At 70.6% G+C, this 56,144-nt stretch carries 55 protein-coding genes (2 of these 55 running past the window's edge); 18 read left to right on the top strand and 37 right to left on the bottom strand.

The window, feature by feature from the left end:
- Nucleotides 1-5 carry the 3' end of a hypothetical protein gene (locus AC4BGC_RS02470; RefSeq protein WP_490554155.1) on the top strand. 838 nt of this gene lie to the left of the window's left edge, so 5 of the gene's 843 nt are visible here — the last part of the coding sequence; its start codon lies off the left edge, out of view; the stop codon is at nt 3-5.
- Nucleotides 6-57: 52 nt separating this feature from the next.
- Here the strand turns inward: AC4BGC_RS02470 and dapC are convergent, their stop codons facing one another.
- Both dapC and fdxA read right to left on the bottom strand, forming a co-directional pair.
- Nucleotides 58-1,185 (bottom strand): succinyldiaminopimelate transaminase, encoded by a 1,128-nt coding sequence (dapC, locus tag AC4BGC_RS02465; protein ID WP_490554154.1) that lies wholly within the window; start codon nt 1,183-1,185, stop codon nt 58-60.
- A complete protein-coding gene (gene fdxA / locus AC4BGC_RS02460; protein ID WP_490546318.1) occupies nt 1,182-1,508 on the bottom strand; it encodes a ferredoxin in 327 nt (108 codons plus the stop codon). The genes dapC and fdxA overlap by 4 nt, the downstream gene beginning before the upstream one ends.
- Before the next feature lie 57 nt (nt 1,509-1,565).
- Here fdxA and AC4BGC_RS02455 point away from each other — a divergent pair, with 57 nt between their 5' ends.
- On the top strand, nt 1,566-2,588 hold the full coding sequence (locus tag AC4BGC_RS02455) for a GNAT family N-acetyltransferase (protein ID WP_490554153.1): 1,023 nt from the start codon (nt 1,566-1,568) through the stop codon (nt 2,586-2,588).
- Nucleotides 2,589-2,603: 15 nt separating this feature from the next.
- Here AC4BGC_RS02455 and AC4BGC_RS02450 read toward each other — a convergent pair whose 3' ends face one another.
- The 7 genes from AC4BGC_RS02450 to AC4BGC_RS02420 form a co-directional block, all read right to left on the bottom strand.
- Nucleotides 2,604-3,119, bottom strand: coding sequence for a flavin reductase family protein (locus AC4BGC_RS02450; protein ID WP_490554151.1), 516 nt, complete (start codon nt 3,117-3,119; stop codon nt 2,604-2,606).
- On the bottom strand, nt 3,116-3,610 hold the full coding sequence (locus AC4BGC_RS02445; RefSeq protein WP_490554150.1) for an NADPH-dependent FMN reductase: 495 nt from the start codon (nt 3,608-3,610) through the stop codon (nt 3,116-3,118). The genes AC4BGC_RS02450 and AC4BGC_RS02445 overlap by 4 nt, the downstream gene beginning before the upstream one ends.
- 129 nt (nt 3,611-3,739) lie before the next feature.
- On the bottom strand, nt 3,740-4,564 hold the full coding sequence (locus AC4BGC_RS02440; RefSeq protein ID WP_490554149.1) for an esterase/lipase family protein: 825 nt from the start codon (nt 4,562-4,564) through the stop codon (nt 3,740-3,742).
- Nucleotides 4,565-4,602: 38 nt separating this feature from the next.
- Nucleotides 4,603-6,318 (bottom strand): VanW family protein, encoded by a 1,716-nt coding sequence (locus AC4BGC_RS02435; protein WP_490554148.1) that lies wholly within the window; start codon nt 6,316-6,318, stop codon nt 4,603-4,605.
- 9 nt (nt 6,319-6,327) lie between these two features.
- Complete coding sequence (mshB, locus tag AC4BGC_RS02430) at nt 6,328-7,233, bottom strand: N-acetyl-1-D-myo-inositol-2-amino-2-deoxy-alpha-D-glucopyranoside deacetylase (RefSeq protein ID WP_490554147.1); 906 nt, start codon at nt 7,231-7,233, stop codon at nt 6,328-6,330.
- Nucleotides 7,234-7,242: 9 nt separating this feature from the next.
- Nucleotides 7,243-7,530, bottom strand: a complete 288-nt coding sequence (locus AC4BGC_RS02425; protein WP_490546325.1) for a hypothetical protein — start codon at nt 7,528-7,530, stop codon at nt 7,243-7,245.
- Nucleotides 7,530-7,916, bottom strand: coding sequence for a (deoxy)nucleoside triphosphate pyrophosphohydrolase (locus tag AC4BGC_RS02420; protein WP_490554146.1), 387 nt, complete (start codon nt 7,914-7,916; stop codon nt 7,530-7,532). The genes AC4BGC_RS02425 and AC4BGC_RS02420 overlap by 1 nt, the downstream gene beginning before the upstream one ends.
- Before the next feature lie 211 nt (nt 7,917-8,127).
- Between AC4BGC_RS02420 and AC4BGC_RS02415 the strand changes: the two genes are divergently transcribed.
- Nucleotides 8,128-8,952: a hypothetical protein gene (locus tag AC4BGC_RS02415; protein WP_490554145.1), complete on the top strand. Its 825-nt coding sequence runs from the start codon at nt 8,128-8,130 to the stop codon at nt 8,950-8,952.
- Nucleotides 8,953-9,017: 65 nt separating this feature from the next.
- On the top strand, nt 9,018-10,061 hold the full coding sequence (locus AC4BGC_RS02410; protein WP_490554144.1) for a hypothetical protein: 1,044 nt from the start codon (nt 9,018-9,020) through the stop codon (nt 10,059-10,061).
- 48 nt (nt 10,062-10,109) lie between these two features.
- On the opposite strand, the gene AC4BGC_RS02405 is transcribed toward AC4BGC_RS02410, so the two are convergent.
- Nucleotides 10,110-10,940 (bottom strand): thioesterase family protein, encoded by an 831-nt coding sequence (locus AC4BGC_RS02405; protein ID WP_490554143.1) that lies wholly within the window; start codon nt 10,938-10,940, stop codon nt 10,110-10,112.
- Between the two features lie 53 nt (nt 10,941-10,993).
- The gene (locus AC4BGC_RS02400) at nt 10,994-12,220 is read right to left on the bottom strand and encodes an NADH:flavin oxidoreductase (protein WP_490546330.1); all 1,227 of its coding nucleotides are present in this window, start codon (nt 12,218-12,220) and stop codon (nt 10,994-10,996) included.
- 145 nt (nt 12,221-12,365) lie between these two features.
- On the opposite strand from AC4BGC_RS02400, the gene AC4BGC_RS02395 reads away from it, so the two are divergent.
- Nucleotides 12,366-13,577, top strand: coding sequence for a GAF domain-containing sensor histidine kinase (locus tag AC4BGC_RS02395; protein ID WP_490554142.1), 1,212 nt, complete (start codon nt 12,366-12,368; stop codon nt 13,575-13,577).
- Nucleotides 13,578-13,702: 125 nt separating this feature from the next.
- Here AC4BGC_RS02395 and AC4BGC_RS02390 read toward each other — a convergent pair whose 3' ends face one another.
- From AC4BGC_RS02390 to AC4BGC_RS02360, 7 genes are all read right to left on the bottom strand, one after another.
- Nucleotides 13,703-14,389 (bottom strand): hypothetical protein, encoded by a 687-nt coding sequence (locus AC4BGC_RS02390; RefSeq protein WP_490554141.1) that lies wholly within the window; start codon nt 14,387-14,389, stop codon nt 13,703-13,705.
- A 104-nt stretch (nt 14,390-14,493) separates the two neighbouring features.
- Complete coding sequence (locus AC4BGC_RS02385; RefSeq protein WP_490554140.1) at nt 14,494-15,129, bottom strand: class F sortase; 636 nt, start codon at nt 15,127-15,129, stop codon at nt 14,494-14,496.
- Nucleotides 15,126-16,193 carry an ice-binding family protein gene (locus tag AC4BGC_RS02380; RefSeq protein WP_490554139.1) on the bottom strand — a complete coding sequence of 356 codons (1,068 nt, stop codon included), beginning with the start codon at nt 16,191-16,193 and terminating at the stop codon, nt 15,126-15,128. Before AC4BGC_RS02380 ends, AC4BGC_RS02385 begins: the two co-directional genes overlap by 4 nt.
- A 179-nt stretch (nt 16,194-16,372) precedes the next feature.
- A complete protein-coding gene (locus AC4BGC_RS02375; protein WP_490554138.1) occupies nt 16,373-18,013 on the bottom strand; it encodes a peptide chain release factor 3 in 1,641 nt (546 codons plus the stop codon).
- Nucleotides 18,014-18,067: 54 nt separating this feature from the next.
- On the bottom strand, nt 18,068-18,448 hold the full coding sequence (locus tag AC4BGC_RS02370) for an SdpI family protein (RefSeq protein ID WP_490546336.1): 381 nt from the start codon (nt 18,446-18,448) through the stop codon (nt 18,068-18,070).
- Between the two features lie 40 nt (nt 18,449-18,488).
- Nucleotides 18,489-19,253: an endonuclease/exonuclease/phosphatase family protein gene (locus AC4BGC_RS02365; RefSeq protein ID WP_490554137.1), complete on the bottom strand. Its 765-nt coding sequence runs from the start codon at nt 19,251-19,253 to the stop codon at nt 18,489-18,491.
- A 144-nt stretch (nt 19,254-19,397) separates the two neighbouring features.
- A complete protein-coding gene (locus AC4BGC_RS02360; RefSeq protein WP_490554136.1) occupies nt 19,398-20,021 on the bottom strand; it encodes a CGNR zinc finger domain-containing protein in 624 nt (207 codons plus the stop codon).
- A 54-nt stretch (nt 20,022-20,075) separates the two neighbouring features.
- Between AC4BGC_RS02360 and AC4BGC_RS02355 the strand changes: the two genes are divergently transcribed.
- Both AC4BGC_RS02355 and AC4BGC_RS02350 read left to right on the top strand, forming a co-directional pair.
- Complete coding sequence (locus AC4BGC_RS02355; protein ID WP_490554135.1) at nt 20,076-21,467, top strand: MFS transporter; 1,392 nt, start codon at nt 20,076-20,078, stop codon at nt 21,465-21,467.
- Nucleotides 21,468-21,826: 359 nt separating this feature from the next.
- Nucleotides 21,827-22,651, top strand: coding sequence for a maleylpyruvate isomerase N-terminal domain-containing protein (locus tag AC4BGC_RS02350; RefSeq protein ID WP_490554134.1), 825 nt, complete (start codon nt 21,827-21,829; stop codon nt 22,649-22,651).
- 12 nt (nt 22,652-22,663) lie between these two features.
- On the opposite strand, the gene AC4BGC_RS02345 is transcribed toward AC4BGC_RS02350, so the two are convergent.
- Nucleotides 22,664-23,200: a putative immunity protein gene (locus AC4BGC_RS02345; protein ID WP_490554133.1), complete on the bottom strand. Its 537-nt coding sequence runs from the start codon at nt 23,198-23,200 to the stop codon at nt 22,664-22,666.
- Between the two features lie 139 nt (nt 23,201-23,339).
- Between AC4BGC_RS02345 and AC4BGC_RS02340 the strand changes: the two genes are divergently transcribed.
- Complete coding sequence (locus tag AC4BGC_RS02340; RefSeq protein ID WP_490554132.1) at nt 23,340-23,531, top strand: hypothetical protein; 192 nt, start codon at nt 23,340-23,342, stop codon at nt 23,529-23,531.
- A 159-nt stretch (nt 23,532-23,690) separates the two neighbouring features.
- On the opposite strand, the gene AC4BGC_RS02335 is transcribed toward AC4BGC_RS02340, so the two are convergent.
- Nucleotides 23,691-24,704: a hypothetical protein gene (locus tag AC4BGC_RS02335; RefSeq protein WP_490554131.1), complete on the bottom strand. Its 1,014-nt coding sequence runs from the start codon at nt 24,702-24,704 to the stop codon at nt 23,691-23,693.
- A 95-nt stretch (nt 24,705-24,799) separates the two neighbouring features.
- Here AC4BGC_RS02335 and AC4BGC_RS02330 point away from each other — a divergent pair, with 95 nt between their 5' ends.
- Nucleotides 24,800-25,369: a TetR/AcrR family transcriptional regulator gene (locus AC4BGC_RS02330; protein WP_490554130.1), complete on the top strand. Its 570-nt coding sequence runs from the start codon at nt 24,800-24,802 to the stop codon at nt 25,367-25,369.
- A 72-nt stretch (nt 25,370-25,441) separates the two neighbouring features.
- Here AC4BGC_RS02330 and AC4BGC_RS02325 read toward each other — a convergent pair whose 3' ends face one another.
- The 4 genes from AC4BGC_RS02325 to AC4BGC_RS02310 form a co-directional block, all read right to left on the bottom strand.
- The gene (locus AC4BGC_RS02325; RefSeq protein ID WP_490546345.1) at nt 25,442-25,795 is read right to left on the bottom strand and encodes a DUF1801 domain-containing protein; all 354 of its coding nucleotides are present in this window, start codon (nt 25,793-25,795) and stop codon (nt 25,442-25,444) included.
- Nucleotides 25,796-26,072: 277 nt separating this feature from the next.
- The gene (locus tag AC4BGC_RS02320) at nt 26,073-26,822 is read right to left on the bottom strand and encodes an SDR family NAD(P)-dependent oxidoreductase (RefSeq protein WP_490546346.1); all 750 of its coding nucleotides are present in this window, start codon (nt 26,820-26,822) and stop codon (nt 26,073-26,075) included.
- A 481-nt stretch (nt 26,823-27,303) separates the two neighbouring features.
- Nucleotides 27,304-27,621: a type II toxin-antitoxin system RelE/ParE family toxin gene (locus AC4BGC_RS02315; protein ID WP_490554129.1), complete on the bottom strand. Its 318-nt coding sequence runs from the start codon at nt 27,619-27,621 to the stop codon at nt 27,304-27,306.
- On the bottom strand, nt 27,618-27,839 hold the full coding sequence (locus AC4BGC_RS02310; RefSeq protein ID WP_490554128.1) for an addiction module protein: 222 nt from the start codon (nt 27,837-27,839) through the stop codon (nt 27,618-27,620). Before AC4BGC_RS02310 ends, AC4BGC_RS02315 begins: the two co-directional genes overlap by 4 nt.
- Nucleotides 27,840-28,215: 376 nt before the next feature.
- On the opposite strand from AC4BGC_RS02310, the gene AC4BGC_RS02305 reads away from it, so the two are divergent.
- Nucleotides 28,216-28,770: a hypothetical protein gene (locus AC4BGC_RS02305; protein WP_490546349.1), complete on the top strand. Its 555-nt coding sequence runs from the start codon at nt 28,216-28,218 to the stop codon at nt 28,768-28,770.
- Between the two features lie 605 nt (nt 28,771-29,375).
- Nucleotides 29,376-30,953, top strand: a complete 1,578-nt coding sequence (locus AC4BGC_RS02300; RefSeq protein ID WP_490554127.1) for a tyrosine-type recombinase/integrase — start codon at nt 29,376-29,378, stop codon at nt 30,951-30,953.
- A 171-nt stretch (nt 30,954-31,124) separates the two neighbouring features.
- On the opposite strand, the gene AC4BGC_RS02295 is transcribed toward AC4BGC_RS02300, so the two are convergent.
- The 3 genes from AC4BGC_RS02295 to ychF form a co-directional block, all read right to left on the bottom strand.
- Nucleotides 31,125-32,477 carry a carotenoid oxygenase family protein gene (locus AC4BGC_RS02295; RefSeq protein WP_490546351.1) on the bottom strand — a complete coding sequence of 451 codons (1,353 nt, stop codon included), beginning with the start codon at nt 32,475-32,477 and terminating at the stop codon, nt 31,125-31,127.
- A 151-nt stretch (nt 32,478-32,628) separates the two neighbouring features.
- On the bottom strand, nt 32,629-33,825 hold the full coding sequence (locus tag AC4BGC_RS02290) for an amidohydrolase family protein (RefSeq protein ID WP_490546352.1): 1,197 nt from the start codon (nt 33,823-33,825) through the stop codon (nt 32,629-32,631).
- Nucleotides 33,826-34,156: 331 nt separating this feature from the next.
- Complete coding sequence (gene ychF / locus AC4BGC_RS02285) at nt 34,157-35,233, bottom strand: redox-regulated ATPase YchF (RefSeq protein WP_490546353.1); 1,077 nt, start codon at nt 35,231-35,233, stop codon at nt 34,157-34,159.
- A 203-nt stretch (nt 35,234-35,436) separates the two neighbouring features.
- Here ychF and AC4BGC_RS02280 point away from each other — a divergent pair, with 203 nt between their 5' ends.
- From AC4BGC_RS02280 to AC4BGC_RS02265, 4 genes are read left to right on the top strand one after another with little or no spacing between them, the layout of a single operon-like run.
- A complete protein-coding gene (locus AC4BGC_RS02280; RefSeq protein ID WP_490554126.1) occupies nt 35,437-36,936 on the top strand; it encodes a long-chain-fatty-acid--CoA ligase in 1,500 nt (499 codons plus the stop codon).
- A complete protein-coding gene (locus tag AC4BGC_RS02275; RefSeq protein ID WP_490554125.1) occupies nt 36,933-38,654 on the top strand; it encodes a PHA/PHB synthase family protein in 1,722 nt (573 codons plus the stop codon). The genes AC4BGC_RS02280 and AC4BGC_RS02275 overlap by 4 nt, the downstream gene beginning before the upstream one ends.
- Nucleotides 38,655-38,666: 12 nt before the next feature.
- On the top strand, nt 38,667-39,521 hold the full coding sequence (gene phaZ / locus AC4BGC_RS02270) for a poly(3-hydroxyalkanoate) depolymerase (RefSeq protein WP_490554124.1): 855 nt from the start codon (nt 38,667-38,669) through the stop codon (nt 39,519-39,521).
- Nucleotides 39,514-40,713, top strand: a complete 1,200-nt coding sequence (locus tag AC4BGC_RS02265; protein ID WP_490554123.1) for an acyl-CoA dehydrogenase family protein — start codon at nt 39,514-39,516, stop codon at nt 40,711-40,713. The genes phaZ and AC4BGC_RS02265 overlap by 8 nt, the downstream gene beginning before the upstream one ends.
- Before the next feature lie 12 nt (nt 40,714-40,725).
- Here the strand turns inward: AC4BGC_RS02265 and AC4BGC_RS02260 are convergent, their stop codons facing one another.
- From AC4BGC_RS02260 to AC4BGC_RS02225, 8 genes are all read right to left on the bottom strand, one after another.
- Nucleotides 40,726-43,770 (bottom strand): hypothetical protein, encoded by a 3,045-nt coding sequence (locus tag AC4BGC_RS02260; RefSeq protein ID WP_490554122.1) that lies wholly within the window; start codon nt 43,768-43,770, stop codon nt 40,726-40,728.
- Nucleotides 43,771-43,910: 140 nt separating this feature from the next.
- Nucleotides 43,911-45,152: a threonine ammonia-lyase IlvA gene (gene ilvA / locus AC4BGC_RS02255; RefSeq protein WP_490554121.1), complete on the bottom strand. Its 1,242-nt coding sequence runs from the start codon at nt 45,150-45,152 to the stop codon at nt 43,911-43,913.
- Nucleotides 45,153-45,195: 43 nt separating this feature from the next.
- Nucleotides 45,196-45,630 carry a VOC family protein gene (locus AC4BGC_RS02250; protein ID WP_490546360.1) on the bottom strand — a complete coding sequence of 145 codons (435 nt, stop codon included), beginning with the start codon at nt 45,628-45,630 and terminating at the stop codon, nt 45,196-45,198.
- 24 nt (nt 45,631-45,654) lie between these two features.
- Complete coding sequence (locus AC4BGC_RS02245) at nt 45,655-48,186, bottom strand: DEAD/DEAH box helicase (RefSeq protein WP_490554120.1); 2,532 nt, start codon at nt 48,184-48,186, stop codon at nt 45,655-45,657.
- A 62-nt stretch (nt 48,187-48,248) separates the two neighbouring features.
- Nucleotides 48,249-49,538, bottom strand: a complete 1,290-nt coding sequence (locus tag AC4BGC_RS02240) for an acetamidase/formamidase family protein (RefSeq protein ID WP_490554119.1) — start codon at nt 49,536-49,538, stop codon at nt 48,249-48,251.
- A gap of 92 nt (nt 49,539-49,630) precedes the next feature.
- On the bottom strand, nt 49,631-49,813 hold the full coding sequence (locus tag AC4BGC_RS02235) for a hypothetical protein (RefSeq protein WP_490546363.1): 183 nt from the start codon (nt 49,811-49,813) through the stop codon (nt 49,631-49,633).
- A gap of 111 nt (nt 49,814-49,924) precedes the next feature.
- Complete coding sequence (locus AC4BGC_RS02230; protein WP_490546364.1) at nt 49,925-50,251, bottom strand: TraR/DksA family transcriptional regulator; 327 nt, start codon at nt 50,249-50,251, stop codon at nt 49,925-49,927.
- A gap of 54 nt (nt 50,252-50,305) precedes the next feature.
- Nucleotides 50,306-51,187 (bottom strand): metallophosphoesterase, encoded by an 882-nt coding sequence (locus tag AC4BGC_RS02225; protein ID WP_490554118.1) that lies wholly within the window; start codon nt 51,185-51,187, stop codon nt 50,306-50,308.
- A 100-nt stretch (nt 51,188-51,287) separates the two neighbouring features.
- Here AC4BGC_RS02225 and AC4BGC_RS02220 point away from each other — a divergent pair, with 100 nt between their 5' ends.
- Nucleotides 51,288-52,064 (top strand): exodeoxyribonuclease III, encoded by a 777-nt coding sequence (locus tag AC4BGC_RS02220; RefSeq protein ID WP_490554117.1) that lies wholly within the window; start codon nt 51,288-51,290, stop codon nt 52,062-52,064.
- Here AC4BGC_RS02220 and AC4BGC_RS02215 read toward each other — a convergent pair whose 3' ends face one another.
- Nucleotides 52,065-53,312 (bottom strand): metallophosphoesterase, encoded by a 1,248-nt coding sequence (locus AC4BGC_RS02215; protein WP_490554116.1) that lies wholly within the window; start codon nt 53,310-53,312, stop codon nt 52,065-52,067.
- 70 nt (nt 53,313-53,382) lie between these two features.
- Nucleotides 53,383-54,471, bottom strand: coding sequence for a glycoside hydrolase family 26 protein (locus AC4BGC_RS02210; RefSeq protein ID WP_490554115.1), 1,089 nt, complete (start codon nt 54,469-54,471; stop codon nt 53,383-53,385).
- Between the two features lie 203 nt (nt 54,472-54,674).
- Between AC4BGC_RS02210 and AC4BGC_RS02205 the strand changes: the two genes are divergently transcribed.
- On the top strand, nt 54,675-55,952 hold the full coding sequence (locus AC4BGC_RS02205) for an HNH endonuclease signature motif containing protein (protein WP_490554114.1): 1,278 nt from the start codon (nt 54,675-54,677) through the stop codon (nt 55,950-55,952).
- Nucleotides 55,949-56,144 carry the beginning of a DNA recombination protein RmuC gene (locus AC4BGC_RS02200; RefSeq protein WP_490554113.1) on the top strand. It continues 989 nt past the right edge of the window, so the window shows 196 of its 1,185 coding nt (coding positions 1-196); it begins with the start codon at nt 55,949-55,951; its stop codon lies beyond the right edge, outside the window. Before AC4BGC_RS02205 ends, AC4BGC_RS02200 begins: the two co-directional genes overlap by 4 nt.

The raw sequence follows: 56,144 nt of genomic DNA, 5'->3' as shown, positions 1-56,144 counted from the left end.
GCTGAGGTCTTCGACAGCACGTCGGTCGAGCCTGTCGAAACCGGCCTTGTGGCCGGCTCAGGCGGTGAGGCGCGCGGCGGCGGCGGCCACGCGCTCGTCCGTCGCAGTGAACGCGACCCGGACGTGCTGGGTGCCGGCGTTGCCGTAGAAGGCGCCGGGGGCGACCAGGATGCCGCGGTCGGCGAGCCAGGCGACGGTGTCCCAGCAGGGCTCCTCGCGGGTGGCCCAGAGGTAGAGCGAGGCCTCGGAGTGGTCGACCCGGAACCCGGCGCTCTCGAGCGCGCCCCGCAGCGCGGCCCGGCGTACGGCGTAGCGGGCGTGCTGCTCGTCGACGTGGACGTCGTCGTCGAGGGCGGCGACCATGGCGCGCTGCTGCGGGCCGGGCATCATCAGCCCGAGGTTCTTGCGTACGGCGAGCAGCTCGCCCACGACCGCGGGGTCGCCGGCGACGAAGGCGCACCGGTAGCCGGCGAGGTTGGACCGCTTGGACAGCGAGTGCACCACGAGGATGCCCTCGGAGGAGCCGCCGGAGATCTCCGGGTGCAGCACCGAGAGCGGCTTCCCCTCCCAGGCGCACTCCAGGTAGCACTCGTCGCTGACCAGCAGCGTCCCGCGTTCGCGGCACCAGTCGACGACCTTGCGCAGGTGGTCGGGGGGCAGCACCCGCCCGGTGGGGTTCGACGGCGAGTTCAGCCACAGGATCCGAGGGGTCCTCGGGCCGATCGCGGTCAGCGAGTCGGCCGCGAGCACGTCGGCGCCGACGAGCCTGGCCCCCACCTCGTAGGTCGGGTAGGCCACCTCGGGGAAGACCACGAGGTCACCGGGACCGACGCCGAGGTGCAGCGGCAGCGACGCGATCAGCTCCTTGGAGCCGATCGTGGGCAGCACCGAGTCCAGCCCGAGGCCGGTGACGCCGTGTCGCCGCTCCAGCCAGTCGGCGCACGCCTGCCGGGTCTCGGGCAGCCCGATGGTCACCGGGTATCCGGGAGAGTCCGCCGCATCGGCGAGCGCCTGCCGGACGACCTCGGGGGTCGGGTCGACAGGGGTGCCGATGGAGAGGTCGACGATGCCGTCAGCGTGCGCGCCCGCCCGGTCGGCGTACGGCACCAGCTGGTCCCACGGGAAGTCGGGCAGCCGGGAGGAGACCAACCCGTCGGGGATCGGCCCGGGAATGGCCGTGGTCACTCCGCCTGGGGTTGGGGAGGCAGCGCTGCGACCAGCGGGTGGTCCTTGTCGATCTCACCCATCTTGGCGGCACCGCCGGGAGACCCGAGGTCGTCGAAGAAGTGCACGTTGGCGTCGTAGTACTCCTTCCACTCCTCGGGCGTGTCGTCCTCGTAGTAGATGGCCTCGACGGGGCAGACCGGCTCGCACGCACCGCAGTCGACGCACTCGTCGGGGTGGATGTAGAGCATCCGCTTGCCCTCGTAGATGCAGTCGACCGGACACTCGTCAACGCACGCGCGGTCCTTCAGATCGACACAAGGCTGGGCGATGACGTAGGTCACCTGGGTCCTCCTGAGGTTCGGTCCGGGAGCGGACGGCTGCAAGCCTAGTATCCCACCGTGGCCGACGACGACAGCCCCGAGGTCCGAGACACGGGACCGCGCATCGTGAGCGGCCTCGGGCCCCACGTGGTGGGACAGCGAGTGGTCGTACGCCGGGTGCTGCGCGGTGAGACCGGCCCCTCGGGCGGCCCGGCGATGACCGACGTGCTCGGCATCTGCGAGTCGTGGGCCGGCGGCGTGCTCACGGTCCGCCGCGAGGACGGCCTCCTGGTGGAGATCGCCACGGCCGACGTCGTCTCCGGCAAGCCGGTCCCGCCCCGCCCCTCGGTGCACCGGCGCCTCGGCGACGCGCAGGCCGACCTGCTGGCGCTGCCCGGCTGGCGCCCGGTCGAGAGCGCCCCCCTGGGCGAGTGGCTGCTCCGAGCCTCCGGCGGGTTCTCCTCCCGCGGCAACTCCGTGCTCGCGCTCGGCGACCCGGGGATGCCGCTCGAGGAGGCGGTGAGGCAGGTGACGCAGTGGTACGACGCCCGCTCACTGCCCCCGCGGGCCCATGTGCTCCCGGGCGGGGCGGAGGCCGCGGCCTTCGAGGCGGCGGGCTGGGCGGCGTACGACCCGACGCTGCTGATGCTCGGATCGGTGGCCCGGGTGCTGCGACGCCTCGGCCGTGACCAGGTGGCTCTGCCCGGCCACGGAACCCGGGTGGACCAGGGCTGGCTGGCGACCGACGAGCGGGCGTCCCGCTACGGCGAGGCCGCGGTGAGCGTCCTCGAGGCGGGCGAGGTCACCTTCGCCACCGTCAGGGACGAGGACGGCACCGTGCTTGCCCGCGGCCGGGGAGCCCTGCACGGCGAGTGGGTCGGGGTCTCCTCGCTGTGGACCCGGGAGGACCTCCGCGGCACCGGACTGGGCAGCGCGGTGCTGTGGTCGCTGCTGGAGTGGGGCGCGGAGCGTGGGGCCACGACCGCCTACCTGCAGGTGGTGGAGTCCAACGATGCGGCGCGACGCATGTACGAGCGCCACGGCTTCGAGGTGCACCACCGCTACGCCTACCTCGTGGCCGAGGGCAGGCAGGCGCGCTGAGCGACCGGGAGCCCCTCAGGCGGGCGTGGCCAGCCTGCCGAAGCCGCTGCGGTGGAAGACCAGCGGACGGCGGCTCCCCGGGTCGTTGACCGCGTGCAGCCGCAGCAGCACGATCGTGTGGTCCCCCGCGGCGACCTCCTCGTGCAGGCTGCAGTCGAAGGACGCGACCGCCTCGTCGAGCAGCACTGCCCCCTCCCGGGTGGTGCTCGTCGCGAGTCCGGCGAACCGGTCTGCGGCCGGTCCCGCCAGCTGGCGGCAGGCGCGGTCGTGGTGGTCGGCCAGGACGCTGAGGCCCAGGTGCGGGGAGCGACGCAGCGCCGGCCAGGTCGCCGAGCCGTTCGCCACCGCGAACGAGACCAGCGGAGGATCCAGGCTGACCGAGGTGAACGAGCTCGCCGCCAACCCGACCGGGTGGCCGTCCACCTCGGCGGCCACGGCGACCACGCCGCTGGGGAACGCGCCGAACGCGGACCTGAGCACGAGCGGGTCGAGCGCCTCGAGGACCGGCGAGCCCGTCGTGGCCCGGGTCATGCCGGGACTCCCAGGTGTCGCTGCAGGAGCGGCCGCGCTCGGCCCAGCCAGGCGTCGTACGCCGAGTCGAGGACGTAGAGCCCACGGGCGGGGACGGCAGCGCCGATCTCGGTGAGCACCGGCCGCAGGGTCAGCTCCGGAGCCAGCGCGTGGGCCGGCCCGGCTCCCAGCATCAGCGGGACCGCCACCCCGGTGATGCCGTCGGCGGCGAACCGGTCCAGGAACAGCTTCAGCAGGCCGGTGTAGGTGCCCTTGTAGGTCGGGGAGGCGACGACCACCAGCTCGGCCGCGCCCACCGCCGCGACCAGGTCGGACACGACGGGGTCCTTCCAGTCCAGCAGCGCGGGGCCGAGGTCGGCGAGGTCGACGACGAGGTCCGGCTCGGTACCGGTGAGGGCCCGGGCGAGCCACTCCGCGGCCGCGCGGGTGCGCGAGCCCGGTTTCGGGTTGCCGACCACCACGGCGACCCTGGGCGCAGGTTCGATGCTCAACGTGTGGTCCTCACCTGGTTGGAAAAAACTGCCTTATGTTTACTGCTTTAGTAGATTATCAAACGACGGCCGGTTCTGCTCGTCCCCACTCGGTGTCACGGGTGCGGCGCGGCGGGGCCGCGACCGCGGTCAGGACAGGCAGGACGGCCGGTGGGCCGGGTTCGCCGGGCCCTCGCGGCCCAGGGCGTTGAGCACCCACCCGATGGCAGGTCCGTCCATCGGGATGAGCACGTGGCCGGCAAGATCGAAGGGACAGGAGGCCTGGAGCTTGATGTTCGTGGTGTTGTCCCCCGCGAGGTATCCCGAGGTGTAGGGCAGCACGACCTCGTCGTTGCGGGTGACGATGTTGGTGTAGCTGACCTCGCCCGGGGTCTCGTCGCCCGCGTTGAGGCGGCGCAGGAAGTCCGACCCGGTCTTCTGCTGCAGGCAGGCCGGGCACACGTAGCTCAGGCCCGGGGTCAGCAGGAGCGGGTTGGACGTGCCGTGGTTGGAGGGCGCGAGCCCGACGAGGTCGTCGACCTTGTCGGCTCCCCCGAGGAACTTGATGTAGTACCGCGGCATCATCCCGCCCTGGGAGTGGCCCACCATCGAGACCTGCCGCGCCCCGGTGCTGGCCAGGACCCTGTCCACGAACGTCTTGAGCTGCTGGGCCGACTGCTCGATGGGGCCGGTCGCCCGATTGCCGTAGTCCAGCGCGAAGACGCAGTAGCCGGCCGTCCGCAGGCGTGAGGACAGCCGGCCGAGCAGGCTCATGCTGTCCCCGAAGGTCCCGTGGACGATCACCACCGGCTCTGGGTGCGCCGCGGTCGGCCGGCACGACCACGGGTCAGCGGCCGTTGCCGCCTGCACCGCCACCCGAGGTGGGGCAGCACCCGCGGACGGGGCGGCGAGGATCCCGGTCCCCAGGGCCAGTGCGGTGAGTACGACGGCGATCCTGCTGGTCCGAGCGCGCATGTGGTGATCTCCAGGTCAGCTGCCTCGAGTCGGCTCCACTACGGCTTCGGCGGGGGCCCGCATCGAACGGTGTCACCAGCGATGTAGTCGGTGTGGAACTTCTCCTTGCGCAGCACCTTGCCAGATTCGAGGTCCCGGAAGTAGCGGAAGACGTCCACGCTGAAACCCTGCGTCCCGCTGGCCGGCTCGCAGTCCTCGTCCTGGAGGTACCGCACCTGGGGCGACCTGAAGTTGTAGCGGGACCCGGTGGTGGTGGTGATGTCCCAGCGCTTGGTGGAGTACATCGACACCGTGGCCGACCCCTGGCTGCCCGGGGTGGACTTGACCACGTTGGCCTTGACGAGCACGCCGTACGGCGAGTCGTTGGTGAACTTCAGGTCGAGCGTCGGCCAGGCCACGGTGGCCTCCCGGCCCTCGGGGTAGCGGTCGATGTAGACCGAGTGCGGCTTGTGCTCCACGTCCTTGAGCCCGGCGAAGAACATCGCGTTGAAGGTGGTCGTGGCGATCTGCGAGACGCCTCCGCCCAGGTCCTTCTTGAAGATCCCGTCGGAGACGATGTAGCCCTCGGTGAACTGGTTCTCCGCGGTGCGCTCGCCGACGATCCCGTTGAGGCTGAACGTCTCCCCCGGCTTGAGCAGGGTGCCGTCGATCAGCTCCGCCGCACGCGAGAGGTTGACGTTGCGGTACTCCGCGTAGGGGAAGTTCGTGGTGAAGGTGCTCACCTGCTCGGTGATCTTCAGCGCCTTGGCATCGGCGGTGGTGAACTTCGGCTGGCTGGTCCTGCCCTCGACCTCGAGGCTCCGCTGCGGCCCCGTCGCCACCGCGGCGTCGAGGAACCCGGTCTCGATCTCCTCGGGGTCGAGCTCCACCCCGACTCGTGCGGGGACCACGCGCGGCTTGCCGTTGCGCACCACGATCTCCGCGTCCCGTGGCTCCCGGCCGAGCGTGCGCATCACCGGTTCGAGCGCCTCGAGCATCTGCTCGCCGTCCACCCGCGGCTCCAGCTCGCCTTCGGCGGCCTCCATGGAGAGGGCCTTGCCGAACAGGCGCGGCGGCGCCTTCACCCGCTGGCCGCCGAGGACCAGGGTCACCGGCCCGGACATGGCTGGCTCGGCGAACTCGTCGAGCGCGCGGCGTACGGCCTCGTCACTGACCTCGGGCTCACGCACCGTGGTGGGCAGCTTCTGGGTGCCACCGCGCAGGAACCGGCTCTCGATCACCGACTCGGCCTTGTCGCGGTCGACCACCCGGCCGGGCCGGGCGAGGACCGGGACGGCACGCCCCTGCTTGAACTCGATGTTCCCCTCCACCGGGGGCGAGCCGAGCTTGGTCTCGAGGTCGTCGAACCTCGCCTCCAGCCTCGACCGGTCCACCGCGACCACCGCGGGGTGGTCCTCACCACCGGTGATCACGGCCCACATGCGGCTCAGCCCGAATCCCGAGCCGCCACCGGCCTTCTCGACCGAGGCGGCGTAGTCGACCGTGAGCCCCGCCGCGGCGGGCTTCACCTTCGCGGAGCGCCCGTCCCCGTAGGTCAGCACGACCGGCTGCTCCTCCCGGGGGCCCAGGCGGTCACGGAGTCGCTGCTCCGCCTCGCCCGGCGAGAGCCCGGCGATGCTGATGCCCTCCACCTTGGCGTTGCGGGGGGTCGAGTCACCGGCGACCAGGTACGTCGCCGTCCAGCCGCCGGCGCCGAGGACTGCCAGGCCCAGGACTGTCCATCCGGCGACCTTGGCGCCGAGCTTGTCACTCACCACCGGGCCTCAGCCGAGCCCGGCGAAGAGGTCGGTCTCGAGGCCGTCGGGTCCGACCGGGCCCTGGTGGCCCTTGGCGATCCGGAAGAACTCGGTCCCCCAGATCTCGTTGCCCTTGTTGTTGGAGAGGGCGAAGAACGGCCCGTCCACCGCGATCTGGGTGGCGTGGGCGCGCATGGCCTCGCGCTTGACCCCGGCGTACTCGTCGGCCTCGACCTTCGCGGCGAGCTCCGAGTCGGGAACCATGAACGCCGGCAGGTCGCCGTCGGGGTCCATCCCCTCGAAGGTGGTGGTGTCGCCAGCGGCGCGCAGGTCGCGCAGGCCCTGCCGGACCCGCTCCACGGACATCGCCCCCCAGTAGACCTTCGCGACGTCGTGGGCCTCGCCGAGGTCACGACGGAAGGACGGCACCGCGGCCAGGGCCACGGCGTACGTCGCCACGCGGTGGGCCTGGATGTGGTCGGGGTGGCCGTAGCCGCCGAAGTCGTCGTAGGTCACCAGCACCTGCGGACGGACCTCGCGGATGATCTCGACGAGGTAGCTGGCGGCCTCGGTGAGGTCGGCGTTCCAGAACGCGTTCGCGTGGACGTCGTCGGCCGGGATCGCGTGCCCGTCGGAGTGCCACTGCATCCCGGAGTCGCGGTAGCGCTTGAACCCACCGAGGTAGCGGTGGTCGGTGACCCCGAGCGCCTTCATCGCGTTGGTGAGCTCGATCTTGCGCTGGTCGGCGAGGGTGTCGTCCTTGTCGGCCGCCATGTGCTCCATCTCGGGCACGAGGATCTCGCCCATCTCCCCGCCGGTGCAGGTCACCAGGGTGACCCCTGCCCCTTCAGCGACGTAACGGGCCATCGTGGCGCCCTGCCCGATGCTCTCGTCGTCAGGGTGGGCGTGCACGAGCAGGAGGTGCTTGTTCATGGGCTGATCCTATGTGGGCGGGAGAGGTGGCTCCCGTTTCAGCCGTCGCGGAGCGTCCGGCAGGACGAGCGGGGAGGGCGCCTCAGGCGGGGCGGGAGGCTCAAGCCAGCCGTCGTACTCCTCCAGGAGGATGTCCAACATCACGTCCGGAGCATCGGTGGTGACCACCCAGGGGTGGTCCTCGTCGTCGTCCTCGCCGGCGAAGCGCTCACGCTCGCAGGTCGCCTCGAAGCCGTTGGTCCGGAGCCGGGCGGCGACCGCACGCGCGTCGTCCTCGTCGAACAGCACCGCACGCATCAGGTGCCTCCCAGCAGATCGGCGAGCGGAGCCAGGAACGGCACGTCCGCCGGCGCCCAGCGCACCTCGCCGAGCTGCTCCGCGCCCAGCCAGCGAACCGCGTCGTGCTCGGTGGGGACCGGGTCGCCGTCGACCAGGCGGGCCACGGCGACGCGCAGGGTGAGGTCCTGGCTGATCCGGCTCTCACCGTCGAGCCAGCCGGTCACCGCGATGCCGCAGCCGAGCTCCTCGGCCAGCTCGCGGATCGCCGCCGCCACCGGGTCCTCCCCCGGCTCCACCTTGCCGCCCGGGAGCTCCCAGAGTCCCGCCAGCTCGGAGGGACCCGACCTGCGCGCGGCAAGCACCCGGTGCTGCTGCACCAACGCGACACCCACGACCTCCTGCACCAGCGCAATCTAGCCAACCGCGACCCCCGGGCCCGACACCCGGGGTGAGCCGTTGGCAGGCTGTGGACATGAGTTCGCGGCCAGCCGACAGGGCCCTCGACGGCGACTGCGACGACGCCGGGCGGGTCGACACCCCCGCCTTCGGCGAGGGAGGTCCGTTCTCCGGAACGGAGGCCTGAACCCACGCGGCTCGCTCACTAGGATGCCGGCCATGCCGACGGCCTCCCGTGTCCCGCTAGCCTCCCCCTCCCCTGCCAAGGGAGCAGCGCCGGCGAGGGCGACCGGCCTGCCGCCCGTGCTGCTGCTGCCGTGGCGACTGGCGAACGCGGGGATCACGGTGACGCTCGCCGCAGGGGCTCTCCTGGCACCGCACGGGCCCGTGCGGCGCCGTGGCGGGTACGCCGACCAGGTGGCCGCGCTCTTCGGCGAGGACGGCATGATCGGCAAGCTCGACGCGATGTCGCGCGATCCCGAGAGCCCGCTGGGGCGGATCGCTGCCCTGGCTGAGGCGGCCGGGTCCGCGCGTCCCCTCGGCCGGGCCATCGCGAATGGCGGCGTCCTCGACCGGGTGCTCTCCGAGGACGGCCCCCTGACCCGGTTGCTCAGCGACGGAGGCGCCGTCGACCGCCTCCTGGCTTCCGACGGTCCCCTCGACCGGCTGCTCGCGCCGGGCGGTGCCCTCGACCGCTTGCTGGTCGAGGGCGGCCCGCTCGAGCGCCTCCTGGAGGACGACGGCGCTCTGGACCGGCTGACGCGTGCAGGAGGGGCGCTGGACACGGTGCTGCAACCCGGTGGGCTCCTCGACCGGCTGCTCGACGACCGTGGCTTCGTGGAGAAGCTGGTCGCCGACGGCGGCACCCTGGACCAGCTGGTCGCCCTCGGCCCGATGCTGGAGAAGGTCAATCCACGTCTGCTCGAGCTCGTGGCCCTCGTGCCCGACCTGCGCGACTCGATCGACGTCCTCGCCGAGTCGGTGGGTCCCCTCGGCGACCTGGCCAACCGGCTCCCGGGGCGCCGCAAGGTGCCCCCGACCTGACCCCGCCGTCCCCCGGCTCCCCCTGCTCCCCCCACGCGGGTGGCACGAGCCTCTACGTTGGCACGGTGGACCATCCTGACCAGCCGCACCTCCACCTGCGGCGTACCGACGAGAACTCCGCCGACATCGACGCCGCCGAGGACCAGCTCGGCCGGCGCGTGGGGATCGACGGCGTCCTGGCGAACCTCAACCGGTCGGCGCAGCGCACCCGGGTGCCGGGTCTCGCGGTCCGGCAGGGCTTCCGCTGGGACGACACCGACCAGGCCACGCAGCGCTGGTGGCCCCAGGGGATCACCACCTCGGCCGACGCCAGCGACACCGAGGACATCGGCGGGCGGCGCCTGCTGGTCACCAGCTGGTACTCCAAGAACGTGGACGGCCAGAACCACGGCAGCCGGGTCACGGTGGTCGACATCGACTCCCTGGAGTACCGCCACGTCCTGCTCGTCGTCCCCGAGCGCGGCCGCGACGGCCGGATCGAGCTGAAGCCACTGGTCGTGCACGCCGGCGGCCTGGTGTGGCGCGGCCCCTACCTGCACGTGGCCGGCACCCGGCGCGGGCTCTCCAGCTGCCTGGTCGACGACCTGATCCGGGTGAACTCGACCGAGGACACCTTCGGCTATCGCTACGTGCTGCCGGTGCGGTTCAGCTACTCAGCTGCGGCGACCAACGGGGTGGAGCAGCTGCGCTACTCGTTCCTGTCCCTGGACCGCAGCTGCCAGCCCCCGCGGCTGATCGCCGGGGAGTACGGCGTGCGCGAGATGACCCGGCGCCTGGCCAGCTTCCCGCTCGACCCGGACACGCACCACCTCGCCACGCACGAGGACGGCACCTCCCGGCCGGCCTGGCTCGACGACCGCGGGATGGGCCACATGCAGGGGGCCGCGGTCGTCGGCGACACCTACTACGTCACCGCCAGCCGCGGCCGGCACCGCCTCGGCCAGGTGTACGTCGGCCGGCCCGGCGACTTCCGCCCCTTCCCCCGCACCCTGCCGGTCGGCCCCGAGGACATCTGCTACTGGCCCTCGACCGACCAGCTGTGGTCACTGACGGAGTACCCGGGCAAGCGGTTCGTGTTCTCGATGGACCGCGCGCAGTTCCACCGGTGAGCCGGCGACCGGCGTACCCAACCGCCGCCGGTCAACCGACGCGGGGGCTCAGCTGACCGGCCGCGGCAGCAGCGCCAGCTGGCGGGACTGGGCGACGAGGCGGCCGGTGGAGTCCCAGACCTCGCAGTCCTCCTCGAACATGCCGCCGGAGATGTTGCGGCTGGCGTGCCGCACGATCGCCCAGCCGGGCGCGGGCCTGGTCCGCACGTGCGCGGTGAGCTCCAGGGTTGGTGCCCACCCGGGCAGGCCGAGGTCGAAGGTGACCGGAGGCAGCGCGTCGAGCACCAGCAGCAGCGCGATCGGGTCCAGCGGCCGGTCGTCGGCGAGCTTGAACCAGCCCTGGATGATGCCGCTGCGGCTCGGCTCGCCCAGTGCCCAGCCCGCGTACGCCGGGTCGAGGCGGGTGCCGAACCGTGCGAGGAGCGGGGCGACGGTGAGGAAGTCCGGAGGCGCATCGGCCGTGGCCACGCACTGGTCGACCGGGGGCAGCTCGGGAGGCGGGATCTCCCGCAGCACCTCGCCCGGCGCCTGGTCGAGGTCACTGAAGACGGCCAGTGCGGTGATCCGTTCGACCTGCCGGCCGTCCTGCTCCTGGACCAGGGTCGCCGACACCGTGGAACGACGCTTGCCCTCGCGCACCCGGCGTACCTGCACCACCGCAGGGCCCGGCACGGTCGGGGTCAGGTAGTGGGCGGTGACGGTGACCGGGTCCGGCTGGCCCGCCTCGGCGAGCTCGGCCCGGATCGCGTTGCCGATCACGGCGAGCAGGTAGCCACCGTTGAGACCACCCCCGATCCCCCAGCCGGCGCCGAGGTCGACGGCGTACTCCCCGTCGGCGTTGCGGTGGTTGGCGATGCCGTGGTCGAGCTCGAAGTCCATGCGCGGACTCTACGACGGGCGCATCGGCGTACGGCGCGGCCCGCCTCCGAGGCTCATGCGTAGCCGGCGGGGGTCCCCCACGTCGCGCTGCGCGAGGAGCCGTCGGTGATCACCGGGCAGTGGGTGCCGACGAAGTTGGTCGGCATGCAGCGGTTGCAGTGGATGCACAGCGACGGGGTGCTCGCGTCCGCGGCGATCCGGTTCACCAGGTCCGGCTCGCGCAGCAGCGCACGCCCCATCGCCACGAACTCGAAGCCCTCGTCCATCGCGAGGTCCATCGACCGGCGGTCGGTGATCCCGCCCAGCAGGATCATCGGCAGGCTGATCTCCTGGCGCACCTTGCGGGAGTGCTCGAGCAGGTAGGCGTCCTGGTAGGGGTACTCGCGGATGAACTGCTTGCCCCCGTAGCGCATCACGGTCTTGATCGGCTGCGGCATCACCTCGGCGAACTCCTTGACCGGAGCGCCGCCGCGGAAGAGGTACATCGGGTTGAGCAGCGAGCTCCCCCCGGTCATCTCGAACGCGTCGACGGTGCCGTCCTCCTCGATCCAGCGTGCGGTCTGGATCGCCTCCTCCAGGGTGATGCCGCCGCGCACCCCGTCGGACATGTTCAGCTTGGTGATGATCGCGATCCGGTCGCCCACCACCTCGCGTACGGCGCGCAGGACGCCGCGGCCCACCTTGGCCCGGTTCTCCAGCGAGCCGCCGTACTCGTCCTTGCGGTGGTTCAGCTTCGGGCTCAGGAAGGCGCTGGCGAAGTAGCTGTGCCCCAGGTGCACCTCCACCGCGTCGAAGCCGGCCTCGATGGCCCGGCGCGCCGCGTTCGCGTGCGCCGCGGTGATCCGCTCGATGTCGGCGACCTTGGCCTTGCGCGAGATCCCGCCGGACATGTTCGGGAACCGGGTGCTCGGGGCCAGGGACGGGAGCTTGTTCCCGCGGGCGTCGGCCACCGGGCCGGCGTGGCCGATCTGGGCGGAGATCGCGGCGCCCTCGGCGTGCACCGCGTCGGTCAGCGCGCGCAGGCCGGGCATCGCCTCGTCGGTCCACAGGATCTGCTCGGGGGCGGTGCGGCCGTCGGGCGCCACGGCGCAGTAGGCGACGGTGGTCATCCCCACTCCCCCGGCGGCGTACGCCCGGTGGAAGTCGACGAGGTCCGTGGTCACGCGCGAGGCGTGGCTGAGCCCTTCGTACGTCGCCGCCTTGACCACCCGGTTGCGCAGGGTCAGCGGGCCGATCCGGCCCGGGGTGAAGACTGTCGGCTCTCCTAGAACGTGTTTCACTTTCCAAGGCTAGCGGGTCCTTTTCCGTGCGGAAAGCCGCTGAGACGGGATCTTCACATTTGTCCGGCTCAGCCGTAATTTGGATCAGCGGAGCACGATGAACATCGGTCCCCCGAACCGGGGTCCGTGGACGAGGGGGCGAGGCATGTCTTCGAGTCCTTGTCCGCCCGTCCGTCCGGCCGACGCCGTGCTCGACATCTTGTCCCGACCCGACGACGCCGAGCTGCTCGAGCTGGTCCGGCTCGCCGCCGAGGTCTGCGAGAGCCAGGCCGCGGGGATCACCATCCAGCGTGGGGACAGCTACCACGTCCCGATCACCCACGGGCTGGCTCCGCTGGTGTGCTCCTCCGACGACACGTTCTGTCGCTACACGATGAGCACCGACGGCGTCTTCTGCGTCGAGGACGCCACGACCGACCCCCGGTTCGCCGGCATCAGCTGGGTGGACGGCCGCCTGGCGCAGACCCGGTTCTACGCCTCGGCCCCGATCCACGCCCCCACCGGGGAGATGGTGGGCCGCCTGTGCGTCATCGACCCCGCGCCCAAGGTGCTGAGCAAGCTCCAGGAGCGGACCCTGGATGCACTCGCGCTCAGCGCCACCCGGGTGATCGAGCTGCGGATGCTCCAGATGCCCCCGGTCACGGCGATCTCCCCCGAGGCCCACCGGGCCGGGGCGATCCCGATGGAGCAGGTCGCCGCCGAGCTGAGCCACGACCTGCGGGTGCCGCTGAGCGCGGTGATCGCCAGCGTGGAGATGCTCCAGGACATCCTCAGCGAGGAGCCGGAGCGTGCCGTCGGCGCACTGCTCACCAGCGCGATGCGCGCGGCCGATCGGATGGACCGGATGCTCGACCAGCACCTGGGGTCACGGTCCGGTCCGGAGCCGACCCTGGACGAGGTCGACCTCGAGCAGGTGGCGCACCAGCTGGTGCTCGACTCGGCGCCCCTGCTGGAGCCGCTCGGCGCGGTGATCAGGACCGGGCAGCTGCCCGTCGTACGCGCGAACCCCGACGACATGTACTCCGTGCTGCAGAACCTGGTCACGAACTCGGTCAAGTTCGCCCGCCCCGGGCTGCCGCCGGTGGTGCGGATCGCGTCGCGGCAGACCCACGGTGGCTGGCGCATCTGGGTCCGCGACAACGGGGTCGGCATTCCCGAGGACCGGCGGGTGGACGTCTTCTCGATGTTCAGCCGGGTCCACGACGACGTGGCCGGGCACGGCATCGGACTGGCCACGGTCGCCCGCATCGTCCGGGCCAACGGCGGCAGGGTCGGCGCGGAGTCGGTGCCCGGTGGTGGCACCGAGATCTGGTTCGAGCTCCCCGACACCGACGCCCGGCACGAGTCCGCGAGCTGACCTTGCTGGAGGCCCGTCGCGGGCCGCGCCCGCAACCCTCGCGGCCCGGACGTGGCCGACCCCCGTGACCTGTGGGCCACGGGGGTCGGAGTCATTGCACTGCGAGTGGACTCAGAGGTGAGCGATCACTTGCCGGGCGTGGTGTTCACGGTGATCTTGGCGGTGCCGACCAGCAGGCCGGGCTTGACCGCGTCGGTCTTGAAGGTCTCGTTGAGCAGCGGTGCGGCGACCGGCGAGATCTTGACCTGGGTGCCCTCGAGGGTCGCGGTGCCGGAGCCGGTCTGCAGCGGCTTCAGCGTGCGGCCGTCGAGCTCGAACACGTAGGCGCTGGAAGCGGCCGTCTTGCCGTTGACGACCACGTCGCCGTACACCCTGGAGACGCTGGGGTCGACGTTGAGGTTGTTCAGCTCGACCTTGGTGTCACCCGCGGTCAGGGAGAGGCCGGAGCCCTCGTGCTGGATCTGGCCGATGACGTACGGCGAGACCGCACCGGGCTTGAACACGGTCACGTTGCCGCCGCTGACCGGGAACACCAGGGCGCCGTCGGTGAGCTTGGCGGTGCCGGTGGTTCCGGGGGTGAGCTTGAGCGTGGTCAGTGCGTCCACGAAGCCCTGGTCGAGGGCGACCTGGGTGTCGTTGCCCTGAAGCGAGACGATCTCGGCCACCGGCTTGGGTGCCGAGGCCTTGCTCGAGGACGAGGAGGACGACGAGCTGCTGCTGTCGTCGCTGCTGCCGCACGCGGCGGCGGAGAGGCTGGTGGTCGCGACCAGCGCGACGACGGCGAGGGTCTTGCGGGAGAAGATGGTGCTCATGGGAAGTCACATCCTGTGGCTTGGCTTTGGGTTCGAAGCTGTCTCAGGAGGTGGTTCGCCACCAGCAGGGTTACGGATTGGTGCGTCTCAGGGGAGCTCAGGGCTCAGGCGTCGGGGAGCAGTTCGGCGAAGACCACGACGTTCTCCTCGAAGACGTTCGTGCCGGCCACCAGTCCCCCGCAGGTGATCAGCCTGAGTCCCGCGTGGTCGATGTTGCCGTAGACCTTGCGGGTCGGGAACCGGGCCTTCTCGAAGTGCTCGATCCGGGTCACCCGGAAGGTGGCGGTGCTCCCGTCCCTGCGCTCCACGTGGATCCGGTCCTCGCGGCGCAGGTCGGTCAACCGGGCGAAGACACCTGGCTCCACGAACCGGACGTGGCCCACGATGATGGCCGGCCCCAGCTCCCCCGGTGTGGGAGCACCGGTGAACCAACCGGCGGGAAAGGCTCCCGGCGGCGTCTCGAGCGCGCCGTTCTTCTCCAGGTCGAGCGCCATCAGGTCGGAGTCCACCTCGATGGCGGGGATCCGCAACCGGGTGGGGACCGAGCGCGGCATCGACGGCGCGGCGGCCTTCACCGCGGCCGGCGAGGGTGAGCTCGCTGCCGGCGGCTCGGCCACCGCGCGAGGTGTCGGCTCGGTGCTGCCGCAACCACCCAGCGCCATCGCCCCCAGGGCCAGGCACGCCGCCAGCGGGGCCCGCCACCTCCTTGAGCGCAGAGGTGACGGACGTGTGGTGCTCACCCGCGTTCGCGCCCGCGGCCCCGGACGGCGAAGACCAGCGCCGCGAGGATCGCGAACGCCGCGCCGCCCAGCGCCCCCACCGGTGCGCGCTCGGTGCTGACCGGTCCGACGTAACCGGTGTCGACGGATCCGGTGGGAGTCCGCTTCACCTGGTTGTCGGTGAACGTGCCCGTGCCGAACGAGCCGCTCTGGGTCCCGCTCTGGGCGCCGGAGCCGGCCGAGCCCCCGGTGGCGCCGGGCGTGGCCGGCACCGGTGCGGCACTGGGTGCCGGGGTCGGGCTGGGGGCCGGGGTCGGCGGAGTGGCGGTGCCGGGGGCCACGGCGGTGTCTCCCGCACAGGTCGGGGTGGTGATCACGTTGCGGTTCAAGTTCACAGCACCGTTGCGGGCCAAAGCGCGGCCCTGGAGTGTCGCGCCGTCGTTCATGGTGATCGTCGTGAGAGCCATGATGGTGCCGACGAACGTGCTGGTTTTCCCCAACGTTGCCGAGCTTCCGACCTGCCAGTAGACGTTGCAGGGGTTGGCGCCGCCCGTCAGGACGATCGAGGCCGCGTCCGCGACGGTGAGCGTGGATCCAGCCTGAAAGACCCACACGGAGTCCGACGTCCCGCCGTCGGTTCTTCCACCGTCCAGGGTCAGCGCACCGGTCAGCGCCATCCCCGCCCCACGGTTGTAGATACCAGCGGTGAGCACCTCGCCGCCCAGCTCGTCGTCGGAGGCTTTCCTCGGCGTCTGGTCGGCTGCATTGACGTAGGCCGCCGTGAGGTGGTCCTTCGCGGTCAACGCCACTCCATCGGCCACGTGGTACGTGCCGCCCACCACCATGCTGCCGTTACCGGTGACCGCCGTGCCGGGGTGCAGTCCGACGTCGCGACTGATGGTCGTGGCCCCGGTGTTGGTCACTGTGGAGCCGGCCAGCACCGAGAAGGCAGAGGCAGTTCTCAGCGGCGGCACCTCCACGGCAGCGTGGGCGGCGCCGGAGAGCGGCCCGCCGACGAACAGGGCAGCGAGTGCTGCTGCGGAGCTGGCGCGGTAGAGATTGGTACGGGTCGACGACGAGGGCATCAATACGGGTCCTCTGCTTGTGAACGTGGCGCCCTGAGGGATTTCGAGGTGGGGCTTATCCGGCAAAAACGCCGCGATCTGCCCTCAGCATAACCTCTGAAAGAGAACTATTTGGACATTTCTCTCGACGAAGCCCACGAGGCGACCACACCCGCGCCTGGCAACCGGCGACCGGTCGGTCAGCGCTCCCCCGCCAGGAGCGGCTCCAGGGTGAGCTCTGGATGGTCGCGCTCGACCACGCTGATCCGCCACTTGTCCGGAGCGAGCACCAGCAGGGTGCCGTCGTTGCGTTCCATCACCTCGAGACCGCGGATGGAGCCGAGCTCGGCGGCTGACGCGGCATCGGTACGACGGGCCTGGGTGTAGCCGAGCATCTCCAGCCGGATCGGGGCGCCGAACTCGCTCTCCATCCGGGCGACCGCGACCTCGAACTGCATCGGCCCCACGGCCGCGAGCACCGGCGACTGCGCCCCGCGCAGGTCCGAGCGGAGCACCTGGACCACGCCCTCGCCGTCCAGCTGCTCGATGCCGCGCCGGAACTGCTTGAACCGCCCGCTGTCGGCCGCCCGCGCCACCGCGAAGTGCTCGGGCGCGAAGGTCGCGATCGGCGGGAAGGTGACCGGCTCGTCGAGGTAGATCGTGTCGCCGATCTTCAGCGAGAGCGCGTTGACGAGCCCGACGATGTCGCCGGGGTAGGCGGTGTCGATCACGGCACGCTCACGCCCGAAGATCGCCTGGGCGTACTTGGTCGCGAAGGGTCGCCCTGTCTGGGCGTGCGTGACCACCATGCCGCGCTCGAAGACACCGGAGCAGACCCGTGCGAACGCCACCCGGTCGCGGTGGTTGGTGTCCATCCCGGCCTGCACCTTGAACACGAACGCGCTGAACGGCGCGGCCACGTCGCGGACCTGGGCCGGACGGCCGTCCGGGCCCTCCTCGCCGTAGCGGAAGGCCGCGGCCGAGGGAGCCAGCTCGATCAGGGTCTCCAGGATCGCCGCGACGCCGAAGTTGGAGATCGCCGAGGCGAACAGCACCGGGGTGGTGAACCCGCTGAGGAAGAGGTCCTGGTCGTGGTCGGCCCCGTCGCTGGAGAGCAGGTCGGACTCCTCGACTGCCGTGTCCCAGGCATCCCCCTCGCGCGCGGCGGCCGCGTCCGCGCCCATCCGCTCCTCGGGTGCCCGGGTCGCGCCGCCCGCCGTACGCGTGTAGGCGACGTAGTCACCGGTACGCCGCTCCAGCACCCCGCGGAAGTCGCCGGCGATGCCCACGGGCCAGGTCAACGGAGTGGGGACGAGCTTGATCTCGTTCTGGATCTCCTCCATCAGCGACAGCGCGTCGAGGCCGGGACGGTCCCACTTGTTGATCACGGTGATCACCGGGATCCCCCGCGCCTTGCAGACCCGGAACAGCTTCAGCGTCTGCGGCTCGAGCCCCTTGGCCGCGTCCACCAGCATCACCGCGGCGTCCACGGCGGAGAGCACCCGGTAGGTGTCCTCGGAGAAGTCGGAGTGACCGGGGGTGTCGACCAGGTTGACCACGTGGTCGCCGTAGGCGAACTGCAGGGCCGCGGAGGTGATCGAGATGCCGCGCGCCTTCTCCATCTCCATCCAGTCCGAGACCGTGGAGCGCCGCCCGGACTTGCCGTGGATCGCACCGGCCTCGTTGATCACCCGGGCATGCAGCGCCAGAGCCTCGGTCAGCGTCGACTTTCCGGCGTCGGGGTGGCTGATCACGGCGAAGGTACGTCGACGGGCCGCCTCGCGGCGTACGTCCTGCTCGTGGGGCGTGCTGGGGCGGCTGTCTGTGGGCGTGGAAGTCACGGGGTCCTGCATCATCGGGGATCGGCCCGGCGGCGGCACGGGCGACTGCCCATTCTACGGCCCGCTGGGACCCGGGCCGGCCCCTGCAGCTCGGGCTGCCCGGCCGCCGGCCACCGCCCCGTAGGTGACGAAGCCGAGGACCGCCACGCTGCCGACGAGGACCGCGACCGCCGCCACCTCGATCGAACCGACGAGGAGGGCGACCAGCCCCGCGACGACCGAGCAGCCGGCCGCCGCGACGGTGGGGCGCTCGGCGCGGCGATGCCCGGCCAGCCAGGCCTCGTCACTGGCCATCGTGCTGGGGATGCGGATGCCGACGTACGCGTTGCGGCCGAGCCGTCCGGCGGCCGCAGCGCGCGCCATCCACCACAGCATGGCGCCCGTGCCCAGCATCACCGCGCCCGTCACCAGTCGGACGGCCAGCTCCTCGCTCATGGGCGGGGACCCTAACAACCAGCCCGGCGGCGTACCTGCCTCAGGCCAGGTCGACCGTCAGCGCACGGTGGTCCGACATTGGCAGCCGCCGTACGCGCGAGCCCACGACGCGCTCGGCGATGCCCTGCGTCGCGAGCACGTGATCGAGCTGCGACCACGGTGACCCTGCGGGGAAGGTGCGGCCAGTGACCAGCGAGGTCATCCCCGTGAGGCGTTCGGCCCGCGCCTGCCCCATGTTCAGGTCACCCATCAGCACCAGCGGGCCGGCGCCCGCGTCGAGACCATCGCGGACGACGACCAGCTGCCGGCGGTTCCACCAGCCGAGGAAGGTCAGGTGCGTGGTGGCTACGGTCATCGGACCAACCGGTGTTTCCACCACCGCCGCCACCGCGACCCGCGGCTCGTCCTGGAGCATCGTCGGGAGCCGGCCTCCGGTGAGCCGCATCGCTCCCGTCATCGGTGCCGGCGCGAGCCGGAGCACCTGCCAGGAGCGCACCGGCAGCCGGGAGAGGAGCGCGACGCCGTACGCCGCAACGTCGGGGGTCTCGGTCCCGTCAGCGGGTGTCCACGCCGCCCCCGGTGTCCCGGTGAGGGCGGCGACGAAGCGGTGCTCCACCGCTCCCATCGCCTCGGCGGCCACGGCCGTCAGGTCCGCACCTCCGGAGCGCGGCTGCGAACGATCGACCTCCTGCAGCGCCAGCACGTCGGCGTCCAGCGACCGCACCGCATCCGCGAGCCGACCCACGTCGACCCGCCCGTCCCCCGGATCCCGCCCGTGCAGGATGTTGAACGTCGCCAGCCGCATCCCCCGAGTCTCCCCCAGGTCACCCACGGCAGAACCGCATGTAAATCGGGGTTATGGACGCTCATCAAGGCTCGGACCGGGCCCGAAGCGTCCACAACCCTCGCCCAGTTGGCTTCCGGGGGGCCGGTACGGCGCTCGGCGCCGTCAGCGCTTCCGGGCGGCGGCGCGGCGCGCGACGTACCGCTCGATCTTCTGGGCGCGCCCACAGTCGTCCATGTCGCACCACCGCCGGCTCCGGTTCTTCGACTGGTCCAGGAACAGCCACGGGCAGCGGGCGCAGCGCTTGACGCGGCGCAGGTCCGGGGACACCACCAGGTCCGCAGCCGACCACGCGACCGGGTGGAGCGGCGCCACCAGGTCGCCGTCGTCCGGCCAGGTCCAGGCCTGGCGCCCCTCCTCGACCGAGTGCAGCTCGGCGGCCGCGAGCGCCGCCGTCGCGAACCCGCGCAGGGTGGTCTCCCACGAGATGGAGAGGTCGCCCTCCCCGATGGCGACGCCGCCGAAGACCTCATTGAGGCCGTCACGGAGCTCGTGCGCCTTCCCGAGGGCGGCCCGGGCCCGCCGGGGATGCCGTTCCGCCTCACGGCGCAGGGCAGCGACCCGGGACTCCGTCAGCGTGCCGACCCGCAACGACCAGCGCAGCAGGTCTTCGTAGTTCGAGACGTGGTCGTGCCGCGCCGGCCCCAGGGGGTCGTCGACGGTGTTCGCGTAGTCCAGAGCGAGGTTGCCCCCGATGATCGGCAGCTCTCGCGGTCGTGGTGTTTCCATCGAAGACAGTTTTACCAGTTGACGACCGATGGCACCTCTGCAAGCGTTGCCACCATGGCGGGTTTCACCAGAAACACCTCGTCGGAGCGGGCCGGCTCCACCCGGGTGGTCGCGGTCGCCGTCGTCCTGTGCGCGGTCCAGTTCGTCGACGTCCTGGGTGTCACGGTGGTGACCGCGGCGCTGCCGAGCATGCTGCGCGACCTCGACGCGAGCCCGGCGCAGGGCGCGATGGTCGTGAACGCCTACGCCCTGTTCTTCGGTGGGCTGCTGATGGTCGCCGCCCGCCTCGGGGACCGCGTCGGGCACCGGCGGGTGCTGCTCGCGGCGCTCGGGCTGTTCGCCGCAGCGTCGGTCCCCGGGGCCGTGGCCGGTTCGGTGTGGGTGCTCGCCGCGTCGCGTGCGCTCCAGGGGGTGGCAGCCGCCGCCTCGGTGCCCGCGGCGCTCCGGTTGCTGACGACCGTCGTACCCGAGGGCCCGGCGCGACGACGGGCGATCGCCGGCTGGAGCGCCGCGGGCGCGGCAGCCGGCGGCTGCGGGCTGGTGCTCGGTGGGCTGCTCACGCAGCTGGTGTCGTGGCGCGCGGCGTTCTGGGCCGACATCGTGCTGGGGGTCCTCCTCGCGGCGGCAGTCGTGCGCGCCATCCCGCGCGACGAGCTGTCCGGGGAGTCCGGACGGATCGGCTGGCTCTCGGCCGCCACCCTCACCATCGCCGCGATGGGCATCGTCGCCGGGACCACCCTGCTCGGCGACTCAGACTCGATGACGGCCGCACTCCTCGTGGTCGTCGTAGGGGGCGTGGCTGCGTTCGCCTTCGTCGTCGCGGAACGCCGGGCCACCCACCCGCTGGTGCCACCCCGCGCCCGCCGGTCACCCCAGCTGAAGTGGGGGGCGGTCGGCTCGTTCTTCGTCACCGCCACGTCGAGCGCATCGGTCACCGTGGCCACTCTCCACCTGCAGGACGAGCTCGGCCTGGGGCCTCTGGCCGCGGGAACCGTCCTCGTCGGGTTGAGCGTGCTCGTGGTGGCCGGTTCGGTGGTAGCCCCACGGTTGCTCAGGGCCTTCGGCTGGGGACCGGTGATCGGGGTCGGCCTGGGCACGATCGCCGTCGGCACCGGCCTGCTGGCCGCGTGGCCCCACGTGGTGGTGATCGGTCTCGGCACGGCGCTCTCCGGCCTCGGGGTGGGGATCGGCTCGGTCGCCTCCAACGACCTCGGGACCTCGGTCGCGGAGCAGCTGAAGGGCACCGCCACCGGCGTCCTGAACACCGCTGCCCAGCTCGGCACCGCCGTCGGTACGGCGTTCACGGTGCTGGTCGCCACCACGATCGGACCCCGTCCCGCCTGGCTGTTCGTCACGGCGTACGCCGTCCTGGCGGCCCTGGCCACGACGGCGCGGGGCCCTCGGCGCTCCTCCGCGACGCAGCGCGAGGAGACCGGTGTGACCTGACCTGCCCCAGTCGGAGGCGGGTCAGCCGAGGTCGACCGTGAGTGCGCGGTGGTCGGAAACCGGGAGCTGCCACGCCCACCGGCAGCCGGGAGAGCAGCGCGACACCGCTCCCAGCGACAACCCCTACGGCCAGCACGTAGGTCCCCTGGGCAGCGTCGTACGCCACTGTGTGCCGGCAGGTCCGCCCGTGGCCCGATCATGTCCGAGCCCCGGCTCCGGCACACCCGTTCGGCTTCGGTCCCCGTCCCTTGGGCGCCGCCTCGAGCCCGTCTCATTTCCACCAGCGCCGCACTGTCGGAGCCCGGGCCCGGTCACCTAGGATCTGCCCCCTCGGGCCGATTCCGACTGCGGAGGCAGCCATGCCCGATCGATCTCTCCAGAGCCCGGACAGGGACCACGTGGTGGCCGCGATGGCCATCCTCGCCAACCAGGTGGCGAACCTGATGGACGCTGTCACCGACTGGGACACACCGGTCCACGGGACGCACTCCTGGTCCGTGGCCGACCTGGTCCGGCACATGTCGCTCCTCCCGGAGGTCTACACCCAGCAGGTGGGCGCCGAGACACTCGGCTACTCCCCTTCCGCAGCGGCGATGTCGCAGACCAACGCCGCGACCCTGGCGGCGACGGCGAGCCGGCAGCCCTCGGACCTCGCGGAGAACTTCCGTGAGGCCGTACCGACGCTGCTCGCCCACCTCTGTGACAGCGACCCCCAGGCCCCGTTGCCGTGGCACGCGGGGCTGACCCTCACGCCCGGCGAGCTGGGCGGCATGGCCATCGGGGAATGGCTGGTCCACGGCTGGGAGCTGGCGAAGACCATCGGTGCACCCTGGAACATCGAACCCGCGCACGCTCGCCTGGTCCTGGGCGCCTTCACCGCCATGCTGCCCGCGTGGCTCGACGTCGAGAAGGCTGCCGACCACACCAACCGCTACGAGTACCGCCTGCGCGGCACCGACGAACGCTTGCGGATGACGTTCACCGACGGAGTGCTGAGCACCCGACACCCGGAGGGAGTGCCGTTCCGCCCGGACACGATCGTCTGGGCAGAACCGACGGCACTGCTCCTGTACTTCTACCGGCGCACGCCGCTGTGGCGAAACGTGCTGAGCGGCAGCCTCCTCGCAGGCGGACGGCGCCCGCACCGGGCGCTCACGGCGAGCACCCTCTTCCACCCGGCCTGACCCGCTCTGGCGTCACCGACGGCTGACGTGCGCCTGGACCTGCTCGATGACCGCACCCAGGACGCCTCGCGAGAGCAGGCCGGGGCCCAGCGGTCCGGAGGGGTCCGCGCCCAGCGGCGGCAGCAGGCGCAGCACGGAGCTCTCCTCGTCCGTCAGCTGCGCCAGCTGCCAGTCCACCTCGCCCTGCACGGCGTCGGCACGCGCCGGCTCGGCCAGCGAGACCGCCTTGGCCGCGTACGCGGCAGCCCCCAACGCGTGCGCCCCCATGTGTGCGACGGCAGCTGCCTGTGCAACGGCTCGCGCCGCAGCAGCACCGGCAGGACTCGTGGCCGCACCGGCCGCCTTGACCGCGACCATGCGCAGACGAATCTGCTCGGCCGCCGTGCTCTCACCGCGTGCGAAGGCACGCGCGCGAGCCAGCGCGTCCGGCACGCGTGTGTCATCCGCTGCCTCGGCGCAGAACAGCGGCAGCACGCGCCCGGCGCACTCGGCTGCCCATCGCGCGACCACGCGACGGTCCGCTTCGCTCAGCGACTGTCTGGAGGTCACGCGGCGATCCTGCCACCACCGGGCCGGTGTGCTTTGGCGTACCCGCGTCTGTGCACCCGTGCCGCATTTGCTGGCCAATGACACTCGAGATCGGGCATCGGGATGTCATTTCCCAGCAAATGCGTGCGCGAGCGTCGAGGTGCACGGGAGCACCGGCACCCTCGAGCGTGTCGGCGAGCGGCAGGCACTGGTGCGCCTCACCGCGCCGGTGCCCGGGATGCTCACCGTCTACACGCACGACGAGGGCGAGGACAAGGCAGCCGCGAGCGTCCGGGCCTACCTGTTCTCCTCCGACGCGGCCGACCACGTCAAGCGCGAGGAGCCGTCATAGCAGGCCTGGCTTGAGGGACTCTCCGTCCCGGCCTGATCCCGGGGATCCGCCGTCGAAGCGGAGCGGTACGCCGTGAGCGCCGCTGGTCGCGTCCGCCGCAGCACCACGTCACCTGGTCGGACACGGAGTGCCTGATGCACAAGGGCGGACGGCACGATCTCAGGCCGTCGTGAGTGCCACCACTTTCCTGGCCCTGGCCGCCGCGATGCGCGGACCGCTGAACCACAGCACGATCCCCGCCAGGACCCACAAGCCCAGGGTCAGGGCCGCAGCGCCTCCGCCGGCGCCGTCGAAGTACGCCACGGCACGGACCAGGGTGCCCGAAGCGCCGGGCGGCAGGAGCTGACCGATCATGGCCACCCCGGAGGGGAGCCACTGCGCGCTGGTCGCGATGCCGGCGAAGGGGTTGCCCACAAACATCATGGACATGGCGGCAATGGTGAAGCCCTTGGTGCCAAAGCACTCATGGAGGCCGGCGAGCGGCAGGGCCAGTGCTGCGATGCCCAGGGCGACGCTTGCCGCGACCGGGACCAGAGGACCATCGATGCTGCCGAAGAGGTACTTCAGGACGGCAGCGACCACGAACCCACCGGCGACCGAGAAGCCGGTGAGGCCGGCGAAGATCCACCGGCGTCTCCCGGACAGCATGGAGCGGAACGCCACGGCGGGCACGATGCCGCCGAAGACCAGGGGGAAGGCCAGGCCGCCGATGCCCACACCCGTCGGGTCCTCGGCGAGAAGCGGAACCACGTCCACGATCTCGGCCGTCTGCCCGGTCCTGTCCGCCATCGTGGCGCCGACGTCGCTGACTGTCCCGGACACCGCGGTCGATCCGGCGCTCGCCACGTACACCTGCATGTCCTGGGGATCTGAGAAGTCGAAACCGCCGACGATCTCCCGGTCCCGAATTCCCTGCTCCAGGTCGTCGACACTCTCATAGGCCTTGACGACAAAGGCGCCCGGCGACTGGGACTCCAGGGTTTGCGAGACCGATTCGACCTTCTCCTGCGCCCCGACTACACCCAGGTCCAGGTCCCGCGGTCCGGAAAGGATGGAGGGTGAGATGAAGAGCATCAGGAGTGCAAGCAGGATGACCGAGAGCCCGACGGTCAGACCCGCCCAGATGGCTGCGTGCTTTCGATGGAAGCCGGATGCCGGCGGCTGAGCAGTCATGGATCCTTCGAAGATGTTTGTGGAGGGATTTCCTCCGCTTCTACCGGACGATGTTCCTCCGGTTTAGACTCGCAGTCAATTCGGAGGGAGCCGGGATGAGGGCTGACGCTGCGCGGCGCAGAGAAGCGATCCTTGCCCAGGCGCGGCACCTGTTCGCCCAGCGGGGCGGCGACGTTGCGTTGGAGGCAGTGGCCGCGGCCAGCGGAGTGGGCATCGCCACCCTGTACCGCAACTTTCCCTCCCGCGACGAGTTGGCCCGAGCCGTGGTCCAGGACACTGTCGAGAGCATCCTGGAAGCCGCGAACGCGGCCCGCGCCGGGCTCGGCACGAACGCTGCAGCGTCGTGGGAGCGGCTGTTGTCGCAGCTGATGTCCATGGAGCTGGGTGCGCTGACCGATGGCCTCGCACTGCAGGCCGGTGCCGACCTCGACTTGAACGCCACTCCCCTGGCGCAGGTTCAACGCCCGGCCGTCGAGGCGCTGGATCAGGTGCTGGCCGAGCTGAAGACCCGGGGGGCCGTGCGGCCGGCCCTCACCGCGCTGGAGGTGATCGTTGCGGTGGCGACGATCACGCGCCCGCAGATCTCTCCCATCCGCGAAGCGGCGCCGGAGGTGCAGGCCCAGCTGGCGCAGGCGTACCTGCTGTGGAGCACGACCACACGTTGAAGCGGAGCTCCACCGCATTCCGAAGCGAAGGAACGTCTGACCCGCCCCGGGAAGGGGCGGGTCAGACGACGGTCAGGAGACCACGGTGCTGACGATCTCGGAGATGCGCTTCTCCGTGTCCTCATCCACGGTCTCGAAGTACCAGGCAGCTGGCATCAGCGCACCGTCCACACCGCCAGCGGGCCGGAAGTCAGCCTTCTCGGTGATGGCGAGATTCAGGCGTTCGTCATTGCGCAGCGTCACCAATGCCGGCGTGCTCGCTGACAGCGCATAGGCGGGCATCCCGTACCAGATCCGCGGCTTCAGAGCGGGGGCGACGGTCACGATGATGTCGTGAACACGCTGCATGGTGGACCGCCGTGGCTCGTCCATCTTCGCGATCCTGTCGAGCACCTGGGTGAGGTTCTTCTCGTCCTTCGACGACATGTCATGTCCTCTCGTCGGCCGATGTCGAGCATCGGCGGAATGAAGTCGGCGCGTTGATGCGCCGCACCCCAACCCGGACGTGTCCTGAACTACTCAGGCCTCTCCGCGATGATTCAGGTGGTCTTCACCTGGAAGTGCTGTCGGTGGCGCGAGCCACCGACCTAAGCGTACCCAGCGCGAGCCGACGACGCAGCGCCTCTCCCCACTTCACCAGTGTTGAACGCTGGAACTGGCCTACACGTTGAAGCCGACGCGCGGGCGAGGCTGGCCGTCACGGTCAGCGGAGCATGACGCTGCCGCCGTCGACCATCAGCGTCTGACCGGTCATATAGGAGGCGTCGTCGCTGGCCAGGAAGACTGCGGTGCGGCCGACATCGGCCTCGGGATCACCCAACCGTCCCAGCGGGGCGGCGCCCAGCAGCGCGGCCTCCCGCTCGGGGTGCTCAGCCAGGTACCGGTCCACCCCCTCGGTGCGCGCCAGCGGCGAGATGACGTTGACATTGATGTCGTCGCCGGCCCACTCGTGAGCGGCCACCCGGCTCATGGCACGCACCGCCTCCTTCGCGGCCGCGTAGGACAGCTGGGTGGGGTGCCCGGTCAGCCCGGCGCCGGAGGCGAAGTTGATCACCGAGCCGTGGGTGGAGCGCAGGTCCTCGTAGCAGGCACACATCAGCCAGAAGGCCGGGTAGAACCCGGTGTCGAACGAGATCGCGAACATCTCCATCGTGGTGTCCACGAAGGGCGCCTGCCGGCTCACGTGGGCGTTGTTGACCAGCACGTGGACAGGGCCGTATGCCGACTCCGCCGCGTCTCGGATGACCTCGGCATTGCCCTGCTGGGAGATGTCGCTCGCCAAGAACTGGGCGGCGTCACCCAGCTCCGCGGCCAGCTCCTCGCCGCGGGCCTCGTCGACATCGACAAAGAGCACTCGGGCTCCCTCGGCGACGAACGCGCGCACGATCCCCTTGCCGATTCCGTTGGCGCCACCGGTGACGATGGCGGTCCTGTCCCGCAGTCGGTCGGCCATGCTCACTCCTGGATGTGTGGCGGTGCCCGGAACGTAGGGACCGAGCACATGGCGCCTTACCAAGGTATCTCTGCGCTCCGCATCGCCGCGCCGGAGAAGCGCTACCGAGCGGCCCCGAGCGGTACGCCAAGAGGACCCGTGCGCGACATCCATCGGCCGCGGACACCGCAGGCCGGTCATCGCGATGGGTCACGGTTTCGGGGGTGTCCGGGCGCTGCGGCTCTATATATATGCCTATGCCGAGCGTTTCGTCGCCGCCGGTTATCTGGTCGCGGTCTTACACCTGCGCTGACCTGCGGTCATGCGCCGATTCAGACGTTGAAGCGGAACGAAATCGCCGGTTTTCGGCTGCTCTTGAGTGTCGCCGGTTTCCGTTGAAAAGGGCCTCTGACCTGCGCAAACACGGCGTTGAGGCCGTTGGGCACCGATGGTCGGGATCGGTCTCAGCGTGACTTCTTGCGGACTGTTTGCGGACCGCTGGCTAGCCGACAGAGCGCCCGGAGACCGTCTCCTCGATCGACGCGGGGTCGCGCCGGACGTTCACGAGTGCGAGTACATCGATCCGGCTCACGCCAACGAGATACACGGCCATGTACGGGAACCCCTTGAGCAGCACTCGGCGGTAGGACTCGAACAGGATGACCCCGGACTCGGGGAACATCTCGATGCGCTCGACCTGCTCATCCAGCCGCGTCTCGAACCGACTCGGCAGCGCTGGGTCGAACTGCTCGTAGTGGTCATAGATCGCAGTCAGGTCATCTTCCACGCTGGGGTGGAAGACCAGAGGTAGTCGACTCACGCCCTACGCGCAGCAAGCCGGGCTTTGAGGTCGTCCCACGTCAACCCCACCGAGGGGTCAGCTTCAAGCTCTGCTGCCCGGGCCCGGATCATCGCCTTCTGATCGTCGGTGACCTCGATCGGCTCGGACTCGACAGTGCTCTCGATGTACTCGACCAGCTCCAAGCGCTCGTCAAGGCTCATTGCCTGGATCGCGGACTGAAGTGATGGGGTCACCATGATCAAAGGGTACGCCGACCCCGCCTCCGGCCGGCGGCGTTAGCTGGTGGCAGTCGTCCCCTCGGACGCCTGCACGCGTAGCAGCCAACGCACACCAGGCGGCGGATCCGACGTTCGGCGGACTAGTGGTCATGGTCGAAGAGGGGGAGCGCCAACCTTTGCGATGTGCCGCGATGGGAGGTTTTACGGTCCATGGCGAATCACGCCCAAACCCGAGCCAACGCACGCGCCATCTGTCGACCCGGCGCACGCACCCAGCCAGCCCCAAGGGCAGGTTAGGAAACACCTGAAAACGGACTCGCCAGGGCCCCGTGAAACGTAGCCTCGTGGCAACGTCGTCCGCCGCGGCCGACTGTGGCCCCTCCTGGGAGGCGCAATGCGTCCGGACGAAATCGACCTGTCCGCCTACCCCTCGTACCTCGGGCGCCACCCGGACCCCGCGAGCAAAGGCAGCGACATGTCTACTGAGGGAGTGGTGCGTGGCCTGGTCCGCGCGGCCCTCGCGGGCCTGGTCGGGGTGGGGCTGGGTCTGGTGGTCACGCGCGTAGGGTTCGTGTCGATGTCGGGTGGCATGTTCACCGGCGCCCTGACGTCGGCAGCGATGGTCTTGCTGTACACCCGCGGAGCCGGGGCAGCCCCACGGCGTGGCCTGGTCCCACTCATCCTGCTACACCTGATCGTCCTGGTCACGACCTTCACCGCGGTCCTCATCAGCAGGGCGTGGTGGGTCTACACCCTGCTGGACACCGAGCTTGGGGGCATGCCCCCGAGTAGGAGCAACTTCGTCTGGTCCACAGTCGTCGCTCAGCAAAACCCCGGCTATTTCTGGCGCTCGATGCTGTTGCTCACGCTGTACAGCATCTCTGGCAGCTGCCTGGCGCTCTGGTGGGTCTGGCGTCGCGCACGACTAAGCGAGGATCAGCAACACTGAGCGTGGTTGATCGAGCTCACCTGAGGGGACATGCATCACGGGCAAGCCGTGGACATGGGCCGTCGGCCGATCGAGGGCCTTGGCCCGGTGTTGACGGAGGTGCGTGGCAAAGGGCGACTTCTCGCCTCGGGGGCTGCACCAACTAGAAGTGAGAGTCGTTGGTGGCGTGCCAAAGACGGCTCCACGACAGAGCCCCACGCCAGGTAGTCATCCGCTCATCGGCTATGTCAGTGCGTTCGCAACGCGCGCCGCGAGGAACGAGACGTGGTGGTGCGCACCGTCAGCAGAGCCCGTTGAGAGCCGTCTCTGGCCTTGGCCGACCAGAGACCACCGCGAACACGAGCTCTGCAGATGACGACACCACGACGCCCGCATTGAACTCCTCGATGTCCCGATGAATGGCTGACGTTGGCTGTCGACGGAACGAAGAATCTCCCTCCAGGACAGCGAAAATCGCTCTCAAATCACTGTCAAAGACGTCGGCAAAGACGTCGGCACGCATGCTACGAATGACGTAGGTGGGTCGCCCGTGGACGGGCGGCCCACGACGCATTTTTGGGCCTGCTGTTGGAAATCGTGGGTGGTGATGGGACGTGCACGGTGGCGTGAAGATCTACCGCGGGAACGCTGCTGCCGCCCGCTCATACGTGGAGGCCGACCACGCGCGCGTTGACGACTACTACCTCGCCGAGGGCAGTGGCCTGGCCGAGCGCTTCGTCGCCTCCCCCGTCGGAGTCGAGCGGGCCGGCGCTCTCGACGGTGACGGCTACGAGGCATGGGTCGCGGGTCTGGATCCGCTGAGCCGCGAACCACGTGGGCGACTGCGGACCGACCCCAAGGCCGTCCGGTTCGCCGAGGTCGTCGTGAACGGCCCCAAGTCCTGGTCGCTCGCTGCGGCGCTGCATCCTGAGATGGCCGCGGCGTACGACGCAGCAATGGATCGAGCCGCCGTGGAGATCGCGGAGTGGCTGGCCGAGCACTCCACGACCCGGGTCGGTCCTCGGGGTCGCCAGGTGCAGGTACCAGTGGCGGGCACCTACCGAGACGAGACCGGCAACGAGCACTCGCGCCACTTCGACCGCAAGGTCGATGCCCAGCACTGGCTGGACCGAGTCACGGCAGCCGTGGTGGCCGGCACCTACGCCGACCCCAAGGCCGGCCGGATCACCTTCGCGGCATTCTTCGGCGAGTGGTCAGCTCGTCGGGTCTGGGCACCCGGCACAGTGCTCGCGATGTCCCTGGCTGCAAGGTCGGTGCCGTTCGCTGGGACGCCACTCCAGCAGGTCCGACACTCGGACGTCGACTCCTGGATCAAGACCATGGACGCTGCCGGCCTCGCCCCGGGCACGATCAAGACCCGATACGTCAACGTCCGATCGGTGTTTCGAGCAGCCGTCAAGGACCGAGTGATTGGCACGGACCCGACCGACGGCGTACGCCTCCCCCGCGGTCGTCGCGCCGACGCCGCGATGTCGGTCCCCACCCCGGAGGAGATCGGGCAGCTCATGGCCGTGGCCGACGAACGATTCCGGCCGTTCATCGGCCTGTGCGCGTTCGCTGGTCTCCGCCTGGGCGAGGCCGCCGGCGTACGCCTCGGCGACATCGACTTCCTTCGCAAGACGCTCAAGGTCTCGCGTCAGGTTCAGCGCGTCAACGGCGGAGCGATCGACATACGCGCGCCGAAGTACGGCTCCGAGCGAGTCGTCTACCTCGCCGACAGCCTCGTCAACCTGCTGGCCGACCACGTCGCCACCTACGGCACCACGGGGATGGATCGGTGGCTCTTCACCGGCGACAGCGACGACCCGCCGCAACAGAACACCGTCGGCTACTGGTGGCGCAAGACCCTCCGAGACGCGGGGCTGTCAGGCGTCAAGCTCCACGACCTGCGGCACTTCTACGCCTCCGGGCTGATCGCTGCCGGGTGCGACGTGGTGACCGTCCAACGCTCGCTCGGACACGCGAAGGCGACCACGACCCTCAACACCTACGCACACCTCTGGCCGGAACGCGGAGGACCGCACTCGCAAAGCCGCGGAATCGATCATGTCGACGGCCCTCGGACACCAGCCAACGGACATGCTTGCAGACGACGGGTCCCGCCGACACCCATCGTGAGAGTTCGCGCTTTCCAACCAATGCGAGCTTCCGCAACTGCATCCGAACAGCGCATCTGCCCATGACTTCAGGAGGCCTCCGATTGCCCGGGTCGAGAGTGTCTGGGGCGCTGCACATCACCCACTGTGACGCGGCTGGCACACGGTGAAGAACGCCGGAAGGTGTCCCCGTTGAACTGCGCGTTCGTCAGGTGCGGTTCCCTTGGGGCGACCCGCTCGGATCCCGAAATTCAATGCTCAGGCGAGGGACGAGTCGGGGATCCAGTTCCCATGGAATCCCTGCGGCACCCGGACCGGCAGGTGGACCGTGGCCACCGGATGTCCGAAGTCGTGGGCATCGATGATCACCAGGTCGCTGGCGTCGCGCGCGGCGTCGTACACGTAGCCCATGAGCCACCCGTCGTCCTCGCCAGCCGCGCTGCCGGCCGGGACGAACACCATCTCGCTGGCGATGCGGCCGGAGCCCAGGTCCACCTCGACGGTGGTGCCGCCGACAAGGTCGTGCTTGCGCACAGCGGTCCGAGGGTCATCGCCTAGGGCGCCCAGGTCGCGCACCGCGGATACGCCGATCGTGTAGCCGTAGCGGTGGCGGCGGCCAGTGAGTCGTTCGTCCCCGCGTGGGAACTCCGTGCCGCGATCGTCGATCGTCTGGGTGAGAACCTTGCGTGCCTGCGGGTCGATCGTCCAGCGCTCCAGACGGGGGCGATCGGACAAGGGCTCGCCGTCTTCGGCGAAGGCGTGGTCGTGCACCACCAGGTCGATGATCACTCGATCAGCGTCGTCGAAGGCGTTGAGGGGGTGGTACACGAAGCACGGCTCGACGTCGATCCACACGACGTCGGACCCGGTGCCGGCCCGGGGCAGGAGCCCGACCCGGGCCCCGTTGTCGGGGCGCCAGCGGAAGGGCAGGGCAACGCTCTGGAGGGCGAGCTCCAGGTCGAAGAGCACAGGCAGGTCGAAGAGCACGACCCGGGAGGCGGTCAGGCCCATGTCGTGGAGCATGACTGGAGCCGGAAGGTCGATGTCGACAGTGCTGATGAGCTCCCCGGCAGAGTCGATCACGTGATAGCGCAACGCGGGGTTGTCGAAGCCGTAGCTCATCACGTGCATCTCGCCGCTGTTCGGGTCGAACTTGGGGTGAGCGTTGATGCCGGCAGGGAGTGGGCCGCCGAAGTTGCGCGTGGCGACCGTTTCCAGGTCGCCCGTCAGCTCATAAGGCAGCGACCCCTCGGTCACGGCCAGGATCCGGCCGGCGTGGGCGAACACGTTGGTGTTGCCCGAGCCGGAATACCACCCGCCGTCCTCGTGGGGCACGGGGGACTGATCAAGATGCGCGCTGGCCTCGGGGCTACGCACCCAGCGGTTGCGGTACCAGCGTGGCCGGCCGCCGTGCAGGTCGACGCCGTGCACCATCCCGTCGCCCGCGAACCAGTGGTACGTGTCGGCCTGCGCTGCGAACGGGTTGGGCCCGGTGCGGATGTACCTGCCCGCCAGGCTCGGCGGCACCGCGCCCGTGACCTCGAGATCCGTGGCGGTCAACTCAGTGGCCACCGGCGCGAAGTTGCCGTCGAGGTACGTCGCTGCAGTCATCGTGCTCCCTGGCATCGAGCCGCCGAGCCGACCCCACCAATAGACACCCTCTCCGGCTACGCGTCAATCCGCCGCCGGCCTCCCGTCAAATGCTCGTTCAGGATCGTTTGCCCCGCTGCGGTGTGCTCGCGTCTGCGATCGCGGGCGTCGCTCAGCCCAGCACGTTGGCGCCTCGGACGAGGACGGCGACCGGCCGGTCGAGCGCGGTCGGGTCGGTAGCGAGGTCGCCGTCGACGACCAGCAGATCAGCCGTGAGCCCGGCGGCTACCGCCCCGGTCACGCCGGCGAGGCCGACGTGCTCGGCCGCGAACGATGTCGCGGTGGCCACCGCCTCCGCGACCGGATAACCGGCCTCCACAAGCGTCTGGATCGCGAGCGTGGTCCCGCCGTGCCGCTTTGGTGGCGCCGCCCCGGCATCGGTACCGGTGACCAGCCGGATGCCGTGCCCGCGGATCCGACGTGCCAGCTCGACCCGCTGGGCGTCCATGGTGCGGAAGTCCATGCCTGTCCGCACCATGACTGCCCGGATATCAGGCGGAATCGTGTCCTCCGGCGGCATCTGGGAGAAGTCGAAGCCCAACGTCATGTCAATCGTTATCCCCGCCGCAACCACCGCCTCCAGCAGCTCCTCCGACACCTCCGGCCCCCTCTCCGTCAGGCAGCTGAAGTGCTCAATCCCGTCCACACCAGCCCGGATCGCGTGCCACACCCCGGCGAGCGCATGCGCATGGGCCAGCACCGTCAGCCCGGCCCGGTGGCCGGCCTCGACGACGGCCGCCAACTCCTCATCGCTGAACTGTGCGGCGAACACATCGGTTCCGGCCGTGATCATGCCGCCGCTGGCCATCACCTTCAGCACATCAACCCCGCGGACGGCATGCTCGGCGACCTGCTCGCGCACGCCGTCCACGCCGTCCGCTACCCCGCCGAGGAAGTGGCAATGCCCGTCCGGCACGGTCAGCGGCGGCCCCGCCGTGCGCACCCGCGGCAGACCGGGCAGGGCGCGCGCCTTCAGCGTCCGATACCTGCGGTCCCCAAGGTCCAGGACGGTGGTGAGCCCGCGTGCGGCGCTGGCGGCCAACGATGCGCGGATCTGCGCGTCCAACTCCTCATCGGTTGCAGCGCCGGCTCGCTCCAACGCCCCCAGATCACCGTTGGACACCAGGTGCACGTGGCAGTCGAGCAATCCCGGCAGCAGCGTCCCCGCGTACGTCGTGACGTCGACGTCGCTCGGCAGCTCCCGGTGCCCCGACTCGACACCCAAGATCCTCTCGCCATCGACCAGCACCGTGCCCGCGCCCAAGAAGGCGGTCCCGTCGAACACTTGACCTGCCCGCATGGCCCGCATGCCACCGAGTCTGCCCAGAAGCCAACGTGCCCGCTAGGCGCCTTCGGACAGACCGACGCTTACCGCAGAGTCCGCCGCCGACCCCGGCTGCCATCCCTAGGAGTGACCGAGCGCAGCGGACCACGCGGCCCGACAGACCTACTGACGCCCGCCCATCTTGGGTGCGTCACATCGCCGCCAAAGCCCGAGGTGTAGCCAAGCCACCGACAGATCAAAGAGCCCACGCGCGCCCTCAGAACAGGCCTTGCGAGCAGGTCACGCTGAAATTCTTGCGGACTCAGTGCGGACCGCAGGGGTCCACACCCCCTCTGACCTGCGCTTTTACGCCGATTCACACGTTGAAGCGGAACTCCACCACGTCACCGTCGGCCATGACGTAGTCCTTGCCCTCCATGCGGACCTTGCCGGCCGACTTGGCCGCGGCCATCGACCCGGCGGCGACGAGGTCGTCGTAGGAGACGATCTCGGCCTTGATGAAGCCCTTCTGGAAGTCGGTGTGGATCACGCCGGCGGCCTCGGGGGCGGTGGCGCCCTTCTTGATCGTCCAGGCGCGGGCCTCCTTCGGCCCAGCCGTCAGGTAGGTCTGCAGGCCGAGGGTGTCGAAGCCGACGCGGGCGAGCTTGTCCAGCCCGGGCTCCTCGACCCCCATCTCCGCGAGCATCTCGCGGGCCTCGGCGTCGTCGTCGAGCTCGACCAGCTCGGCCTCGAACTTGGCGTCGAGGAAGATCGCCTCGGCGGGTGCGACCAGGTCGCGCATCTTCTGCTTCAGCGCCTCGTCACCGAGCTCGTCGGCGTCGCAGTTGAACACGTAGATGTAGGGCTTCGCGGTGAGCAGTGAGAGCTCGCGGACCAGTGCGAGGTCGACCTTGGTCGAGATGATCGGGGTGCCGGCCTCCAGGTGCTCCTTGGCCTCCTGGGCGGCGGCGAGGTTGGCGGCGATCGCCTTGTTGCCGCGCGCCTCCTTCTCCAGCCGCGGGATCGCCTTCTCCACGGTCTGCAGGTCGGCCAGGATCATCTCGGTCTGGATCGTGGAGATGTCCGACTCGGGGTTCACCTCGCCGTCGACGTGGGTGACGTCCTCGTCACGGAAGACCCGGGTCACCTGGCAGATCGCGGCGGCCTCGCGGATGTGCGAGAGGAACTTGTTGCCCAGCCCCTCACCCTCCGAGGCGCCCTTGACGATGCCGGCGATGTCGACGAACTCGACGGTCGCGGGCAGCAGCTTCGCCGACCCGAAGATCTCCGCGAGCTTCGCCAGGCGCTCGTCGGGCACCGCCACCACCCCGACGTTGGGCTCGATGGTGGCGAAGGGGTAGTTCGCCGCGAGGACGTTGTTCTTCGTCAGGGCGTTGAAGAGGGTCGACTTGCCCGCATTGGGGAGACCGACGATGCCGATGGTGAGTGCCACGGCGAAGGAGTCTACGGCGGCGTACGGCGCACCACGAATCGGCCGCGGCAACCGATACGGCCGTTCACCGACAAAGGGTGTGGCGCGCGCCACATCGGGTAGAGGACAAGGTACGAAGCAGCGGCCCAGGGGGTCGTGATGCCTCGGACAGACTGTGACTGCCACCGGCACGCATCAGTGCAAGCGACGCTTTGGAGGCGACCGTGACCAACCTGGCCGACAACCTGACCCGAACAGCCGAACAGCACCCTGACCGGCCCGCCGTGAAGCTCGACGACCTGGTGCTGAGCTACGCCCAGCTGCAGGACGGCGCCCGCCGCGTGGCGGCGATGCTGAAGTCGAAGGGGATCGGTCCCGGCGACCGCGTCGGCCTGGTGCTGCCGAACGTGCCGCCCTTCCCGGTGCTCTTCTACGGCGCGGTCTCGCTCGGCGCCGTCGTGGTGCCGATGAACCCGCTGCTGAAGGCGCGCGAGGTGAAGTACTACCTCGAGGACTCCGGCGCCTCGTTGGTCTTCGCCTGGAAGGACATGGCCGAGGAGGCCGGCAAGGGCGCCTCGGAGGTCGGCATCGAGTGCGTCGAGGTCGGCACCGACTTCGCGGAGATGCTGGCGGCCCACGAGCCGGAGACCGAGGTGGTCAGCCGCGACGACGAGGACGACGTCGTGCTGCTCTACACCTCCGGCACCACCGGGCAGCCCAAGGGAGCCCAGCTGACCCACCACAACATGATCACCAACGCCGCGACGACCGCCGAGACCCTCGTGGAGCTCACCGAGGAGGACGTCGTGATGGGCTGCCTCCCGCTCTTCCACGTCTTCGGCCTCACCTGCGGCCTGAACGCCTCGGTGCTCAAGGGCTCCTGCCTGACGCTGATCCCCCGCTTCGACCCGGCCAAGGCACTGGAAGTCGTGGCCCGCGACAAGGTGACGGTCTTCGAGGGCGTCCCGACGATGTACGCCGCGATGCTGCATGCCGAGGGCGCCGAGGAGTCCGACATGACCAGCCTCCGCTCCTGCATCTCGGGCGGCTCCGCGATGCCCGTCGAGGTGATGAAGAACTTCGAGAAGACCTTCGACTGCATCGTGCTCGAAGGCTACGGCCTCTCCGAGACCTCGCCCGTGGCCTCGTTCAACCAGCCCGGTCAGGAGCGCAAGCCCGGCTCGATCGGCACACCCGTGCGCGGGGTGGAGATGAAGATCGTCGACGACGAGGGCCAGGACGTGCCCGAGGGAGAGGTCGGCGAGATCGCGATCCGGGGCGAGAACATCATGAAGGGCTACTGGGGCCGCGATGAGGACACCGCCGACGCCATCAAGGACGGCTGGTTCCTCTCCGGCGACATGGCGAAGGTCGACGAGGACGGCTACTTCTTCATCGTCGACCGCAAGAAGGACCTGATCATCCGCGGCGGCTACAACGTCTACCCCCGCGAGGTCGAGGAGGCGCTCTACGAGCACGAGGCGGTGGCCGAGGTGGCCGTGATCGGGTTCAAGGACGACCACCTCGGCGAGGAGGTCGGAGCCGCGGTGGCCCTCAAGGACGGCTACGACGTGGAGGGCGAGGAGCTCCAGGCCTTCGCCAAGGAGCGATTGGCGGCGTACAAGTATCCCCGGGCGGTCTGGATCGTCGAGGAGCTCCCCAAGGGGCCCACCGGGAAGATCCTGCGTCGTGAGGTCGAGGCTCCCGAGGAGGCCAGGTCATGAGCGCCACCACCCAGGCCGAGGAGCGCATCCACGCGGCCGACGAGGACGGCAGCAGCAACGCCGCCGCCCCGCTCGACCTCCTGCTCGCCGACGCCACCAGCAGCCCGCTGCGACGGTTCCTGCCCGGGATGTCCGGCGTCCGGTTCACCGCTGCGCTCGCTCGGCACCCCGGCCGCGTCGCGGGTCGCACCCTCGGGCTCGCTGCGGAGCTGGCCAAGGTCGGCGTCGGGAGGTCCGACCTGGAGGCGGGCGAGAAGGACCGCCGCTTCTCCGACGAGGCCTGGGACCGCAACCCGCTGTTCAAGCGCACCCTGCAGGGCTACCTCGCCCTCGGGGCTGCCGCACGCGGGCTGGTGGAGGACGCCGGGCTCGACTGGGGAGACGACCAGCGGATCAAGTTCATCGTCGACAACCTGGTCGAGGCCACCGCGCCGAGCAACAACCCGTTCCTCAACCCCAAGGTCCTCAAGCGGATGGTCGACACCGGGGGCGGCAACCTGGTCGAGGGAGGCCGCCGGTTCGTGCGGGACTTCGCCAGTGCCCCGCGGGTGCCCTCCATGGTCGAGCCGGACGCGTTCGAGGTGGGCACCGACCTCGCGGTGACGCCGGGTGCGGTGGTGCTGCGCACCGACGTCTTCGAGCTGATCCAGTACACCCCGCAGACCCCCAAGGTCCGGCAGGTGCCGCTGTTGATCGTGCCGCCCACGATCAACAAGTACTACGTGATCGACCTCGCCGAGGAGCGCAGCCTGGTGGAGCACCTCGTCGCCTCGGGGCAGCAGGTCTACTGCATCTCCTGGCGCAACCCCGACGTGCGGCACGCCGACTGGGGCCTGGACACCTACGGCCAGGCGATCATCGAGGCGATGGACGCCTGCCAGTCGATCTCGCGGCAGGACAAGGTCGCGCTCTTCGGGATCTGCTCGGGCGGGATGATCGCCTCGATGCTGCTCGCCCACCTCGCGGAGGTCGGCGACCTCGAACGGGTGGCTGCGTTCAGCCTGGCGGTCACGGTGCTGGACCAGGAGCAGGCCGGTCTGCCCAGCGCGCTGCTCTCCCACAAGGCGGCGGCGGCCTCGACCCGGGCCTCGGCCGAGAAGGGCTACCTGGACGGCAAGGTGCTGGCCGAGGTGTTCGCCTGGCTGCGGCCCAACGACCTGATCTGGAACTACTGGGTGAACAACTACCTGCTCGGGCACGCACCCAAGGCGTTCGACATCCTCTACTGGAACGCCGACCCGGTGCGGATGACCGCGGCGATGCACCGTGACTTCATGGACCTCATGATCAACAACAGCCTGACCAAGGCCGGCGAGGCACGGATGCTCGGGACCGACATCGACCTGGGCAGCATCTACACCGACACCTACGCGGTCGCCGGCATCGCGGACCACCTGTGCAAGTGGGAGTCCTGCTACCAGACCACCCAGCTCTTCGGCGGCGACACGAAGTTCGTGCTCTCCACCAGCGGGCACATCGCCGCCATGGTGAACCCACCCGGGAACCCCAAGGCGAGCTTCCAGACCGCGACCAGCAACCCCCCGGAGACCTCGGATTGGCTGAAGCAGGCCAGCAAGGTCAAGGGCAGCTGGTGGGACGACTACGTCGACTGGCTCGGCGAGCGCACCGGGCCGGAGCGGGCGAAGCCGCGGCGGATGGGCTCTGCCACCTACGAGCCCATCTGCGATGCTCCTGGAACCTATGTCCACGACCGCTGAGGAACGCCCCCTGTGACTGCCGACGACCGCGACCGGATCCGCACGGTCGCGATCCGGGGACTGCAGGCGCGGGTCTCCGTTCGCCCTGCGCGTGGCCGGCTGGCCGACGAGCCCCCGCTGCTCCTGTGCAACGGGATCGGGATCAGCTTCGAGGCGCTGCAGCCGCTCGTCGACGAGCTCGACCCCGACCGCGGCGTGGTCCGTTTCGACGTACCCGGCGTTGGCGGCAGCCCTGCTCCGCCGTTCCCCTACCCGATCGCCGCCCTGTCGTCGTGGGTCACCGCACTGATGGCGCGGCTGGGGCACCAGCGCTTCGACGTGTTCGGCCTGTCCTGGGGCGGTGGACTCGCCCAGCAGCTCGCGATCCAGTCCCCCCGCAAGGTGCGTCGGGTGGTGCTGTGCGCCACGGGGACCGGCGCCATGATGGTGCCCGCCCATCCCCGGGTGCTGGCCCGGATGCTCACGCCCCGGCGGCACCGGGATCCGAAGTACGCCGCCCGGATCGCGCCGGAGATCTACGGCGGCACGATGCGCAGTGACCCCGAGAGCGGTGCGGCGCTGCTGCACGGGGCAACCCGTGCCGGACCGAAGCGGGGCTACTACTACCAGCTCGCCTCGATGGCCGGGTGGAGCAGCCTGCCGTTCCTGGGCTTGATCCGGCAGCCGACGCTGGTCATGGGCGGTGACGACGACCCGATCATCCCGGTCGCGAACCCGCGGATGCAGGCCGCGCTGATCCCCTCGTCGACGCTGCACGTCTACCACGGTGGGCACCTGGCGATCGTGACCGAGGCCGACGAGCTGGCCCCGGTGATCGAGCAGTTCCTGAACGACCCGAACGCGACCGAGAGGACCGGCGATGGCTGAGTCGACGGACCTGGGCCTCGAGGACTCTCCGTTCTCGGACTTCCTCGGCTTCGAGCTGCTGCTCGACGAGGCCGACCGCGAGCTGCTGAGCAACGTGCGCGCGTTCATGACGCGCGAGGTGGAGCCGGTGATCAACGACTACTGGACCCGCGCGCAGTTCCCCCACGACCTGGTGCCCGGGATCGCCAAGCTCGGCATCGCCGGGCTGGCGTACGACGGACCCGGCTGTCCGAACCGGGGGGCCGTGGTCGACGGCATGGTGGCGATGGAGCTGAGCCGGGTCGATCCTTCTATCGGCACGTTCATGGGTGTCCACGGTGGCCTGGCGATGGGGTCGATCCACCTGTGCGGCTCCGACGAGCAGCGCGAGCGCTGGCTGCCCGCGATGGCGCGGATGGAGCTGATCGGCGCCTTCGGCCTGACCGAGCCCGACGTCGGGTCCGCGATCTCCCAGGGCCTGGCGACCACCGCCCGCAAGGACGGTGAGGACTGGATCCTGAACGGCGAGAAGAAGTGGATCGGCAACGCCGCCTTCGCCGACCTCGTCGTCATCTGGGCCCGCGACGAGGAGGACGGCCGGGTCAAGGGCTTCGTGGTGGAGAAGGACACCGAGGGGATGACCTTCGACAAGCAGGAGGACAAGATCGCCCTGCGGGTCGTGCAGAACGCGGAGATCCACCTGCACGACGTACGCGTCCCGGAGGCAAACCGACTGCAGAAGGCCGACAGCTTCCGGGCCACCGCCGACGTCCTCCGGGTCACCCGGATGGGGGTCGCCTGGCAGGCCGCCGGCTGCGCGCGCGGCGCCTTCGAGCACGCATTGCGCTACACCAAGGCCCGCGAGCAGTTCGGCCGTCCGATCGCCTCCTTCCAGATGGTGCAGGACCTGCTGGTGAAGATGCTCAGCAACGTCACGGCCTCGACCGCCATGAACGTGCGTGCCTCCCAGCTGCTGGAGGCAGGCCTGCTCAAGGACGAGCACGCCTCGCTGTGCAAGGCCCACTCCACCGTCCGGATGCGTGAGGCGGTCGGCTGGGCCCGCGAGGTGCTCGGCGGCAACGGCATCCTGCTGGAGCACCATGTGGGCAGGTTCGTCGCCGATGCCGAGGCGATCTACTCCTACGAGGGCACCCGCGAGATGAACACCCTCATCGTCGGCCGCGCGATCACCGGCGAGGCCGCCTTCGTCTGAGCGGCCACCGGCTCACGGCTCCGGGAAGAACGCCGCCGTCCGGAAGGGTGGCACCCAGGTGCCCGGCGGGACTTGCCGCGCCCAGTCCTCGACGGTCTCCCGATAGGCCGCGGTGTGCGGATAGCCGCTGTGCGTCATCACGAGCGGCCCCGGGTCCCCCGACGGCTCCACCGGCACCTCCGGGACGTAGAGGTCGTGGGTCCCCTCTCCGTTGGAGAAGACCCGGAAGCCCAGGGGGTCCGAGCGACGGAACAGGTTCACCCAGGGCGGTCGCTGCGAGTCGGTCCACGAGGTCGCGGCCAGCAGCCGCGCCCGCAGCGAGCCCGTCGCGTCGGGCGCCGGTGGAGCGGCGTCGGCAGGGAACGCGGTGCCCGCCCGGGGTGCGTCGGGCTCGGGGTCCGCGAAGCGCACGGTGCCGCTCGTGGCGGCGTACCCCAGGGGTTCGGGACCGAGCACGGCCGGGAAGATCCGGCCGTACCAGGCGCGGATCTGGCTGCCGTAGGTGATGATCCGGACCCGCTGCAGCTCGGGCATCGTGAGCCTGCTCGCCACGGCCATCAGGATGGCCGACCCCTGGCTGTGCCCGGAGAGCACCACGAGGTGCCGGGTGTCGCGCAGCACCCAGCGGACCCGCACGAGGAGCTCGGGGACCACGCGCTCCGCGTAGCAGGGCGGAGCCAGCGGGTGCGCCGCCCGGGGCCAGAACGTGGTGAGGTCCCACAGGATCCCCACTCCCTTGCGCGTCCCGTCGTCCTTGCGCATCCGGGAGAGCACCAGGACCAGCGCCAGGGAGAAGCCCAGCACCCCCCACAGCGCGAGCTCCGCGAGCGGCCGGAACCCCGACCAGTGCATCCACGGGGCCTTCCCCGTCGAGGCCCCCACGATCAGCACCAGGACGATCGGGACCGTCATCGCACCAAGCAGGTCCAGCAGGCGCTCGGCACGGTGGACGTACGCCGCCCGCACCCGGGCCCGCACGCACGCGTCCCGGTCCTTCGCCGGGACCGTGGGATCCGCTTCGACCACCGCACGCACCGGCCCGCTCAGGCGGCTGCTCAGCCGCAGCAGGCACACCCCCGCGAGGACCAGCGCGACCAGGAACCACACCACCTGCACGATCGGTGCCCACACCAGGACCTGCGGCAGCACGAGCGGTGCCTGCGGCGGGTCGCTGACCGCGACGTCCACGTCCGGCCTCTTGTCCACCGTCCGCACGCCGACCTCCGCGCCCTTGGTGTCCAGCGAGGCGCTCGCCACGAACCCGGGCTCCTCGACGGTGCAGGTCTCCGGCGGCTCGGTCTCCGTGTCCGCCCCGCTGCGCAGGCAGCCGTCCTGCACCACCAGCGATCCGTCCTCGGGCAGCACGAGCACGGAGTTGTGCATCTCGGTGGTGCCCAGTCGCACCGCCACCCGGCGCGAGTCCGCGTCGGCGCCCGGCAGTACCCGCACCAGGGTGTCCGTCTCGAGCCGGCCCGAGCGCACCACCAGCCGGTCGCTGGAGACGTCGACCACGCCACCGACCACGCGCACGTCACCGCCGAGCCGGTAGACGTAGCGACCGGTGGGGTCTCCGTCGTCCACCAGGTCGAGGTCCTGGGCATTGAGCGCCGATCCCACCTGGGAGGCCGCGTAGTGCGTCTGCAGGTCGGCGACGTCGTGCGCGGAGCCGTTGAGCTGGTCGGCCGCCAGCGTGACCACCGCTGTGGTGAACAGCAGCGCCGTCCAACCGGCGGCGTTGAGCAGCAGCGAGGCTCCGGCGCCGCGCCAGGCCGTTGGGGAGTCGTCTCGGCCGCGGTACTGCCGCAGCAGCATCACCAGCCAGCCGACCAGCAGCAGCCCCCATGCCGACCAGGTCAGCTCCCGCGGCAGGCCGACCTCGTCCCCGACGTAGGTGCTCGAGGCCAGCAGCAGCACCGGGACGAGGAAGCCCGCCCCCACGTGCAGAGCGGTCCGCTTGCCGCTGCAGAAGGTCAGGACCCCGACCGCGGCCAGCCCGACGAGCGCGGCGATGAACCACACGTTGTGTCCCGTCAGGTCACCCCCCTCGTCGAGACGTCCCGGGACCGGTGGCAGCACCAGCAGCGCCAGGTGGACCACGAGCAGGAGCACCGACGCCCGTAGCAGCTGTCCGCCCTGTCCGGTGGCGTCGTCCCCGGGCTCCGTGGCGCACTCCACGTCACCGGGTCGAAGCGATCCCGCGGTCCACACGACGACTGCGCCCAGCAGCGCCGCGGCTGCCAGCACACCGGCCTGGAGCCAGGTCCACACCGAGGCCTTGTCGCTGCCGAGACCCAGCTGGACCACCGGCGCTCCGGTGTAGACGATGACCACCACCAGGGCGAAGGCGATGTGCAGGCGACGCAGCCGCAGGACCGTGATCCGCCCGTCCCACATCGCCCCGCGCTCCAGCGGGGCTGCCCCTCCCCGGCGCTCCGGGCGGTCGGGGTCGCGCACCTCCTCGAGCCGGGCAGCCGAGCGCCCGGACAGCAGCCACAGGCCGGCCACGACCAGCAGTGGGACCACCGACCCCACGGCGATCCGTCGCGGCACTGTCTGCCACGGGTCGCGGGCCAGGAAGTCGAGCAGGCCGGGAAGAGCGCCGCAGCCCGGCGTCCCGCCGCGGTAGCACTGCCACGCGAGCAGGTCGATGCCGAGCAGGCAGGCCGTCAGCACGACCAGGGCCGTCAGCAGGAGCGCGCCGGTGCGCACGTAGCGGGCCGTCCGACGAGCCGCCGCGGTGTTCGTACCGAGCTCGGGGCGGGCCCAGTAGGCGAGGTTGGCGAGCGCGAACGGCAGCAGGAACAGCCACCCTGCACGGCGTACCCATCCCAGGAGCCCGCCGACGCCTGAGGTGAGGTTCCCCCAGGAGTAGGCCTCGACGGCCATGTTCTTGGGCAGCGTGCGGTTGGGGACGCAGCCGTCCGTCGTGCGGTAGAGGCCGGTGAGTCCGTCGCCGGCCACCTGCCCCACGGCGGTCGTGCCCAGCATCGAGGCAGGGGTGGTGCCGTGCACGCCGTGCACCCGGACCTCGAGAATGCCCGCGCCGTCCTGGGGCATGGCCGCCACCACCGATCGATCGCCTGCCCGTCAGCATCCACCGCCGTTCGGTCAGGGGCAATGGCCCGATCCGCTCATGACAACCGGGGCATTCCTCGCAGTGCCGGACGAGTCGGAGAGCGTCGTCGAGCGTCCGCGCCCTAGGTGACGAACTCGAACAGCGGCGACCCGGAGGCGACCTTCTCGATGGTCAGGTTGCTCGCACCCATCCGCTCCATCAGGTCGGGCAGCCCGTCCGCGGACGCGAGGTCGATGCCGATCAGCGCCGGGCCGGTCTCGCGGTTGGACTTCTTGACGTACTCGAAGACCACGATGTCCTCGCCGTCGGCCAGCACGTTGTCGAGGAACCCGCGCAGCGCTCCGGGCTCCTGGGGGAACCCGACCAGGAAGTAGTGCCGGATCCCCTCGTGCACCATCGAGCGCTCGATGATGTCGGCGTAGCGGCTGACGTCGTTGTTGCCGCCCGAGACCACGCACCCGACGCGGGACCCGGGTTCGAGGTCGAGCTGGGCCAGGGCGGTGGAGGCCATCGCTCCCGCGGGCTCGGCGATCACGCCGTCGCTCTGGTAGAGCGCGAGCATCTCGGTGCAGACCGCGCCGGGCTCGACGGTCACGATCTCGTCGACCAGGTCGCGCACGATCGGGAACGTGCGCGAGCCGACGGTGCCGACCGAGGCGCCGTCGATGAAGGTGTCGAGGTCGGGGACCGGCACCGGGTGCCCGGCGGCCAGGGCCAGGGTCATGCTGGGCGCCCCGGAAGGCTCCACGCCGACGATGCGGATGTCGGGCCAGGTCTCGCGCAGCCAGACCGACATCCCTGCGAGGAGTCCCCCGCCGCCCACCGGGATCACCACCACGTCGAGCGGGCGGTCAGCGTCGCGGACGAGGCCCACCGCAACCGTGCCCTGCCCGGCGATGGTGCGCTCGTCGTCGAACGGGTGGACGTAGGTGCTTCCGTGCTCGGCGGCGTAGAGCAGCGCGGCCGCGGAGGCCTCGTCGTAGGTGCGTCCCTGCATCGTCATCTGGACCCGGCCCGCGCCCAGCTCGCGGATCCGGTCGCGCTTCTGGCGAGGGGTGTTGGTGGGCAGGAAGATGTGACCCTCCGCCTGCAGGCGCGCACAGCTCAGCGCCAGGCCCTGCGCGTGGTTGCCGGCGCTGGCGCACACGACGCCGCGGGCGAGCTCGTCCGGGGTCAGCGAGGCCATCAGGTTGAAGGCGCCGCGCACCTTGTAGGAGCGACCGACCTGCTGGTCCTCCCGCTTGAGCAGCACCTCGACGCCGTACTTCTGCGAGAGCCGCTCCGAGCGCTCCATCGCGGTCGGCCGCGCGATCAGGGGTACGACGGTCGCCGCGTGAGCGACGTCCTCAGGGGTCACGGTCATGCCTCGACCCTAGAAGGTGGCCCCGTTGGGTCGAGCAGCACGGCTAGTCGAGGCAGAACTCGTTGCCCTCGACGTCCTGCATCACCAGGCACGACTCGTTGATCGCGTCGGCCGGCAGCAGGTGCATCCGCCTGCCACCGAGCGCCACGAGGCGTGCCGCTTCCTCCTCCAGGACCGTGACCCGCTCGTCCCCGGTCAGGCCCACGCCGACGCGTACGTCGAGGTGCACCCGGTTCTTCACCGTCTTGGGCTCGGGCACCCGCTGGAAGAACAACCGCGGCCCGACCCCGTCCGGGTCCTGGCAGGCCCACTTGGAGCCCTGGGCCTCGACGGGAAGCGTGGCGTCGACCGCGTCCCAGGACTCGAACCCCGGCGGGACCGGCGGATCGACGTACCCGAGCACGGCCTTCCAGAACTCCGCGACTGCTCGCGGCTCCGCACAGTCGAAGGTCACCTGCACCTGTCTCACCTGGGCCATCGGCCCAGAGTAGAACGCGGAGGCTCAGCCGCCCAGCCGCTGGAACCCGGTGACGTCGAGGACCAGCTCGCCCTCGTCGTCGGAGGCCGCCAGGTCCACGCTCGCGAGGATCCGCCAGTCGTGGTCGCCCAAGGGGTCCCCGATGATCTGCTGGACCTCCCAGAACTGCTCGCCCTTCTCGATCAGCAGCATCTGCGGTCCCCGCGCGTCCGGTCCGGTGTCGATCGAGTCGTGCTCGGCGAAGTAGTCCTCCAGCGCCTCGCGCCAGTCCTCGGCCGTCATGGTCGAGGACGCGGCGACCTCGAGCTCGCCGAGCTGCTCCCAGCGGCGCAGCGCCGCCAGCTCCACCCGGCGGAACATCGCGTTGCGCACCAGCACGGTGAACGCGCGCTGGTTGGCGGTGATCCGCTCCGGCACCGGGGGCAGGATGTCCGGCGCGACCGGACCGGCCAGCCGGTCGGGGTCGCTGAGACGCTCCCACTCGTCGAGCAGGCTGGAGTCGGTCTGGCGTACGACGGCGCCGAGCCACTCCTCGATGTCCTCGAGCTCGTCGGTCCGCACCCGGTCGGGAACGGTCTGGCGCAGCGCCCGGTAGGCGTCGCCGAGGTAGCGCAGCACCAGGCCCTCCGAGCGGGTGAGGCCGTAGTAGGCGACGTACTCGCCGAACGTCATCGCGCGCTCGTACATGTCGCGCACCACCGACTTCGGCTGCAGCGCGTCCTCGCCGACCCACGGGTGTCGCTGGCGGTAGAGGCCGAAGGTGTGCTCGAGCAGCTCCTCGAGCGGCTTGGGCCAGGTGACCTCGTCGAGCAGCTCCATCCGCTCGTCGTACTCGATCCCCTCGGCCTTCATCTCCCCGATCGCCTCGCCGCGGGCCTTGTGCTCCTGCGCGGCGAGCACGGGACGGGGGTTCTCCAGGGTCGCCTCGAGCACGGAGATCACGTCCAGGGCGTAGGTCGGAGCCTCGGGGTCGAGGGTGTCGAAGACCGCCAAGGCGTACGCCGAGAGCGGCTGGTTCAGCGCGAACCCCAGCTGGAGGTCCTCGACCAGGCGCACGCGCCTGCCGTCCTCGCCGCGGGGCTCGACCAGCTCGACCACGCCCGCCGCGAGCAGCGAGCGGTGCTGGGCGGCGGCGAGACGCATCAGCCGGCGCTGGGAGCGCTCGTCCTCGTGGTTGTCGCGGAGCAGGTGGCGCATTGCCGCCGCGGGGTCACCCGGCCGGGCGATCACGTTGAGCAGCATCGCGTGGCTGACCCGCATCCGGGAGACCAGCGGCTCCGGCTCGGCGGCGACGATCCGCTCGAACATCTCCTCGGTCCAGGTGACCTGCCCCTCGGGCGCCTTCTTGCGCTGCACCCGCTTGAGCTTCTTCGGGTCGTCACCGGCCTTCTTGACCAGCCGGGCGTTCTCCACGACGTGGTCGGGCGCCTGCACGACGACGGTGCCGGCCGTGTCGAACCCGGCCCGTCCCGCGCGCCCGGCGATCTGGTGGAACTCCCGGGCCTTGAGCAGGCGCTGGCGGCGGCCGTCGTACTTGGAGAGGCCGGTGAACACCACGGTGCGGATCGGCACATTGATGCCGACGCCGAGGGTGTCGGTGCCACAGATGACCTTGAGCAGGCCGGCCTGCGCGAGCTGCTCGACCAGACGGCGGTACTTCGGCAGCATCCCCGCGTGGTGCACCCCGATGCCGTGCTTGACCAGCCGGGAGAGGGTCTTGCCGAACCCGGGGCTGAACCGGAACCCGCCGATGAGCTCGGCGATCCGGTCCTTCTCCTCGCGGGTGCACACGTTGATGCTGGTCAGCGCCTGGGCGCGCTCCAGCGCCGAGGCCTGGGTGAAGTGCACGACGTAGACCGGGGACTGGTGGGTGGTGAGCAGCTCCTCGAGGGTCTCGTGCATCGGGGTCACCGCCCACTCGTAGCTCAGCGGGACCGGCCGGGTGACGCTGGTGACGGCCGTGGTCTCGCGTCCGGTACGACGGGTGAGGTCCTCCACGAACCGGGTCACGTCCCCGAGCGTCGCGGACATCAGCAGGAACTGCGCCTGCGGCAGCTCGAGGATCGGCACCTGCCAGGCCCAGCCCCGGTCGGGCTCGGAGTAGTAGTGGAACTCGTCCATCACCACCTGGCCGATCTCGGCCTCGGCTCCCTCGCGCAGCGCGATGTTCGCGAGCACCTCCGCGGTGCAGCAGATGATCGGCGCCTGGCTGTTGACCGCGGCGTCGCCGGTGAGCATCCCGACGCTCTCGGGGCCGAACACCTCGATCAGCGCGAAGAACTTCTCCGAGACCAGGGCCTTGATCGGCGCGGTGTAGAACGTGCGCTGCCCGCGGGCGAGCGCCGCGAAGTGTGCCCCGGTGGCGACCAGGCTCTTGCCCGTCCCTGTGGGCGTGGAGAGGATCACGTTGTTGCCGCTGACGATCTCGATCAGCGCCTCCTCCTGCGCCGGGTAGAGCGTCAGCCCCTGGTCGGCAGCCCAGGTCTCGAAGACGTCGAAGAGGACATCGGGGTCGGGGTCACCGGAGGCGGGGGGAAGACGGTCGAGGAGGGGCATCGCCCCGTCATCGTCCCCGAACGGCGAGCGTTAACCCAATTGCGCCCAGACTCCTGCGAGGGTCACCACCGCTTGGTCCGGCCGAAGTCCGCCTTCCGGATCAGGGCGTGGATGCCCGTCGTACGGTCGACGACCTGCGAGCACTGGAAGTCCGACGCGGCGGACAGGTAGGCGTAGGCGACCGGTGCGGCCATCCCGATGTCCTCGGTGAGGAACTTCAGCGCCTGCCGCACGGCGGTCTTCATCGCGATGTCGAGGCTGGTCGCGTTGCCGCCGTTCTCCGGGCCGTCGGGGTCGCTGAGCCCGATCGGGATCCACGACTCGGGTGTCTCGGCGAAGGGGTAGTCGAACGCCGTCCTCGGTGCCCCGCGCTGGCCCTTCTTCACCACGGTCAGCCGGAACGTGGGACGCAGCGACCCCTCCATCGCGGTCAGGGCGACCTCGCCGTCGCCCTGGGCCATGTGCGGGTCACCGGCGAAGAACATCGCTCCGGCGACCTGCACCGGGAGGTAGAGCGTGGAGCCGACCGTGAGGTCGTTGATGTCGATGTTGCCGCCCGCGTCGGTGGGCGGGACGGAGTCGACGACCGCGGAGGTGTCCCGCGCGACGCCCATCAGCCCCATGAAGGGGTGCAGGTCGAACCCGACCGGGACCGAGCCAGGCAGCCGGCCACGCAGCTTCTTGCCGCGCCGCTCCACCGAGGTGAACACGCTGATGTTGCCGCCCTCGTTGAAGTACGGCGCGAACGCGCGCACGCCCTCGAACTTCTCGGGGTACTCCCCCGGGAGCGCTCCCTTGCCGTGCCGGTTGGAGATCACGCCGTAGGGGACGCGCAGCGGCAGGTCGAGCACCTCGATCTTGAGCACGTCGCCCGGCTGCGCGCCGCGTACGGCGATCGGGCCGGTCACCACGTGCGGCCCCGGTCCGTCGTGGGTGGACCGGGCGGCGACGGCGATGGCGTCCTTGAGCACCTGTCGCTCCGGGACGCCGTAGGTCTCGAAGAACGCCCGGGGGTCCTTGCCCTGGTCCTCGAGCAGGCCCTCGTGGGAGATCGTGTCCATCGTGACGACGGACCCCGAGCTCACCACCGCGACCGGGGTGCTGGTGCGGTTGGGCAGCTTGCCCCAGTAGACCTCGTTCGCCTTCGCGGGCACGTAGCGCCCACGGGGTCGCCCGGCGCCGGGTTGCAGCACCGCGGTTGACCGCGATCCGGCCGTTGCCGCCTCGGCGTCGAGCAGTGCCGGCGCCGCTGCGGCCCCGGCGACGGCCGCTCCCAGGAGGGTCCGTCGGCCCAGACCGGAGGCCGGCTCGGCCAGCGCGCTGGTGGTGTTGTCGTTCTCGAACTGAGGCATCTGGGACTCCCGAGGGGGTGAGGATGGGCTCCTCACGCAACCAGCGCCGTGTTTCAGCCTCAGGCTGCCGAGGTTGCGTCCCGGTTAACCACTCAGCGCCGCAACCGGCTCAGCACACCGCGCACGCCACGCCCGACCGCCTCGTCCTTGCGCCGTTGGCCGCCGTCGCCCGTGCCCGGCGTGGTGCCACCGGCGGGCCCGCCACGACGACCGCCCGCTCCCCCACCACTGCGCGAGCCCATCACCCGGTTCACGATTCCCCTGAGGTTCGCCATGACCCCTCCTGATCTGTCCGGCCGGGCGTCGTTGCCCGACGTACGTCCCGTGCCCCTGCTCCCCCGGATGCATGCCTGCGGACGGCAGCAGCGGCCCGGATCAGGCCCGGATCAGGCGCGGGCTGCGTCCCGCACGCAGAGCACCGACCACGGCAGCGCCTCGAGGCGTCCCTCGGGAATCTCCTCGCCGCACACGTCGCAGCAGCCGTAGGTGCCCTCGTCGAGCTTCTCCAGCGCACGCACCACGTCGGCGCGCGTCCCCTGGAGACCGTCGTGCACGGCTACCTGGGTGAGCCGGTCCACCGCCATCGAGGTCCCCTCGCCGATGCGCTTGCCGAACGAGATCGAGCCCTGGTCCGAGGGCTTCTTCTCCAGGGTCGCCATCTGGTCGTCGATCTCCGCGAGCTTCGCGACGAGGGTGGTGCGGGGGTCATCCATCCCTCCAGCATGCCCCTCCGGCGCTCGCGCAACCCGACTGCCGGGAGACTCGCCTCAGTCCAGCGGGTTCTCGTGCGCCCAGACCGGCGAGTCCTTCGCGGAGAGCAGCTCGTGCCGGTCGGCGGGCGCCATCTCCTCGAGCTCGGCGGCGAGGTGCAACGGGTAGCCGGCCACCTCGTCGGCGTCCGGGAGCGGGACCACCGAGTGCACCACCCGGTCGTCGTAGAGGTGCATCATCGTGAGCGACTGGTGCCCGTCGACCGCCGAGAGCAGGCGGGCCGTCGGGGCCGGGTCCGCGAGGTAGCAGGTGGCCGACGCGACCGAGACCGGAACTCCGGCGAAGGTGGAGTACGACGAGTAGTGGAAGTGGCCGCCGATCACGCCACGCACGTCGGTGCCCGCGATCACCTCCCCCAGCCGGTCCTGGTCGTGCAGCTCGATCAGCGCGGCGGCCCGGGTCATCGGCACCGGGATCGGCGGGTGGTGCAGCGCGACCAGGGTGCCGTACGGCGCTCGCTCGGCCAGCACGTCGCCGAGCCAGGCGAGCTGGTCGGCGGAGAGCTCGCCGTGGTGGTAACCGGGGACGGTGGTGTCCAGGGCGACGATGCGCAGCCCGTCGACCATGTGGACGCGGTCCTGGGTCCTCGCGCCGGAGCCCTCCTCACCGAAGAGCGCACGGGCGTAGTGCTCCCGCTCGTCGTGGTTGCCCATCACCCAGACCACCTCGGCGCCGAGCGCGGCGGCGGCCGGCTCCACGATCCCGCGCAGCGCCGCGTAGGCCTTCGGCTCCGCACGGTCGGCGAGATCACCGGTGAAGACGATCACCTGGGGCGGCATCTCCAGGCGGCTGAGCCGCGCCATCGCGTGTCGCAGGTTCTCGTGGGTGTCGATCGAGTCGTAGAGGCGTCGTTCGGCCAGCAGGTGGGGATCACTCACGTGCGCCACGACATGACGAGGAAGGGGATGCTGCCCCAACGGCTTCACACGGACGAGCATAGGGGTCTCGTCTCAGATACTGACCACATAGGCTCGCCCGATGCGCATCGCCACCTGGAACGTGAATTCGCTCCGCAGCCGGATCGATCGGGTCGAGGCGTTCCTGCAACGGCACGACATCGACGTGCTCGCCCTGCAGGAGACCAAGGCCCGCGAGGACCAGCTGCCGCTGATGGGCCTCTCGGTGCTCGGCTACGAGGTCGCGGCCGTGGGCCACGACCAGTGGAACGGGGTCGCGCTGATCAGCCGCGTGGGCCTCGAGGACGTCGAGGTCGGGTTCCCGGAGATGCCGACGTGGGGCGACCCGGCGGCGGCCGAGGCCCGTGCGATCGGGGCCACCTGCGGCGGCGTACGGGTGTGGTCGCTCTACGTCCCCAACGGCCGCAAGGTCGACGACCCGCACTACCTCTACAAGCTCGAGTGGCTGGCCCGGCTCCGGACCGCGGCGCGCTCGATGACCGGTGACGTGGCCCTGGTGGGCGACTGGAACATCGCCCCGCAGGACGACGACGTCTTCGACATCGCCCAGTTCGCCAAGAGCACTCACGTCACCCCGCGGGAGCGGGCCGCCTTCAACGGCTTCCTCGAGGACGGCTGGGTGGACGTAGTCCGCCCGCACACCCCGGGCCCCGAGGTCTACACCTACTGGGACTACTACCGGCAGCGCTACGAGCGCAACCGCGGCATGCGGATCGACTTCGTGCTCGGCTCGCCCTCCCTCGCAGCGAGGGTGACCGGCGCGTTCATCGACCGCGAGGAACGCGCCGGCAAGGGCGCCAGCGACCACGCGCCGGTGATCGTCGACCTCGCCGACTAGTCACTTCGAGCGCAGCTGGAGCAGCGTCACCTGGGGAGGTGCGCCGACCCGCACCGGCGGGCCCCAGAAGCCGGCGCCGTTGGTGACGTAGACCGGCACCCCGTCCACCCGGCCCAGCCCCGAGACGACCGGTTGCTCCAGTCGGGCCAGCTGTCCGAAGGGGGCCATCTGCCCGCCGTGGGTGTGCCCCGAGACCTGCAGGTCCACGCCGTACTTCGCCGCCGAGTGCGCCTGCACCGGTTGGTGCGCCATTAGCACCACCGGGACGTCTGGGTCCCGGTCGGCGAAGGTCTGGGCGAAGTCGGGGGCGTCGTAGTAGTCCTTGCCGGCGAGGTCGTTGACCCCGGCAAGGTCGAGTGCCCCGCCTCGGAACAGCAGCTGCGTCCGCTCGTTGCGCAGCGTGCGGACGCCGAGCTCGTCGAGGCGCTCGATCCATTCCTCGTGACCCGAGTAGTACTCGTGGTTCCCGGTGACGAAGAACGAGCCGTGGCGTGACCGGATCCCGGCCAGTGGCTCCGCGCCGACGCCCCGATCCTCGACCGAGCCGTCCACCAGGTCGCCGACGATGGTCACGACATCGGCGTCGAGCTCGTTGATGCGGTCGACGATCCGGCGCACGTGCGCCTCGCCCGCCAACGGCCCGAGGTGGATGTCGGAGACGACGACCAGCCGGGTGCCGTCCAGCGAACGCGGCAGCCGGGGAAGGGCGATCTGCCGGCGGTCGAGCTGGGGTGGCCCGAGCGCGCTCCGTACGCCGTACCCGACGGTGCCGGCGGTGGCCACCACGGCCCCGATCGCCAGGCCCCGGGAGAGAACCACCCTGCGCGTCGGACCGCTCGCCTCCGGCCCGGTTTCCTGAGTCCCGGTTTCTGGCCCAGGCCCAGGCCCACACACAGGCCCAGACGCAGGCACAGTCTCAGACGCAGCCCCGACCGCAGCCTCCTGCCGGCGCCACCACCGCGAGACCGCGAACCGCGGAACCTCCAGGACGACCAGGAACGTGACCAGGTAGAACAGCACCCCGAGCCAGAGGTAGCCCGGCCAGGCCAGCCACTCCGCGACCCCGGTCCCGACCCCCACCAGGGTGGCCGGCACCAGCAGTCCGAGCACCCCGAAGACAACAGCGCCGATCCTGCGCACCCGTCGGTCGAGAACCGTGTCCCGCACCAGTCGTCGCCACAGGTAGAAGTGCACCGCAACGACCAGGAGCAGCGCGACGACGAGGGCTGCCAGGAAGGCGATGATCACGCTCGGACGCTACGGGGGTGCGCCAACTACCGTGCCCATCCCCTTGATTTCTGGCCCCTGAACGCGCCGGTCAGAAGATCCGGTCCCGGCCGACCGCCCGGCCTGCCTGGGCGAAGGAGGCGAGGCTGCCGGGTCCGTTGGTCAGGTAAAAGTTGCAGCTCTTCCCCCGGAAGGTGCCGTTGGCGTCGAAGCGGACCACTGCCTTGAGGTTGGACAGCTGCCGCAGCGTCGCCGGGATGCCGGCGTGCCACTGCTTGGACCGGGTCTGGTTGGCGTTGTCGTACTGGGTGCCGTACTCGCTGAGCAGGAACGGCTTGTGCGCCAGGCCGATCTTCTGCATCCAGCGGTAGGTGGGCCAGACCTTCTGGCCGAACGTCTGCCAGCCCGTGCCGTTGCACCGGTAGAAGTTGTAGGGGTCCCAGCCCACCCAGTTGACGTAGGCGCCACCGGGATAGCCCTGCCGGATCCGGGCGGCGTTGCCCCCGCCGAGGTAGCCGGTGGAGACCCAGGCCCAGGCGACGTTGGAGACCCGGTAGCGGTTGAACACCTTGACGATGTGCCGGTACGCCGCCACATAGTCGGCCATCGAGCCCTTGTCGCGATGGGAGTCGAACTCCGGGTCGAAGGCGATGAACACCGGCCTCTTGTAGGCCTTCACCCGCTTCGCCGCGTTGTTGACGTAGCGGTCGTAGCGCCCGTTGGCGATGGCCCGCCAGGAGAGGTTCCGGTTGGTGTCGGAGACCCGCGCCTGCCAGGAGATGAACAGCTTGCGGCCCCCGGCGCCGAGGCGACGCTCGTAGACGTCGGGGAACTGTCCCTGGTGGATGTGGTCGGAGAAGTCGTGGTACCTCAGGCTCAGGTCGAACCTGCGGCCCACCTGGGACTCGAGCCGGCGCACGGACGCCTCCGGGCCGCCGTTGCGGATGCTGTAGACCCCCCAGAGGGCGCCGCACTTCGGTGCGAACTTGGCCTTCGCCCCGCACCGGCGCTTCTTCTTCTTGGCCACGTGGACGACGTCGTCCTTGACGACGGCCTTCGAGCCGTCGGTGTCGGGCTGGGGGCCGGGGACGACCGGTTGGGTCGACATCACCAGGGCGGCGACGGCAGATCCGGCGATGAGGATTCTGCCCAGTCGTAGGGTCCGAGACGTGGGGAACATGGTGCTCCTGTCGATGCGAGTCGATCCGAGCCCCCGTTCGAGCAGGCTAACAAAGGAACCGGTTTCCCATCAGTGCCTCCGAAGACCGGATTGCCCGCGCACCCGGACTGCCTGCTCGTCGCGACAAGCGGTTGAGTCCGCTGTTGCACACAGATCCGCCGTCACCTCTTGACTCGAACATCTGTTCGATCGAGAATGGATGCATGACCTCGCTCCTGGACCGCCGGCCCGACAGTGACCACCCGGTCCTGTCCGGGATGGCCGCCCTGGAGGCAGCGCTGGACCAGCTGCTGGCCGGCGCGAAGCAACCGCTCCCGGATGGCGAGTACGCCGCCCTGGTGACCCGGCTGGAGCGGGACAGCCGCCGCCTGGAGGCGGTGAAGCTCAATGTGATGGGCGCGGCCGACAGAGCCGGGGCTGCAGCGGCCGCGGGGTTCACCGGGACAGAGGCATGGGTGGCCCGGCAGACCACCACCACCCGCGTCGCCGCGGCCCGGGAGGTGGGGATCGCCCGCGAGCTCGCCGGCGGTGGGCACGACGCCACTGCTGCGGCGCTCGACGAGGGGACGGTCTCCCCCGCGCACGCCGCGGTGATCCTCCATGCCGCTCGCCAGCTCCCCGGGGGCGTCAGCGCGGAACAGCGCGAGGTCGTGGAGGCGGTCCTGGTCGCCAAGGCGCAGCGGTTCGACCCCGACCAGCTGCGCCGCGAGGCCCGCCGTGCGATCGAAGCGATCGAGCCCGACCAGCAGGCCGTCGACGCCCACGAGGACGCCCAGCTGCGCACCGAGGAGGAAGCCGCGCGCTCCCGGTCGCGGCTGACCTTCCACGACAACGCAGACGGCACCACCACCGGACACTTCACTCTCCCCAGCACCGAGGTGGCGCACCTGCGCAAGATCATCGACGCGATGACCGCGCCGCGCAGGATGGCCGCGAGGAGTGGCGCCGCGCCAGACCGGGCCGTGACCGCCACCTACGACTGGGACCACCGCCGCGGTCTCGCGTTCGGCGAGCTGCTCGAGCACCGGCCCACCGACCACCTGCACCACAAGACCGCTGCCACCGTGGTGGTCACCATCGACCACACGGTCCTGACCGGGGCGCTGAAGGCGGCCCACCTCGACACCGGCCACCAGCTCAGCGCCGGTGAGGCACGGCGGCTGGCCTGCACCGCAGCGATCCTGCCCGCCGTCCTCGGCGCCGGCTCCGTGGCGCTGGACCTCGGCCGGGAGAGCCGGCTGTTCTCCCAGGCACAACGCATCGCCGCCGGGCTGCTCCACGACACCTGCGCCGCCGAGGGCTGTGAACGTCCCTACGCCTGGTGCGAGCTCCACCATGAGCACTCCTGGAGCCACGGCGGCAGGACCGACCTGGCCAACGCGATCCCGTTGTGCCACTGGCACCACCAACGCATCCACGACTCCGGCTACCTCCACCACCGACAAGCCGACGGCACCCTGCGATTCAGCAGACATCGATGAGGTCCCCGGTGTTGTCGGTGCCTGCTGCCACCCTGATGGGCATGGACCTCCTGCTGCCCGTGCTCACCCTGGTGATCGGCATCCTGCTCGGCGCCGTCGCGGTGCTGCTGTGGTCCCGGCGTGCCGGGGACCCCGACGTGCTGCGGGCGCTCGCCGCCCGCGGTGACGACCAGGCCGTGCTCCGGGACGGCC

The organism is Nocardioides sp. Z38_18, assembly GCF_058215695.1.
The sequence above is the reverse complement of the archived record's forward strand: the minus strand, read 5'-3'. Positions and strand labels throughout refer to the sequence as shown.

Excerpts from the sequence above, each read along its gene's own strand:
- AC4BGC_RS02210 (WP_490554115.1), bottom strand. The coding sequence starts at position 54,471 with ATGTTCCCCACGTCTCGGACCCTACGACTGGGCAGAATCCTCATCGCC.
- AC4BGC_RS02295 (WP_490546351.1), bottom strand. The coding sequence starts at position 32,477 with ATGACTGCAGCGACGTACCTCGACGGCAACTTCGCGCCGGTGGCCACT.
- AC4BGC_RS02205 (WP_490554114.1), top strand. The coding sequence starts at position 54,675 with ATGACCTCGCTCCTGGACCGCCGGCCCGACAGTGACCACCCGGTCCTG.
- AC4BGC_RS02245 (WP_490554120.1), bottom strand. The coding sequence starts at position 48,186 with ATGCCCCTCCTCGACCGTCTTCCCCCCGCCTCCGGTGACCCCGACCCC.
- AC4BGC_RS02290 (WP_490546352.1), bottom strand. The coding sequence starts at position 33,825 with ATGCGGGCCATGCGGGCAGGTCAAGTGTTCGACGGGACCGCCTTCTTG.
- AC4BGC_RS02265 (WP_490554123.1), top strand. The coding sequence starts at position 39,514 with ATGGCTGAGTCGACGGACCTGGGCCTCGAGGACTCTCCGTTCTCGGAC.
- AC4BGC_RS02310 (WP_490554128.1), bottom strand. The coding sequence starts at position 27,839 with ATGGTGACCCCATCACTTCAGTCCGCGATCCAGGCAATGAGCCTTGAC.
- AC4BGC_RS02355 (WP_490554135.1), top strand. The coding sequence starts at position 20,076 with ATGGCGGGTTTCACCAGAAACACCTCGTCGGAGCGGGCCGGCTCCACC.
- AC4BGC_RS02320 (WP_490546346.1), bottom strand. The coding sequence starts at position 26,822 with ATGGCCGACCGACTGCGGGACAGGACCGCCATCGTCACCGGTGGCGCC.
- AC4BGC_RS02390 (WP_490554141.1), bottom strand. The coding sequence starts at position 14,389 with ATGAGCACCATCTTCTCCCGCAAGACCCTCGCCGTCGTCGCGCTGGTC.
- AC4BGC_RS02330 (WP_490554130.1), top strand. The coding sequence starts at position 24,800 with ATGAGGGCTGACGCTGCGCGGCGCAGAGAAGCGATCCTTGCCCAGGCG.
- AC4BGC_RS02235 (WP_490546363.1), bottom strand. The coding sequence starts at position 49,813 with ATGGCGAACCTCAGGGGAATCGTGAACCGGGTGATGGGCTCGCGCAGT.
- AC4BGC_RS02335 (WP_490554131.1), bottom strand. The coding sequence starts at position 24,704 with ATGACTGCTCAGCCGCCGGCATCCGGCTTCCATCGAAAGCACGCAGCC.
- AC4BGC_RS02425 (WP_490546325.1), bottom strand. The coding sequence starts at position 7,530 with ATGCGTGCGGTGCTGTTCGACGAGGACGACGCGCGTGCGGTCGCCGCC.
- AC4BGC_RS02380 (WP_490554139.1), bottom strand. The coding sequence starts at position 16,193 with ATGCCCTCGTCGTCGACCCGTACCAATCTCTACCGCGCCAGCTCCGCA.
- AC4BGC_RS02450 (WP_490554151.1), bottom strand. The coding sequence starts at position 3,119 with ATGACCCGGGCCACGACGGGCTCGCCGGTCCTCGAGGCGCTCGACCCG.
- AC4BGC_RS02370 (WP_490546336.1), bottom strand. The coding sequence starts at position 18,448 with ATGAGCGAGGAGCTGGCCGTCCGACTGGTGACGGGCGCGGTGATGCTG.
- AC4BGC_RS02305 (WP_490546349.1), top strand. The coding sequence starts at position 28,216 with ATGCGTCCGGACGAAATCGACCTGTCCGCCTACCCCTCGTACCTCGGG.
- AC4BGC_RS02395 (WP_490554142.1), top strand. The coding sequence starts at position 12,366 with ATGTCTTCGAGTCCTTGTCCGCCCGTCCGTCCGGCCGACGCCGTGCTC.
- AC4BGC_RS02250 (WP_490546360.1), bottom strand. The coding sequence starts at position 45,630 with ATGGCCCAGGTGAGACAGGTGCAGGTGACCTTCGACTGTGCGGAGCCG.
- AC4BGC_RS02325 (WP_490546345.1), bottom strand. The coding sequence starts at position 25,795 with ATGTCGTCGAAGGACGAGAAGAACCTCACCCAGGTGCTCGACAGGATC.
- AC4BGC_RS02275 (WP_490554125.1), top strand. The coding sequence starts at position 36,933 with ATGAGCGCCACCACCCAGGCCGAGGAGCGCATCCACGCGGCCGACGAG.
- AC4BGC_RS02350 (WP_490554134.1), top strand. The coding sequence starts at position 21,827 with ATGCCCGATCGATCTCTCCAGAGCCCGGACAGGGACCACGTGGTGGCC.
- AC4BGC_RS02415 (WP_490554145.1), top strand. The coding sequence starts at position 8,128 with ATGCCGACGGCCTCCCGTGTCCCGCTAGCCTCCCCCTCCCCTGCCAAG.
- AC4BGC_RS02360 (WP_490554136.1), bottom strand. The coding sequence starts at position 20,021 with ATGGAAACACCACGACCGCGAGAGCTGCCGATCATCGGGGGCAACCTC.
- AC4BGC_RS02230 (WP_490546364.1), bottom strand. The coding sequence starts at position 50,251 with ATGGATGACCCCCGCACCACCCTCGTCGCGAAGCTCGCGGAGATCGAC.
- AC4BGC_RS02365 (WP_490554137.1), bottom strand. The coding sequence starts at position 19,253 with ATGCGGCTGGCGACGTTCAACATCCTGCACGGGCGGGATCCGGGGGAC.
- AC4BGC_RS02240 (WP_490554119.1), bottom strand. The coding sequence starts at position 49,538 with ATGCCTCAGTTCGAGAACGACAACACCACCAGCGCGCTGGCCGAGCCG.
- AC4BGC_RS02220 (WP_490554117.1), top strand. The coding sequence starts at position 51,288 with ATGCGCATCGCCACCTGGAACGTGAATTCGCTCCGCAGCCGGATCGAT.
- AC4BGC_RS02260 (WP_490554122.1), bottom strand. The coding sequence starts at position 43,770 with ATGCCCCAGGACGGCGCGGGCATTCTCGAGGTCCGGGTGCACGGCGTG.
- AC4BGC_RS02405 (WP_490554143.1), bottom strand. The coding sequence starts at position 10,940 with ATGGACTTCGAGCTCGACCACGGCATCGCCAACCACCGCAACGCCGAC.
- ilvA (WP_490554121.1), bottom strand. The coding sequence starts at position 45,152 with ATGACCGTGACCCCTGAGGACGTCGCTCACGCGGCGACCGTCGTACCC.
- mshB (WP_490554147.1), bottom strand. The coding sequence starts at position 7,233 with ATGAACAAGCACCTCCTGCTCGTGCACGCCCACCCTGACGACGAGAGC.
- AC4BGC_RS02440 (WP_490554149.1), bottom strand. The coding sequence starts at position 4,564 with ATGCGCGCTCGGACCAGCAGGATCGCCGTCGTACTCACCGCACTGGCC.